This window comes from Lentibacillus salicampi, from assembly GCF_004565465.1.
GTDB lineage: Bacteria > Bacillota > Bacilli > Bacillales > Amphibacillaceae > Lentibacillus > Lentibacillus salicampi.
In genome coordinates, this window is sequence record NZ_SRHY01000016.1 from 1 (window position 1) to 57671 (window position 57671).

Annotated in this window: 59 protein-coding genes, 4 tRNA genes, 2 pseudogenes and 1 riboswitch (1 of these 66 running past the window's edge); of the genes and pseudogenes, 15 read left to right on the top strand and 50 right to left on the bottom strand. The window is 42.6% G+C overall.

Annotated features, from left to right (window positions below; translation table 11 throughout):
• Nucleotides 1–131: 131 nt before the first annotated feature.
• The 6 genes and pseudogenes from E4U82_RS20285 to E4U82_RS10530 form a co-directional block, all read right to left on the bottom strand.
• Nucleotides 132–218, bottom strand: a pseudogene (locus E4U82_RS20285) (type I methionyl aminopeptidase); the annotation flags it as partial.
• 141 nt (nt 219–359) lie between these two features.
• Nucleotides 360–731 (bottom strand): PH domain-containing protein, encoded by a 372-nt coding sequence (locus tag E4U82_RS10515; RefSeq protein WP_167751379.1) that lies wholly within the window; start codon nt 729–731, stop codon nt 360–362.
• Between the two features lie 92 nt (nt 732–823).
• Entirely contained in the window at nt 824–1789 is a 966-nt protein-coding gene (locus E4U82_RS10520) for a LacI family DNA-binding transcriptional regulator (RefSeq protein WP_135110157.1), read from the bottom strand.
• A 109-nt stretch (nt 1790–1898) separates the two neighbouring features.
• Nucleotides 1899–2909, bottom strand: coding sequence for a zinc-dependent alcohol dehydrogenase family protein (locus tag E4U82_RS10525; RefSeq protein ID WP_425339519.1), 1011 nt, complete (start codon nt 2907–2909; stop codon nt 1899–1901).
• Nucleotides 2910–3041: 132 nt separating this feature from the next.
• Nucleotides 3042–3182: a hypothetical protein gene (locus tag E4U82_RS19860; protein ID WP_167751380.1), complete on the bottom strand. Its 141-nt coding sequence runs from the start codon at nt 3180–3182 to the stop codon at nt 3042–3044.
• A gap of 708 nt (nt 3183–3890) precedes the next feature.
• Nucleotides 3891–4397 carry a hypothetical protein gene (locus E4U82_RS10530; protein ID WP_135110159.1) on the bottom strand — a complete coding sequence of 169 codons (507 nt, stop codon included), beginning with the start codon at nt 4395–4397 and terminating at the stop codon, nt 3891–3893.
• 479 nt (nt 4398–4876) lie between these two features.
• Here E4U82_RS10530 and E4U82_RS10535 point away from each other — a divergent pair, with 479 nt between their 5' ends.
• Together E4U82_RS10535 and E4U82_RS10540 are read left to right on the top strand one after the other, a co-directional pair.
• Entirely contained in the window at nt 4877–5737 is an 861-nt protein-coding gene (locus tag E4U82_RS10535) for a phosphotransferase family protein (protein ID WP_167751381.1), read from the top strand.
• Nucleotides 5738–6608: 871 nt separating this feature from the next.
• Nucleotides 6609–7733, top strand: coding sequence for a polysaccharide biosynthesis C-terminal domain-containing protein (locus E4U82_RS10540; protein WP_135110161.1), 1125 nt, complete (start codon nt 6609–6611; stop codon nt 7731–7733).
• 179 nt (nt 7734–7912) lie between these two features.
• Here E4U82_RS10540 and E4U82_RS10545 read toward each other — a convergent pair whose 3' ends face one another.
• From E4U82_RS10545 to E4U82_RS10630, 19 genes are all read right to left on the bottom strand, one after another.
• Nucleotides 7913–8938, bottom strand: coding sequence for a polysaccharide biosynthesis protein (locus E4U82_RS10545; RefSeq protein ID WP_135110162.1), 1026 nt, complete (start codon nt 8936–8938; stop codon nt 7913–7915).
• Between the two features lie 501 nt (nt 8939–9439).
• Nucleotides 9440–9589 carry a hypothetical protein gene (locus tag E4U82_RS19865; protein WP_167751382.1) on the bottom strand — a complete coding sequence of 50 codons (150 nt, stop codon included), beginning with the start codon at nt 9587–9589 and terminating at the stop codon, nt 9440–9442.
• A 55-nt stretch (nt 9590–9644) separates the two neighbouring features.
• Complete coding sequence (locus E4U82_RS10550; protein WP_245183557.1) at nt 9645–10547, bottom strand: phosphotransferase family protein; 903 nt, start codon at nt 10545–10547, stop codon at nt 9645–9647.
• Complete coding sequence (locus tag E4U82_RS10555) at nt 10516–10902, bottom strand: VOC family protein (RefSeq protein WP_135110163.1); 387 nt, start codon at nt 10900–10902, stop codon at nt 10516–10518. Before E4U82_RS10555 ends, E4U82_RS10550 begins: the two co-directional genes overlap by 32 nt.
• A 1-nt stretch (nt 10903) precedes the next feature.
• Nucleotides 10904–11272, bottom strand: coding sequence for a GNAT family N-acetyltransferase (locus E4U82_RS10560; protein WP_425339520.1), 369 nt, complete (start codon nt 11270–11272; stop codon nt 10904–10906).
• 166 nt (nt 11273–11438) lie between these two features.
• On the bottom strand, nt 11439–11645 hold the full coding sequence (locus E4U82_RS10565; RefSeq protein WP_135110165.1) for a hypothetical protein: 207 nt from the start codon (nt 11643–11645) through the stop codon (nt 11439–11441).
• An 83-nt stretch (nt 11646–11728) separates the two neighbouring features.
• Entirely contained in the window at nt 11729–13483 is a 1755-nt protein-coding gene (locus E4U82_RS10570) for a putative ABC transporter permease subunit (RefSeq protein ID WP_135110166.1), read from the bottom strand.
• Nucleotides 13480–14262, bottom strand: coding sequence for an ABC transporter ATP-binding protein (locus E4U82_RS10575; protein WP_135110167.1), 783 nt, complete (start codon nt 14260–14262; stop codon nt 13480–13482). The genes E4U82_RS10570 and E4U82_RS10575 overlap by 4 nt, the downstream gene beginning before the upstream one ends.
• 487 nt (nt 14263–14749) lie before the next feature.
• Nucleotides 14750–14902, bottom strand: a complete 153-nt coding sequence (locus E4U82_RS10580; protein WP_135110168.1) for a small acid-soluble spore protein P — start codon at nt 14900–14902, stop codon at nt 14750–14752.
• Between the two features lie 82 nt (nt 14903–14984).
• Complete coding sequence (locus E4U82_RS10585; RefSeq protein WP_245183558.1) at nt 14985–15620, bottom strand: YczE/YyaS/YitT family protein; 636 nt, start codon at nt 15618–15620, stop codon at nt 14985–14987.
• Between the two features lie 260 nt (nt 15621–15880).
• Nucleotides 15881–16855, bottom strand: coding sequence for a nuclease-related domain-containing protein (locus E4U82_RS10590; RefSeq protein WP_135110170.1), 975 nt, complete (start codon nt 16853–16855; stop codon nt 15881–15883).
• A gap of 245 nt (nt 16856–17100) precedes the next feature.
• Nucleotides 17101–18333: an ISL3 family transposase gene (locus E4U82_RS10595; RefSeq protein ID WP_135110171.1), complete on the bottom strand. Its 1233-nt coding sequence runs from the start codon at nt 18331–18333 to the stop codon at nt 17101–17103.
• Nucleotides 18334–18583: 250 nt separating this feature from the next.
• Nucleotides 18584–19138 carry an SLOG family protein gene (locus tag E4U82_RS10600; protein WP_135110211.1) on the bottom strand — a complete coding sequence of 185 codons (555 nt, stop codon included), beginning with the start codon at nt 19136–19138 and terminating at the stop codon, nt 18584–18586.
• 41 nt (nt 19139–19179) lie between these two features.
• Nucleotides 19180–19782: a Dph6-related ATP pyrophosphatase gene (locus tag E4U82_RS10605; RefSeq protein ID WP_135110172.1), complete on the bottom strand. Its 603-nt coding sequence runs from the start codon at nt 19780–19782 to the stop codon at nt 19180–19182.
• A 73-nt stretch (nt 19783–19855) separates the two neighbouring features.
• The gene (locus E4U82_RS10610) at nt 19856–20632 is read right to left on the bottom strand and encodes a TatD family hydrolase (protein ID WP_135110173.1); all 777 of its coding nucleotides are present in this window, start codon (nt 20630–20632) and stop codon (nt 19856–19858) included.
• Complete coding sequence (locus tag E4U82_RS10615; RefSeq protein WP_135110174.1) at nt 20613–21362, bottom strand: ABC transporter ATP-binding protein; 750 nt, start codon at nt 21360–21362, stop codon at nt 20613–20615. The genes E4U82_RS10610 and E4U82_RS10615 overlap by 20 nt, the downstream gene beginning before the upstream one ends.
• Nucleotides 21363–21365: 3 nt before the next feature.
• On the bottom strand, nt 21366–22127 hold the full coding sequence (locus E4U82_RS10620; RefSeq protein ID WP_135110175.1) for an ABC transporter permease: 762 nt from the start codon (nt 22125–22127) through the stop codon (nt 21366–21368).
• Nucleotides 22124–22417, bottom strand: a complete 294-nt coding sequence (locus E4U82_RS10625) for a thiamine-binding protein (protein WP_135110176.1) — start codon at nt 22415–22417, stop codon at nt 22124–22126. The genes E4U82_RS10620 and E4U82_RS10625 overlap by 4 nt, the downstream gene beginning before the upstream one ends.
• Nucleotides 22418–22498: 81 nt before the next feature.
• Nucleotides 22499–23497, bottom strand: a complete 999-nt coding sequence (locus E4U82_RS10630; RefSeq protein ID WP_135110177.1) for an ABC transporter substrate-binding protein — start codon at nt 23495–23497, stop codon at nt 22499–22501.
• 111 nt (nt 23498–23608) lie between these two features.
• Nucleotides 23609–23720: riboswitch (TPP riboswitch) on the bottom strand.
• Nucleotides 23721–23901: 181 nt separating this feature from the next.
• Between E4U82_RS10630 and menC the strand changes: the two genes are divergently transcribed.
• The 3 genes from menC to E4U82_RS10645 all read left to right on the top strand — a co-directional run bounded on the left by menC (nt 23902) and on the right by E4U82_RS10645 (nt 26395).
• Nucleotides 23902–25017 carry an o-succinylbenzoate synthase gene (menC, locus tag E4U82_RS10635; RefSeq protein ID WP_135110178.1) on the top strand — a complete coding sequence of 372 codons (1116 nt, stop codon included), beginning with the start codon at nt 23902–23904 and terminating at the stop codon, nt 25015–25017.
• A 269-nt stretch (nt 25018–25286) separates the two neighbouring features.
• Nucleotides 25287–25799 (top strand): hypothetical protein, encoded by a 513-nt coding sequence (locus E4U82_RS10640; RefSeq protein WP_135110179.1) that lies wholly within the window; start codon nt 25287–25289, stop codon nt 25797–25799.
• Nucleotides 25800–25885: 86 nt separating this feature from the next.
• Nucleotides 25886–26395 carry a hypothetical protein gene (locus E4U82_RS10645; protein WP_135110180.1) on the top strand — a complete coding sequence of 170 codons (510 nt, stop codon included), beginning with the start codon at nt 25886–25888 and terminating at the stop codon, nt 26393–26395.
• A 257-nt stretch (nt 26396–26652) separates the two neighbouring features.
• Here E4U82_RS10645 and E4U82_RS10650 read toward each other — a convergent pair whose 3' ends face one another.
• The 3 genes from E4U82_RS10650 to E4U82_RS10660 form a co-directional block, all read right to left on the bottom strand.
• On the bottom strand, nt 26653–27585 hold the full coding sequence (locus E4U82_RS10650; protein ID WP_135110181.1) for a manganese-dependent inorganic pyrophosphatase: 933 nt from the start codon (nt 27583–27585) through the stop codon (nt 26653–26655).
• 72 nt (nt 27586–27657) lie between these two features.
• Entirely contained in the window at nt 27658–28218 is a 561-nt protein-coding gene (locus E4U82_RS10655) for a hypothetical protein (RefSeq protein WP_135110182.1), read from the bottom strand.
• 75 nt (nt 28219–28293) lie between these two features.
• Nucleotides 28294–28806, bottom strand: a complete 513-nt coding sequence (locus E4U82_RS10660; RefSeq protein WP_135110183.1) for a hypothetical protein — start codon at nt 28804–28806, stop codon at nt 28294–28296.
• Between the two features lie 94 nt (nt 28807–28900).
• Between E4U82_RS10660 and E4U82_RS10665 the strand changes: the two genes are divergently transcribed.
• Nucleotides 28901–30019: an NAD(P)/FAD-dependent oxidoreductase gene (locus E4U82_RS10665; protein WP_135110184.1), complete on the top strand. Its 1119-nt coding sequence runs from the start codon at nt 28901–28903 to the stop codon at nt 30017–30019.
• Nucleotides 30020–30100: 81 nt separating this feature from the next.
• On the top strand, nt 30101–30331 hold the full coding sequence (locus tag E4U82_RS10670) for a hypothetical protein (protein ID WP_135110185.1): 231 nt from the start codon (nt 30101–30103) through the stop codon (nt 30329–30331).
• A 25-nt stretch (nt 30332–30356) separates the two neighbouring features.
• Here the strand turns inward: E4U82_RS10670 and E4U82_RS10675 are convergent, their stop codons facing one another.
• Nucleotides 30357–31295, bottom strand: a complete 939-nt coding sequence (locus E4U82_RS10675; RefSeq protein WP_135110186.1) for a cation diffusion facilitator family transporter — start codon at nt 31293–31295, stop codon at nt 30357–30359.
• Between the two features lie 354 nt (nt 31296–31649).
• On the opposite strand from E4U82_RS10675, the gene E4U82_RS10680 reads away from it, so the two are divergent.
• Nucleotides 31650–32180, top strand: coding sequence for a hypothetical protein (locus E4U82_RS10680; RefSeq protein ID WP_135110187.1), 531 nt, complete (start codon nt 31650–31652; stop codon nt 32178–32180).
• A 116-nt stretch (nt 32181–32296) separates the two neighbouring features.
• On the opposite strand, the gene E4U82_RS10685 is transcribed toward E4U82_RS10680, so the two are convergent.
• From E4U82_RS10685 to E4U82_RS10705, 5 genes are all read right to left on the bottom strand, one after another.
• Nucleotides 32297–32749: a GtrA family protein gene (locus E4U82_RS10685; RefSeq protein ID WP_135110188.1), complete on the bottom strand. Its 453-nt coding sequence runs from the start codon at nt 32747–32749 to the stop codon at nt 32297–32299.
• A 33-nt stretch (nt 32750–32782) separates the two neighbouring features.
• A complete protein-coding gene (locus E4U82_RS10690) occupies nt 32783–33952 on the bottom strand; it encodes a glycosyltransferase family 4 protein (protein WP_135110189.1) in 1170 nt (389 codons plus the stop codon).
• 227 nt (nt 33953–34179) lie between these two features.
• On the bottom strand, nt 34180–35328 hold the full coding sequence (locus tag E4U82_RS10695) for an NAD-dependent epimerase/dehydratase family protein (RefSeq protein ID WP_135110190.1): 1149 nt from the start codon (nt 35326–35328) through the stop codon (nt 34180–34182).
• Nucleotides 35329–35509: 181 nt separating this feature from the next.
• Complete coding sequence (locus E4U82_RS10700) at nt 35510–36907, bottom strand: tetratricopeptide repeat protein (RefSeq protein WP_135110191.1); 1398 nt, start codon at nt 36905–36907, stop codon at nt 35510–35512.
• A gap of 75 nt (nt 36908–36982) precedes the next feature.
• Nucleotides 36983–37633 carry a YczE/YyaS/YitT family protein gene (locus E4U82_RS10705; RefSeq protein WP_135110192.1) on the bottom strand — a complete coding sequence of 217 codons (651 nt, stop codon included), beginning with the start codon at nt 37631–37633 and terminating at the stop codon, nt 36983–36985.
• A gap of 185 nt (nt 37634–37818) precedes the next feature.
• Between E4U82_RS10705 and E4U82_RS10710 the strand changes: the two genes are divergently transcribed.
• From E4U82_RS10710 to E4U82_RS20290, 4 genes are all read left to right on the top strand, one after another.
• Nucleotides 37819–38073 carry a GlsB/YeaQ/YmgE family stress response membrane protein gene (locus E4U82_RS10710; RefSeq protein WP_135110193.1) on the top strand — a complete coding sequence of 85 codons (255 nt, stop codon included), beginning with the start codon at nt 37819–37821 and terminating at the stop codon, nt 38071–38073.
• 852 nt (nt 38074–38925) lie between these two features.
• Nucleotides 38926–39573 carry a DUF6198 family protein gene (locus tag E4U82_RS10715; protein ID WP_135110194.1) on the top strand — a complete coding sequence of 216 codons (648 nt, stop codon included), beginning with the start codon at nt 38926–38928 and terminating at the stop codon, nt 39571–39573.
• A gap of 245 nt (nt 39574–39818) precedes the next feature.
• Nucleotides 39819–40661, top strand: a complete 843-nt coding sequence (locus tag E4U82_RS10720; RefSeq protein ID WP_135110195.1) for an aldo/keto reductase — start codon at nt 39819–39821, stop codon at nt 40659–40661.
• Nucleotides 40662–40866: 205 nt separating this feature from the next.
• A complete protein-coding gene (locus E4U82_RS20290; protein ID WP_280688800.1) occupies nt 40867–40962 on the top strand; it encodes a putative holin-like toxin in 96 nt (31 codons plus the stop codon).
• A gap of 422 nt (nt 40963–41384) precedes the next feature.
• On the opposite strand, the gene E4U82_RS10725 is transcribed toward E4U82_RS20290, so the two are convergent.
• The 5 genes from E4U82_RS10725 to E4U82_RS10745 all read right to left on the bottom strand — a co-directional run bounded on the left by E4U82_RS10725 (nt 41385) and on the right by E4U82_RS10745 (nt 45413).
• A complete protein-coding gene (locus E4U82_RS10725) occupies nt 41385–41891 on the bottom strand; it encodes a hypothetical protein (protein WP_135110196.1) in 507 nt (168 codons plus the stop codon).
• Nucleotides 41892–41918: 27 nt separating this feature from the next.
• Nucleotides 41919–43127 (bottom strand): DNA-methyltransferase, encoded by a 1209-nt coding sequence (locus E4U82_RS10730; RefSeq protein ID WP_135110197.1) that lies wholly within the window; start codon nt 43125–43127, stop codon nt 41919–41921.
• Between the two features lie 12 nt (nt 43128–43139).
• Complete coding sequence (locus tag E4U82_RS10735; RefSeq protein WP_135110198.1) at nt 43140–43766, bottom strand: ApaLI family restriction endonuclease; 627 nt, start codon at nt 43764–43766, stop codon at nt 43140–43142.
• 226 nt (nt 43767–43992) lie between these two features.
• Entirely contained in the window at nt 43993–44643 is a 651-nt protein-coding gene (locus E4U82_RS10740; RefSeq protein ID WP_135110199.1) for an SDR family oxidoreductase, read from the bottom strand.
• Between the two features lie 110 nt (nt 44644–44753).
• A complete protein-coding gene (locus E4U82_RS10745) occupies nt 44754–45413 on the bottom strand; it encodes a carboxymuconolactone decarboxylase family protein (RefSeq protein WP_135110200.1) in 660 nt (219 codons plus the stop codon).
• Between the two features lie 251 nt (nt 45414–45664).
• On the opposite strand from E4U82_RS10745, the gene E4U82_RS10750 reads away from it, so the two are divergent.
• Nucleotides 45665–46084: a MarR family winged helix-turn-helix transcriptional regulator gene (locus E4U82_RS10750; RefSeq protein WP_135110201.1), complete on the top strand. Its 420-nt coding sequence runs from the start codon at nt 45665–45667 to the stop codon at nt 46082–46084.
• A gap of 12 nt (nt 46085–46096) precedes the next feature.
• A pseudogene (locus tag E4U82_RS10755) lies at nt 46097–47318 on the top strand (MFS transporter).
• Between the two features lie 230 nt (nt 47319–47548).
• On the opposite strand, the gene cax reads toward E4U82_RS10755, so the two are convergent.
• From cax to fabF, 4 genes are all read right to left on the bottom strand, one after another.
• Nucleotides 47549–48610 (bottom strand): calcium/proton exchanger, encoded by a 1062-nt coding sequence (gene cax / locus E4U82_RS10760; protein WP_209300560.1) that lies wholly within the window; start codon nt 48608–48610, stop codon nt 47549–47551.
• A gap of 125 nt (nt 48611–48735) precedes the next feature.
• Nucleotides 48736–49206, bottom strand: coding sequence for an acyl-CoA thioesterase (locus tag E4U82_RS10765; RefSeq protein WP_135110203.1), 471 nt, complete (start codon nt 49204–49206; stop codon nt 48736–48738).
• Nucleotides 49207–49228: 22 nt separating this feature from the next.
• On the bottom strand, nt 49229–50968 hold the full coding sequence (locus E4U82_RS10770; RefSeq protein WP_135110204.1) for a class I adenylate-forming enzyme family protein: 1740 nt from the start codon (nt 50966–50968) through the stop codon (nt 49229–49231).
• Nucleotides 50969–51011: 43 nt separating this feature from the next.
• Nucleotides 51012–52241 carry a beta-ketoacyl-ACP synthase II gene (gene fabF, locus E4U82_RS10775; protein WP_135110205.1) on the bottom strand — a complete coding sequence of 410 codons (1230 nt, stop codon included), beginning with the start codon at nt 52239–52241 and terminating at the stop codon, nt 51012–51014.
• A gap of 210 nt (nt 52242–52451) precedes the next feature.
• On the opposite strand from fabF, the gene E4U82_RS10780 reads away from it, so the two are divergent.
• Nucleotides 52452–53438 carry a diaminopimelate dehydrogenase gene (locus E4U82_RS10780; protein WP_135110206.1) on the top strand — a complete coding sequence of 329 codons (987 nt, stop codon included), beginning with the start codon at nt 52452–52454 and terminating at the stop codon, nt 53436–53438.
• A 186-nt stretch (nt 53439–53624) separates the two neighbouring features.
• Here the strand turns inward: E4U82_RS10780 and copZ are convergent, their stop codons facing one another.
• The 7 genes from copZ to E4U82_RS10815 form a co-directional block, all read right to left on the bottom strand.
• A complete protein-coding gene (gene copZ / locus E4U82_RS10785; RefSeq protein ID WP_135110207.1) occupies nt 53625–53834 on the bottom strand; it encodes a copper chaperone CopZ in 210 nt (69 codons plus the stop codon).
• A 45-nt stretch (nt 53835–53879) separates the two neighbouring features.
• Complete coding sequence (locus E4U82_RS10790; protein WP_135110208.1) at nt 53880–56264, bottom strand: heavy metal translocating P-type ATPase; 2385 nt, start codon at nt 56262–56264, stop codon at nt 53880–53882.
• 18 nt (nt 56265–56282) lie between these two features.
• Entirely contained in the window at nt 56283–56585 is a 303-nt protein-coding gene (locus tag E4U82_RS10795) for a metal-sensing transcriptional repressor (protein ID WP_135110209.1), read from the bottom strand.
• A 780-nt stretch (nt 56586–57365) separates the two neighbouring features.
• Nucleotides 57366–57447, bottom strand: a tRNA-Leu gene (locus E4U82_RS10800).
• Between the two features lie 13 nt (nt 57448–57460).
• Nucleotides 57461–57534, bottom strand: a tRNA-Cys gene (locus E4U82_RS10805).
• Between the two features lie 16 nt (nt 57535–57550).
• Nucleotides 57551–57622 (bottom strand) — tRNA-Gly (locus E4U82_RS10810).
• A gap of 6 nt (nt 57623–57628) precedes the next feature.
• Nucleotides 57629–57671: transfer RNA gene (locus tag E4U82_RS10815), tRNA-Gln, on the bottom strand (it continues 32 nt past the right edge of the window).

Below are 57671 nucleotides of genomic sequence, written 5' to 3' on the forward strand. Positions count from 1 at the left end.
AAATGACATAAACGTGAAGCTTATTTGGCATACCCTTTTTTAAATCATTTCCATTTTTTTACATAAAAATAGGTTGTAGTGAAATGAAGCGGGATTTTTTGAAATACTTCTGTCCAAGGCTCCTAGCCCATTTTTTTCGAACCTGGTTTTGCCTTCTCAAGTCCAGCGTCGAATGCTTCTTTGGCAACATCACATATTTTCTGTGAAATTATCTCACCTCTCTCGAATCCAACGTGTTACCACTGCGCCTACGCCCGTTTAATTCTTTTTAGAACTTACACCTATAGCAGCTATAAAGATTACTAGTAATGCAGCCACAATTGAAGGATTCATCAAATCACCTCTCTTATTTAAATAAATCACAGCACGTCCCGGTCACTTTGCTGAAAATTCCTTATTCCTGGAGCATGATTTGAAAAAAGCTTGATTGTTTCTAAAAAGAGTTTCGTATTTCCTTTGTTAACTAATTTCACAGCAACAGAAACACCATTGTGAAATGAAAATAAAGATTTCACTACATCTATTCGAATAATTTCTTCATAATGATAAACTGTTGTCTCCCTCAGTCCAAAAAGAGGAAATTTGGTATATAAAATTAACCTCTTATTGGTCGCAATCATATTGCCAAATTTATAAGTTATTCCAAAATTTTCTTTTACTTCAAAGGTGGCTGTTATTTCATCAATTATGTGTTCACAAGGTGATAATAATGAGTTCCTCCATTTCTCCACAGTTCTCACTCCTTAATCCAAAATGTTTTTAAAGCGCTTGAATTAAGCTTAATTTATGAAAACATTATCAGGTCAAGGAGTTTAATCTTAATTTAAGCTAGGGTAGAGACAGTACGACGTTTTACTAACTTAAAAGGAATTTTAATTTGCTCATTAGAATCGGTATAGAACAACATAAACGCCTGTTCCCCAATTTCTTTTATGTTTGAATCCAAAGTTGTCAGTCCTAGGGCTTCTGACATAGGGTTATTATCAAATCCCATAATGGATAGTTCTTCAGGCACTTTTAATCCATTCATTTCAGCTTGGGATATCATACCAGCAGCCACTTCATCACCATTTGTTAAAATTGCCGTTGGAATACTTTTCAGATCTCGCAATTTGTTAATTATTCTTTTTCCATCATTCATTGTGTAACAATCTGTGAACATCCAAGAGTACTGTATTGGCTGATCAATTTTTGTAAGAGCTGCTTTAAACGCAGCATAACGCATTTTACTGCTTAGACTATACTTTCTTCCAGTGCAATAGCCGATCTTTTGATGACCCTCTTCAATAAGATAATTTATACCAGTAAGAAATGCATCGTAATGGTCTGTATAAGCACAAGGTAGTTTTTCAAATCGTTCACAGGCTACAATAGGGCCATATTCAGTATACGGAATAATTGTATCCCAGTCATTGGAACGAGAGCAGATTATTAAACCATCCAGGTGCTTTCCCTTTAGCATATCGAGGTATTTCAATTCTTCCTCTTTGTCATAACTTGTAGGACAACATAGAACCGAATAGTTATGCATAAATGCGTTTTTCATAACCCCTCCCACCATTGCCTGAAAGTAGGGATGATCGATATAAGGAATGATAACTCCAACCGTAAGCGTTTTTCCTTTAACAAGATGGATGGCATTTAGATTTTGGTGAAATTTTAATTCCTCAATTACTTGTTCCACCTTATTTCTTTTTTCATCACCCACATATGGATGGTTATTCAAAACCCTTGAAACCGTTGAAACAGACACCCCGGCTAATCTTGCAATATCTTTTATATTAGCCATTTTTATTCTCCCGTTTGGTTACATTATTTAAAAGACGACCTTTTTACATATTACTATATGCTATTCCTTATTAAGGAAAAGCGTCCTTTAACGAAATAAACAATCTCTATCAATTCGTTAAAATCACCTTGCCTTGATTTCCTTCCGAGGTTTCAACAATCCGAACAGCTTCCCGTATTTCCGTTAAGCTGTAATATGATTCAGGTCTCATAAGCCCTAACTTTTTGTCTTGGATCAATGTTATTAAGTGGTTAAATGTCTTCTGCCAAGCATCTATTGAGACTTTTTTATTCCAATGCCGTAAATGAAATAACTTTGCATTTACTTTTGCTTCATTTGTAATTCTCGCCCAGTCTACTTGGATTCCTGATAAAAGACCTAAGGTTAAAAAAGTACCTTCAGGATGGACGCAAAATGCTAAGTCGTTACCATCTGGGCCTCCAATTGAATCAATAGCTGCATTGGCACCAATCCCCTCAGTTAAATCCATAACTGTTTCGTGCAATGGATCGATAGAGGTATTAATCACACAAGAAGCCCCAAGTCTTTCTAGATCCTTTGAATAATTATCATTCCTGGTTATCGCAATTAATCGGAAGCCTAGCACTTTAGATAATTGGGCAAATAAATACCCGATAGATGAGCCACAGGCGTTGACTAAGAGTATATCATTTGGTCTTAAACCTAACTCTTGGGTACAGATGACCCAAGCTGTGATTGGATTTATGTACATTTGTGCAGCTGTAAAGTCATCGATAGAATCTGGAATTGTCACTGTGTATTCTGCTGATGTTTTAACGAATTCCTGCCAAGTCCCCTCTCCCCTTAAGGGTAAAACACGCTTACCGACGTGACTTTGAGATACTGAGGAACCTACGTCTTCAACAATTCCAACTCCCTCATAGCCCGGAATATTTGGTAAAGAAATTCTGTGAGAGTAAGCACCTCTTATCGGTATTAAATCAGATGGGTTGATTGGTCTGGCTACCATCCGTACAAGTACCTCGTTTTCCTTTGGAGGTTGAATGTCTTTATATTCAACTTTAAGTACTTCTTGGGGGTTGCCAAATTCAGTGAATTCGAGACATTTAGCTTTCAAGGAACCCTCTCCTTCAGTCATGAAACAGTTCTATGTTCTTAAACAATCTGGCTCTATTGCGGCACATATTTATTCGGTTATCGCGCCCGTTGTGGCAAGACCACATAAAAACAAGCAGCTCTCTGCTGCTCAAAATTCTCTTAGAATATTGACCTATTGATTATTAAATTTCTCAATTTCCTCTTCCGATAATCCTTTCAATTTTGCAACCTTCGTTATGCTCATTCCGTCTGCTAATAATTTGATTGTCACCTCTTCTTCCCCTTCTAGTTTTACCCAACATCGAAAGTTCATCCAACAGCGCCTTTTGACGTATTTCATATAATCAACGCATTTCTTTGTCCTGGCTTAAAAATTCAACGTGATTATAACTTTTTTCAACTCTGGCGTCTCCAACGCCAGTTCTTCCCTTTCATTTTGTTGTTGTCAAAGAAGTTTTGAATTAAAAGCAGTAAGAAAAAAACAGTGCCAATTAAAAAACCACCTTTTGTTTTTGATTTTTGTATTTGATATTGTGTTTCTTATATTGGTCGTGGTTCTGTGTGTTTCGGCATGCGCCCCGTCGGATTCGGATGGAAATACAGAAGAACAAAGCGCGGATACCATATATCCTAATGTCAGAGAAAAGCGCACTGGATTGAGTAATACGAAAAGTTTATTGCTAACCCCCATCAATTACCCTGTAATTTTTGTGGGAGACAACTATATTGGGGTAGCCGTGATTAGAAAAAGAATTGATAGATACATTAAACGAATTTAATGCGGAAGAAATAGACGGTGACATGATATTAGTATAAAAGCACTAACGAATAAAATCGATTGTAATAGTATAAGAAATATCGGTGTTTAAAAAAAGGATACCTAGTATTAAAATTGTTAGTGACATTCCCCACTTTGGTGCTTCTTCGCTTGGATTATTCATTTAGTGAAACCTCTTCCCCAATTCAAGTTATTCCATTTCACAATATGGCCCGAGAAATGAATACGTGTTTCGAAAGCACTCTATTCTTGTATTACCAGATCACCATCTATAATTCGTAAAACTAATTTTGAATTAATTTCTTTGTGATTTAGTGTCGTATAGTAAAGCCATAATTTCAAATGATCTTTATTATGATAATCGTCATATACAGTGAATTTAATCACATGATCAGATTTTTTCCAATCATAAATTTCCGCAGGGGATTCACTGCCGGCATGCCTAGGAACTATATCTTTGTCGTTTTTATTTACAAGATCAAAGGTAATGTAATTTCTTTCTGGTCCAAGTGAAAAATTATCAATCATGAATATAGGTAAAAAGCTTTCGTCTCTTTCCCTTTTCTGAACTAAGTACATTTCCTTATTTAATTTCACAGATTGCTCACTAACCTTCGCTGATTTGTAACTAATAATAATAGAAATTAATAATAAAAATGGAGATACTACACTAGCTATAATCGTTAGAATATCAAAAAAATCCTTATCCCCAAGTGTACTAAAAATTTCTAGCCAATCCTTCTTTGTCACAGTACTCCCCCTATATTAAAAATCACAACTCACTAAATAATTCTTCACCTTTATTCCATTAAATGGCCCGTTTGAGGAAAATCATTATTATCAGTCAACACGCGTGCTTGGGTCAAGAATGCGTATTTTTTCTTCAATACGTTCCAGCAATTGTAACTTATATTCATATTATATTTGACTTTTCCGTATTTCATCTGAAGTGATGTATTTCCCTTCTTCTATATCCTTTTTTGCTTGCAGTATAACTTTGGATATTTTTCAACATCTTCTGCTACAGTTGTCTCAGTTTCATTTTAATCATCTGCTTTAAATTCAAACAACTGATTTTTTGTTGTATACTAACCTCAAGTATACCAGCTATTTGCGCATCAATTTTTTTCGTCTTTATACGTCTCCTGTGTCCATTTTACCATGATTGGTATGATTTCAAAACTTATATCAAGGAAGAAGGAAGATTGCCTTTGAAGGGGGAAATGCTGGTGGCAAGCGAAAAAATCCGTTTTATCAAAAATACGTTTCCTGAGCTAAAAATTGAAAGTGTTAATATGAACTCTCAAGGATGGGACAACAACATTCTGATTATAAATGATGCCATTGTTTTCCGCTTCCCCAAAAATAAAGCTATTGCAGACAGGGTGAAATCTGAGGCGGTATTATTACGGCAATTGCGTCAACAGAAACCAATGCTGCAGATCCCTGACTATAGGCTATTATCCGACGGAAATGACGATATCACATGTGTGTATTATGATTATATCACAGGCGCATCATTTAAAGACGGGCCGGCTAGTGACCACAATGCAGCATTGCTAGGTGATTTTTTAACCAAATTGCATCATTTGGATCCTGATCACTCGCAGCTTGAAACATACCATACATATGGATACTGGCATGAATTATATGAATCCGTCGTAAAAGAGGTCTTTCCATATTTGGGTAGCTCTGAGCAATGTAAAATATCAGATGTTTTCTCGCACTTTTTGAATGACATCCCTTCACTGACATTTCCGCAGACCATTATACACGGGGACCTGACGACATCAAATATCCTTTGCGATAACGGGAAAGTCAATGGTATTATCGATTTCACCGATGCACAGATTGGCGATCCGGCGTTTGATTTTGCTGGTTTTTACTGGCATTTTGGGCCTGATTTTACGAAGAAAGTGTTGTACTTCTATGATGGAATCGAGTCTAAGGATGCGATCTACCACCGGGCTAAAGCCTTCTATGGCGCGCAGCCGGCCTTTCATGAATGGCTACATGCGGTGCGGAACGAGAGCGGAGCTGACTGGAACGCTGCTCTATCAAGATTTACAAAGCTCATGTCATATAATTAGTGCAGATTGTTACGCTTCCGACTGGAAATTAGGTGATTACGCCAGGCACCTAATCTATTCCCTCATCCTCCAAAACCCTCCCCAATTTTTTCACATCCACCACAAGGTTTTTGACCACTTCATGTGCTCTGGATCCGGTATTGGCAATTCTGCCTTCAGGTGCTTTCCGGGCGTAAGCTGCAAAATCTTATCCTCAGGGATGCCGATCATTTTAACCGTTTCCCGCTGAAATGCAATTTCAAAGGTGGCAGGACATATTTATCAATCTGATAACCGCTTCTTTGCAGCAAATGATAGCGCCCCAGCGTATCATGCAGCCAGTGCCAGTAATTGGTGTGCCTGGCCCAGGCCAGGACGCCCAGGTTTCCATAATAAACGCCGGGCGAGGGGGTTTTATTAGCTGCGGTCTTTAAAATATCGCCAAAAGAGGCGAAAGACCATGTCTTGCAGGCACGTTTGATCAGGTGTCAATGCCTTCCCCCTTGTCACATCCATATACTTCCGTTTTTAACCTTTACAACATAGGACTTGCCAAACGTGCGGTCCTTTCCAAACTGTGGTGGGTGGACCCAATCAACCCATTCCGGAGGGTCCCCTTTCGAAGGCGTAAATCTTATGGCTTCATTTGTATAAAATTCCTTATAAACATCTTTTATTTTCCGGAGTATTTTGATTGATCCAATCTTTCGTATGAATATATAAATCTGTCATACCTGTCTATCTCCTTTTCATTTAACAGTATCGCCTATGCCCTGTTTTTGCACGTATATTCGAGTAACCCATAATATGTAGAAGAATCCTCTTAGTGTTGAACGATTGCCTGACAAGACAATCATACCTAAAGGATACAAACGGAAGGGAGGGACCTGACATGAACGTATTAGTAACTGGTGCAGGCGGATTTATCGGCAAAAACTTGATTGAACGATTAAATAGAGAAGAAGATGTCAGTGTCAGCCAATACCATCACGGTGACGACTTGTCACTTCTATATGAGCATTTAACCGATACGGATGTTATCTATCATCTGGCAGGGGTGAACAGACCGCAAAACAATGAGGAATTTGCGAGCGTCAATAGAGGGCTTACTGAAACGATCATCACCTATTTAAAAGAGCACCATAAAACGCCGAAAATCGTTTTTTCGTCCTCCACTCAAGCAGAACGTGATACACCATATGGGTCAAGTAAAAAAGCCGCCGAGGAGGTATTGAAAAATTATAGTTTGAAGACCGGTGCAGACGTAACCATTTATCGGCTGCCAGGTGTCTTTGGTAAGTGGTCCAGACCGCATTATAATTCGGTTGTTGCAACTTTTTGTCATGAACTGGCTCACGGACGGGACATCGACATTCATGATGTGAACCAACCGCTTGAGCTGGTCTATATTGACGATGTTGTTGACAGTTTTACCGATTGTCTTGACCAACATAAGACAGATGAAACACTCTATTATCCTATCAATCAATCCTTTCATACAACAGTAGGGGAACTGGCTAAAAAGCTTTACGAAATAAGAGACATACGAACATCATTGATCATACCTAACTTATCCGATAAATTAACCAAGTGTTTATATACGACCTATTTATCCTATTTAGACCCGGACAATTTTTCATATAATTTGCCTGCACATCAAGATGAAAGGGGTAGCCTGGTTGAATTAGTCAAATCACGTCATGCCGGTCAGATTTTCATGTCAACATCACGCCAAGGAGTTATCAGGGGGAATCATTACCATCATACAAAAGTAGAAAAGTTTTGTGTCATCAAGGGAGCGGCAGACATTCACTTGAGAAAGATCGGTTCTGATGAAGTGATCACTTACACCATCTCAGACCAAAACATTGAAATCGTCGATATCCCGCCAGGCTATACCCATTCGATTGAAAATATAACGGATCACGAAATAACCGTTTTGTTTTGGGCCAATGAACTCTTTGATCCGGATAATCCGGATACCATTCGATTGCGTGTCAAGCCGGACGAACGGTAAGAATGAGAACTGTGTATATAAACGCGAAAAACATACAAAAAATCCCTTATCACAATAACAGTGGTAAGGGATTTTTTGTGGGGCGTCACCTCCTGCCTTTGTGACCTGCATCATGCAGGCCCGAACAGGATCGGGCATTTACCTGGAGGCGACCCTTGCTGATACTCTTTGGATTCACCTTATATTCTTGAAGTTGGAGGCTTATTCTTAGTTTCATGCGGGATGAAATTTGCTACCGTCAAAATTGCTTCAATTTCGTTGGCTGACATTAATTCATCATTGGATTGATACTGTTCGAAGGTGACCTTTGGTAAATTCTCGTACCTTTCCTTGATCTCCCCCGATGCATTGACAGGTAGAATCACATAGTAGTTTTCATCAAACTTATACGTGTTTCGGGATTCGGCATTTGATACTAATACTTCGTGGAGTTTTTCGCCTGGCCGAATCCCTATCTCATTCATGACAATTTCTTTTGCAGCAAAGTGTCGTTCCAGAACGTCAATTAAATCGACAATCCGGCATGCTTTCATTTTCATGACAAATATCTCGCCGCCAATCGCCTTTTCAGACGCGTGTAACAGCAAATCAATCGCTTGCGAAACCGTCAGGAAGAAGCGTGTCATTTCCTTAGATGTAAGCGGAACTGTATGATGGGTTTCAATTTGTTCTTTAAAAAACGGGATGACACTGCCATTTGTTCCAATCACATTACCGCCGCGGATACAGACAAAACGTGTATGATTGCTTAATTGATTCGCCTGGATGATGAGTTTTTCACCGATTGCTTTGGTCAGTCCATAAAAATTAATAGGTTCAACAGCTTTATCTGTTGAAACATCAATGACTTTTTTTACGTTTTGATTTAAACTTGCTTTGATAATATTTTCCGTACCATTTACATTGGTTTTTAACGCTTCCGAAGGCTGGTCTTCACATATCGGTACATGTTTGAGCGCCGACAGATGGAATATATAGTCGACATTTTTTGCCGCTTCATTCACTGCTTCATAATCTCTTACATCACCAATGACAAATTTTAAATATGGGTTATCCGAAAATGTCCGTTTCATTTTCACCTGAGCAAATTCATTACGCGAAAAGACCCTTATTTCCTTTGGTTGAAATGAAAGCAGCTTACCGACGAGTTCATGTCCCCATGAACCTGTCCCCCCGGTTACCAGTATTATTGTATTTCGAAACACATTTCAACAACTCCCTTCAAGCTATCATGCCTACTGTTTATATCATCAGGCAAATAGGTACAATCGAACATAGTTGTGGATTAGGCTAACAGGGTTTCGTTTGAATATCAGGCATCCTGTAATGATGCATTCCATCCCCTGTTGAATCATCCAAATTATTATTTCAAATGGGTTATACCATAACGTATGAATAAGATAATAGACTGTACATGATATTTGCTTATTTAAAGGGAAAAAAGGCAGTTGCTGTGGGTCTAATGTGAATGCGGAAGGCGGATTTACTTGGAAGTTCGGCCATTTCGATTGGTATTATAGGAAAAGTCAAATAAGAATGACCCTTAGAAGATTACGAGGAAGCAAGAGAGGCAGTGCCAGGTTGGTTCCTAATTAACGGAAATTTCACTGAACTATTAGTAGCCCTATTAGAAAAGAGGAATCATAATCATTTCACGGTTTTGATTATGAATGATCCGGTCCCGCTTTTTTAATCTCCGTGTCACTTTAATCCAGTTGCTCCTGCAGATTTGTAAGAGCTATTTTATCATTTCTACTATTCCGGATTTGTTTTGCAGCGGTCTCCATCTTTTTTGAGGAGTTTTCTGTCCGTTTTTCCTGAATAGCTGATATATCATTATCTTGCTCTTTACACATATTGCTGCACCTCCAAACAAAATTTGTGCTATCATTGACAATTATATACCGGCAATCACATATACCCCCTCATTCCACTCGCAAATGCTGTGCTGTCACCATTCTCAACCCCATGCAAGGCTTCCTGCAGTGCGAATGTTTTTTGATAGAAAACGGCACGCTTCTCCATGCCGGGATCATCATTGTGATAGTTGTCAATACAGCGTTTGAAAAAGTCATAGCCGTAACTTGCCAGAATGCCTGCAAAATCATAAGCTGGATCACCCGGACCAGATTCACCAAAGTCAATGATACCTGCTAATTCAAATGTCTTTGAGTTCCACAATAGATTGGATGCACCAAAATCACCATGTATCAGAGCTGACGTGAAATAAAAATCATCAATCCGGTTAAAGAAATCCTCAAAAAGCTTCGATACATTCTCCTGCGCATCATGACGCATGAACGGATAAAGGTTTACCTGAATTCTATTATATAAATCCTTGTATTCATCGTGGATAGCGGCCGGCCCCTCTGCAAATTCATCCACCGGGAAAGCATGCAATCTGATAAGAACATTCACTAAAGATAGCGATCGTAATTTCAGGATAAGATCATCGGCGCATTCCCTGAATTCTTCGCCGGATAAAGGTGAACCTTCAATCATACGGTAACCTGTAAAAACGTTTCCCAACTCCAGTGGTTCGAATGATTGATAAATTGGAACAGGGGCGGGAATATGCTTGTCGGCTTTCAGCTTCTGCAATATGTCTGTTTCCTTCAACATATTATCAATCCCCGCCTGATATTTGGGAAAACGGAAAATGAGTGAATCATTTACAATCAACACGTCATTATTTTGGCCGATGTCATTGACTTCTGCCTTTTCGATCTCTAAATCCGGATAAACTTCTTTTATTCTATTAATATAGTGCGGTTTCATCTTGTCACTTCCTTCTATATGAACCACTTGTTTCATTTATTTCACCTATCTCTATCCGATTGCCATCAGGATCCAATAAAACCGCAATCGTACCCCATTCAAACTCGATTCTCTTTTTAATAAAATTAACACCGCGTTTTTCCAATGTGCTGACCGCCTCATCAAGCGATGCTGTATCAAATCTCAGGACAGTCGGATTCTGCTGCCTGTTTTTCTCACTTGCAGAACCAAAACCACCCTGTTCCACCATCAGGTACCCACCGGAAACATTAAACGTCACCAGCGATTCTTTCACATTTCGGACATCCATCTGTAATCTATGTTTGTAAAAATCAATACATGCATCATAATTTTCAACGAATAGAATCGTTCCAAATTCTTTAAAATTCATATTAGCCCTCTTTCGCCAATTCATTAAGAACCGGCCAGCCATATGCGATCTCTTTCAACTCAGCACCGGCGATTGTAATATCCGTTGTATCGATATATTGGCCGCCCAGTTTCTCATAAAAGTACTTGGCAGCATTGTCTTCCAGCACCCATACCAGCATCGATTTGAATCCGTCTTGTATAAGTTCGTCAGCGATTGGCTTGACAAGTTTTTTGCCCAGCCCTCCTCCCTGATATTCCTCGAAAATATAGATGGCATAAAGTTCACCATCATAACCAGCATATTTACCCCCACGTTCCTTGCCGCCTGTTGAAAACCCGACAATTTTGCCGTCGCCGGTTTCTGCAACATATACGCTGCTTTGGGTCACATTCTCTTCCCAGCGTTTGGTCCGGTCCTCATAATCCAAACTATCCAGAAATTCATCAGGCACAATATTCTTATAAGTTGTCCGCCAGCTGTCAACGTGGACTTTTGCAATGCCCGCAGCGTCTCCTGGGGTTGCTTTTCTGATGTTCATTGATTGGTTGCCTCCTTTACCTTTTATCCTTATCCAAATCATCTTTGGGATGAAATTTTTCCGCTTTTTCCTGATCGCCATACTTCTTTTTCAGTATTTTCCCCAATTCTGAATGGTCGATGCCATATCTGACAGCCACAGTAATGACGAGATATGCTATGTATAAGGCGACCCCATAAATCAATAATGTAAGCACGATCCCTATTCCGGAAATAGCTGACATCGTATCACCTCCGTGCTTTCATTTCATGATACCTCAAAATTCTCATAACTCAGGATGCGAAAAGGAAACACGCGCCTCCCTTCTTAAAGACTGCCTGGTTTCTTACCGAATGACGGCTTTGTTTTCACATTCTGCACCGTTTCGATATCGATTCCCTGGTTGATCTTTCGCGCGCTCATCATAGTAAAGACGTAAGCGACACCCAGGGAAATAACGAGCATCAAAAGAATCCCCACGATTGTGACCATTACCGGACTTGCTGCCTTCCAGCTCAATACGGTATAAACGAATCCGGCTACCGTACCGAAAAATCCATCAATATCCTGACTGACCATCTGTGCAAAGTCCATTGTCTCAACCGGGATCAGCAGCATAACAAACGGAATCAATGCAAAGAACAGATACACATACGAAACAATCATAAGAATGATCGCTGTCCCGAACTTCAGCCTGTTCTGCGGATTGGACGGATTGTATTTGGCGCCGATTGTACCAAGCCACATCCCGATGCCGCTGATACCTACCGTTATGACAGCTTTCATAACAATCCCACTGATGAATTGAATCAGTGTCCAGCCAAAGAACAGTCCCATTACAATCTCAACCACTGTTAAAAGTACGAATGGCAGCAGCCAGCTGATCCATAGTTTCCCTAGTGCGATATCCTTGCCTGACAACGGCAAAATCCGCAATATCCAGACCGATTTCGCCTCTCTGGCAATGGTTGAACTGGATATTTGCCCATTGAACATCGCATAGATGAACAAAAGAACGGCCTGCGTGATCGGCCAGGTTATCTCATTTGGACCCTGTAGATCACTGATACTTGCCCCGCCTGACAGGGCGCCGATGATCCCAAATACAAAAAAGAATACAAACGGCAGGAACACGAGCCATTCCCGCATATCACGTTTAATCGCATACCATTCTTTTTTCCCAACAGCGACGATTGGATGATTGAGTTTTGGGCCAGACTTTTTCACGGCACCTTTTTTTCGTTTTTTCCCGCTGCCTTCGCTCAATTTTACCCAGCCAGTCCGGAAACCGCGCTCGACCAATGTCGATGTGAAGATGAAGAAAATGGAGGCGAGTACTACGATCATGAGCAATGGTATGAGAAAATCAATGGAGCCGGTGACCGCACTAACGACGGCATCACTCGCCCACGTAACCGGTACCCATTCCGGAAACAGCGGCAGTCCGGCCAAAATCAGTTCAGATAACGGACGATCATTTACCGTGTTCGGGATCATGAACAATAAATAAACTAATACGCCTGATAACATGCTCATAACCGTCATAAATTCATTTGCCTTACTTGCCGGAACAACTTGCACCAGCAACAAATTAAACAAGTACGCAATCGACAGACCAATCACGGCAACTGATAACAGCACCAGCAAAACAACTGGATAATACAGCCAATTAGCATTGATAAAAGCTCCATATACAAACAATGGAACGATATAAAGAACAAATACCAATAATGGAATGCCAACGAAGCTTTGTAAATATTTAACCCAGAAAATATACTTTGTCGGGATCGGCATCGTAAACAGCAAATTAAGATCTGTCGCCGAGTAAAGGTGCTTGAACACTTGCGGCAATCCTAACAGAATAATAAATCCAATAACTAATAAAAATCCATATGACAAAACACCAGCAAAAACTGGCCCAGTAATGGCACCAGCAATGGTCCAAATACCTGCCGAAAACCAGTACAGCAGGAGAGCAAATATCGCGAACATAACCAAATAGCTGAAATAATTTTTTCCGGGCTGTGATTTCATGGTATTCAGAAAGATTTTCCACTGATTTTTCAATAGCGCTTTCATCATTTGGCATCACCGTCATCGGAAATTTCACTGATGATAGCCTGTTGATCCTCGCTGCCAGTCAATTCAAGAAAAATATCTTCCAGACTTTGACCAACGTGTTCACCTGCTTTCAATTCATCCATTGTGCCAAGGGCAATGATATCCCCTTCGAAAATAATCCCGACCCGGTCACACATTTGCTCGGCAATTTCAAGGATGTGTGTGGACAGAAAGACTGTCATGCCATTATCGCAAAGCTCACGAAGCAGATTTTTCAGACTGCGTGCACTCTTTGGATCAAGACCGACTGTCGGCTCATCCATAAATAAGACATCCGGTTCTGACGTGAGCGCACCGCATATCGCGATTTTTTGTTTCATCCCGTGCGAATAGCTTTCGATTAAGTCATTCGCCTGTTCAGTGAGGCTGAAGATTTGTAGCAGCTCATTTGCTTTGGACTGAAATTGATCTTTTGGAATCCGGAAAACGGACGCAACAAATTCAAGATAATCCCACCCCGTCAATTTCGGATAAAGATTGGGCTGATCTGGTACGTAAGCGATTTTCTCTTTTGCTTTGAGCGGGTTTTTCCAAATGTCGATGCCATTGATTTGAGCAGAACCGCTTGTCGGCTCCAGCAGTCCGGTCAGCATTTTAATCGTTGTCGTTTTCCCCGCACCATTCGGTCCAAGAAATCCGAGTAATTCCCCTTTGCTGACTTCAAGATTCAGAGCTTTTACAGCTTCATGTTTTCTGTATGTTTTTGCGAGATTCGTAAGTTTGATTGATGCGCTTTCCATTGTATTCCTCCCCAGTTAAGTGAAATCTCATCGTGCAAGCACGAGCAGAATCGGATCTTACTGACAGTTATCTCCCGGTTCTTGGGGGCTTACTGCCAGTTACATGCGGGATAAATCTTGGATTCATTATAGCAAAGATTTTCTGATTTATGATGGAAACGGAAAAATTTAATTAATTGTCTATAGCGATTTTGCTTCAAACTATAGCGATTGCCCCTCATTCTACAGTGGACCGCTCAAGACTGCTGAAATTTCGCGTGAATCTACAGCGCAAATTTAATCGAATATCACCCGATCGGCCAAAAAAACAGCCTGCTGATAAAGCAAGCTATTCCTCCGCCTTTTGCCGCTGCAGTGAGGGTGGGCAGGCATGATTATATTCCTTTATCTTCAATTCCACCACCTCATCTAACCGTATGACTGTTGGCGGCAGCATACCACAAAAAGAAAATAGCACACAACAGCTTGCGTGCTATTGTGTGCCTGCTTACATATCATGATGCGGATTCTGTTTTTGCCGTGAATGGTTCCGCTGCTTCACTTTGTGGGAGCCTTGCAATGGTTCGCCATACGGCTGTTGCGGGCTCTTTGGCAAGTCCGGCTTTTCCTGCTGTTTCGGTCCTTTAGGTTTTCCGCCCATCATCTTTTCCTCCTTTTCTGTTTCACACATAGCTTTTGACGAGGAAAACGAATCTATACAGCTGACCGGTGCAAACCATTAATCAGGAAATCATATGCCCGCCATGTTTATATCGCTTCCTGCTTTTGAACATCCGTACATATGGTAAAAAGAAACTGATGATGAAGCCGGAAAACAGTGCGTTGATCAACGTACCAATACCGATCGCCCCGCCAAAAATAAACGCCGCCATGACAAGCACAATGCTGATGGCCACCCTGGACCAGGAAACATTCCAGCCAGTCAGCTTCGATATGACCAGCATGGAGCGATCCATCGGGTTTGGCGCGATTTTCGACTGGAGATAAAATGCCACACCAAGCGCCATCAGGATCGTACCCGGCAGAAGTGCCGCCCATTCACCATACCACGTGGCAGGTGTCACGACGTCACCAAGCAAAAACAGCCACATATCTATGCCGATACCAGTCACGAATGAGGTGATCAGAGCAAAAAACTCCGGCCGCCTTTTCTCTGCCAGGGCATTCCCCAGGACCATCGTAAAACCAACAATGATTTCAAAACTGCCGACCGTCAGCCCAAACGTCCGTTGCAGCCCGACCAGAAGCGCATCATACGGTGAAGCACCCATTTTTGACAGGATGGTTAATGCAATGCCAAGCGTCAGGATGATCAGACCGATCAGATAAAAATGCACGCCTGCACGAATCAGCCGCATGATGATCACTCCTCTCTGTATTGATTCACAACGCTCAAGTGTTGGTACGCTTCAAGATTTAGCAAACCGTTACTACAGTGTAACAAAGGTTGTTAAAAGAAAAAACAAAATGGCTTTCTTTGCAGATGCTGCCAATTGTGACAACTTGGGCCGAATCATTATAAACTTGGGCCGGAATTGTGACAACTTGGGCCGATTTCTCCTAAATTTGGGCCGATTTTGTGACAACTTGAGCCAATATAGTTTTGGCCATCCGAGATTCAATCCAATAATCGATCAAAATCAAGTTTGTATCGCATCCCGCTCCCTTTTCCTATTTTGGAAAAACGCTCATATTGCAGTAATTTTTTCATGATACTGTTTGATTCCACCCGCAAGAAATCACGCGCCTGCCGGTTATTAATAAGACCCCCAACCAGAAGAGCATAATCCGCTAAAGCCGGCCGGTGGGCAGTTTTTGACACGCAGCCGCATGACACACATTGCCACTTCCCACTTTTCCAAAACATTGGAACGAAGCTGCACGCTGGACAAATAACACCCTTCACCAGATCATCATATGTCATATTAAACTTTTTCTTCCCGCCATCTTCTTCAGGTACATGTTGATCAAGAAGAAGATAGGCCATCTCTGTCAACTGTTTGTCAGTGACACAGATTTTCCGGTATTTCCTGTTAAATGACTCAATTTTCGAAAGTACTTTATCCCGGTGCATCACAATATCTGATATGATCTTATCGTTGGTGAGATTTCGGAGGTAGGTATCATCACGGCTGTAGACAACGATTTTTTCAATGGGGGCAGGCGGAAAATGATTTTTGCGCAGCCAGTCCAGAAGCCTTCTATGCTGGAGAATGACCTGTTCCACAGGATTGGTGAACATTTGTACGTCATCTTTTTGAATGCGGAAGGCTTGTCCCATCCCATCAAAGTTCATATTTTCGTAAACATTCTTCACTTCCATAATAAGGTGGTAATAACGTGATAACAGAAGGAAGTCAATCTGAAAATGTCCATATAGGTCAGGGAGTCTTACATAATGGAAAATAAGGAAATCGTCTTCCGGGAGAAATTGGAGGTGAAAATTCATGGATTCTTCGCCCTTATAACCTGAGGATAAATTCGTTGCCCTGCTGTTGATTTTTCCCTTAAAGAAGTGGTTCGCCGGAGTTCTTCTGTCAAGTGCCTGTGCCTGAAGGATATGCTTGGGGACAGCAAGAGGTTTTATGAACAATGAAGCACGTCCTTTCTTATTTTATTGTAAATGATATATTCGACAAAACATCATAAAGTTGGCTCTTCGCTATTTAGTGTTGAAAAGAAAATTTACTAGAGCCCAGCTGTTTCTATCATTTACCGGTAATTATGGTTGGTACGTTGAGTCAAAACCAAAAACCGGACAAGGGAATGGGTTCAGATGCGAGCGATGCATGGCTCCAGACTGTTACTCATTCTTTTTTTTGTGACTGTACAACAGGCTTATGACTCCATGATTAAGTCCAGCTTATTCACTGTTGCATAAATCATTGCAATAAAGTTTTCCGGTGAACGATATCCACGTGCTTTTCTTTTGGCGGCTTGAACCAAACTATTGACGCCCTCAAGCAGCCCATTGGTCATTTTTGTTTCAAACCATCTTAAAATGCCGTCTTTATGCTTTTTTAGCGACTGTGCCAACTTAATCATCGGTTCCAGTTGTGATCGTATTGCCCAGCTATACCATTCTTCAAAGTACATTTCAGAAATGATGGGGGATCTGGTAAACATATTCTGCAGTGACAATTTCATACGGTATGCGCGACCTGTCGCTAAATCCATGTCCTTTAATTTAGCGTATTTTGTCTTTTGTTTTTCGGTAAGGTTTTCCTGGTTTTTAAGCCATATATATCGTGAATTCTTTAGTTTAGGCTGGGTGGCCTGTTCTTCCCTTCGCACCTTGTCTAATGCTTCGTTGACCATTTTCATGACATGAAACTTATCAAATGTAATCGAAGCTTCCGGGAAGTTTTCTTCAATACCTGAAATAAATGATGGAGACATATCACAACAGAAATCTTTGATTTGAGAACGCGAAACGCCCTTATGATCAAGGAATTGGCAGAACTCCTGCAGCACATCTGCTCCTTTCCCGGTTGTGACAAAAATGACTTGTTTGGTTTCAGTGTCAACAAATAATGTCACGTACTGATGACCTTTTGTACGTGAAGTTTCATCCATGGCGACACCTTTTAAGTTAAATACATCAATTTTTTCGACTGCTTTATTAACGTAGTGTTTAAAGACGCGCCAAAGACGGGTATCATGTTCACCCACTTTACGAGCAACTGCGGCAACTGGCATTTCAGCCATTAGTGACAACACATGATATTCAAAAAGTAAAGAAAAGCCAGCTTTCGGGCGTGCCCAATCAACCTTGACGGTACGTATTTTACCGCAGGATTCACATTTAACACGTGGCATTCTGGCATGGAGTAATGTTTGATACTGCCAAAAATCAAGGTGCCGCCATGTACGATCCTGGTCCTGAATATCATGCACCTTACATCCTGATGCCCCGCAATTAGGACATGAAAATTCAGCACCACTTCTGTATTCAAGATAAATGTGAAGTGTATTTTCTTCTTTGGCCAACTCGTGGTGGAAAACATACCATGGCTCCGGTATTTCTAAAGCAGCTTCAAAGACGTTATATTTTTCCTGGAGATTTTTCATATAGCAGTCAGCTCCCAAGTATTGTAATAGGTTTTTACCTAGTATTGACAGCTATATGAGACCTTAGACTAAATACTAAACAGCGAAGAGGCATAAAATCCTGCAGGACACACATATTTTTATATAAATTGTGACAGTTTGGGCCAATTTCTCCTAAACTTGGGCCGGAATTGTGACAACTTGGGCCGATTCCTCTTGGATTTGGGCCGATTCTGTGACGACTTGAGCCAAATCCGGATTTCAGTCAGCCTCACTCCCAATAATCCGGATCCATCATCCGCATTTCTTCCGCCATATCCTCGAGATCCGCGGGCGTAATCACATCAATCGGATAAGCACTAGTCGCCTCCTTCGCTTCGTCGTAAAAATAACGATTGCTGCCGGGAAACTCCTCGTCCAGCAGCATCAAACAGCCGCCACTTTTGTCAATCAGCCATTTGTTGTTGGCCTGATACTGATAGGGGCCGCTGTAGCCGCCTTTATAGAGCGGTCTGTAAAAATCAGCAGCAGCCGCTAGCTTCTGATAAATCTGCTGAATTGGCTCCGGCCAGCGCTCCTCCTGACTTTCAAACGGTGGGATGACAGCCAGTTTAAGCCCGTATTGTTCCCGCAGCTTGAGTACCACTTCGCCAGCCCAAAGTTCAACACCCATCTTGCCGGATATAAGCACCCATTCTAGGCCGTCTTCAATAAAACTGATCAGTCGTTTTTCGATCGCCGCTTTAACAATATTGATTCGCTCGTCATCCGGTTTAAATAGATTGATCTCCATTGGTTTGTACCCTGTTACGGCCATTACTTTCATGGTGCTCACCGCCTTCCTCTTTCAATAGTCCGGCTCACCCTTCAAGGCCGTCTCCGAAAAATCGGCCCGTCGACGACATACGTATGATATTCACCGGATTCGCCCATTGGACAGACGTCCCTATACGTCAAAATATCGGCCACAAATGTGTCATCAACATGCCTTCCCACCCAGCTTTCCGGCAGTTTTTCTGCATCAACCTTGACCACTTCCGCCTGAAAGCCCAAGGCCACAAATTCACGCAATAAACCCAAAACTTCCTTCTCATCCGACCATAACGGATAGACAGCCTCAACGCCCGCTTCTGCAGCCACCTGTTCGCCCCACTCGCGGTGCCCTTCCAGATAAATATCGCCAAACGCCATCCCATCAATGCCATAGCGTCGCTTCATGTCTTTGATACGATAAACAAAGTCCTCAGAATAAGTACTAAAATCAGTTTTAATGAAATGAACCGGAATCTCCAACCGATCCGCCTGTCGCACAATACGCTCACGCTTTTCATCATGGGCAACCGTTTTCTGATTCCCTTTCCAAGCGGTTGTCAGCATACACGCCACCTGCACATCCTGCTTTTGCAAATAATACAGCGCCAGGCAACTGTCCTTACCGCCGCTGAATGACAAAGCCACTTTTTTGATCATTAAGTACCGCTCCTTGTGAAATCTGTATGTAAAGGACATTTTCATCGTAACACCACCTGTCTCCAAACAACAATCACAATTCATAAAATCGGCACGTATTATCATATAATCGCTTATACACTTCATCAGCGGACGTCCGTTTTAATGCTGACACTTCATAGACGGACCGGTGAATCATATGAGGATGCGTCATTTCCTCTGAAAAAATACCGCCAAATGGCCACGGTCCGTCTGTTTCCACCATCATTTTTCCAAGCGGATATTCTTTCGCCAAATCCCGCGTTTCCTTCTCGTATAAAATATCCGGTGTCACGGAGATGAAATAACCGTTCGCCACCATCCGCTCAGCCGTCAGCTTATCCCCTTTAAACCAATGGAAATGTGCCTTGGCCGCTGAGTACTTTTCCAGCAAATCACACACAACAGGCGCATCGTCATAAATAGCATGCAGCGCAATCGGCTTATCCAATTCGGCAGCCTTTTGAATAAAAACTTCCAAAGTCTCCCTATAAGCCTCCCGTGTTGATACTTTTCCTTCACGGCGCAAATAAAAAGGAAGTCCGACTTCACCAACAGCCACAATATCTTCCTTGTGACAATCAATCATCGACAGCAAATCGCCTACTTCTTCATCGGACGCAATCGGCTGTTCCGGATGGAAGCCAATCGCCGGTTTCACGCGATAATTATCATGCGCCAGTTGAATCGTTTCCCGGGCCGATGCCAAATGATTAGAAACAGAAATCACCGCATCCACATTGCTCGCTTCCATGTCGTCGAGAATGCGGACACACTCAACTGGTTCATACATATCAAGATGAATGTGTGCATCAATAATTTTTCTGCACATCGTTACCAAGCCCCCGGTAGATCGTTTTTTTCCATGCGAGGAATTCCTCTGTCAGAAGTAAATCTTCATCACGCGGACGACTGAACGGAATCGTGAATATTTCTTTTACGTACGCCGGTGTCTGGGATAATACGATAATCCGGTCAGATAGAAAAATAGCTTCTTCAATATTATGTGTCACAAATAAAATGGATCGGTGATGTTCCTGCCAAATGGATAACAGCCATTTCTGCATTTCCAATCGGGTAAACTCATCCAGCGCCGAAAAAGGTTCGTCAAGACAAATCAGCGGCTGCGGGCTTAAAAGACTCCTGATAAAGGCCGCCCGCTGCTTCATACCGCCAGACAATTCAAACGGATAAGCATTTTCATAACCTGACAGACCGGCATATTCAATCAATTCTATTGCCTCATTCTTATCAATATTGCCTTGTATTTCACCTCCGAGCATGACATTCTTTAAAATACTCCGCCAGGGCAACAGCGACGGCGTTTGCGGTGTATAACTAATTGACCCGCGTTTGCCGTTTATTTTTTCACCATCCAGCCAAATATCACCGGCATCAGGCTCAAGGATACCACCAATCAGATGAAACAATGTACTTTTCCCGCTTCCGGAAGGCCCCAGTATGGAAACGAATTCCCCTTCATTTACCGTGAAATGCATATCCGCCAATACCGGATGATTTCCATATGCTTTGAATAAGTGCTCAATGCTGAGCTCCCCCATACGTCATTCCTCCCTTTCCGGTTTCCATCTGATCATCTTTTTCTCCGCCAGCATAATGAAAGAGAAAAACAACATGCTTAAAACGATAACGAATAGAATGGAAACAAATACCCGATCTGTCCTGAAAGAAGACGATGCCATCGTCATGTAAACACCAATTCCCTGATCAGCCCCAAGCCATTCAGATATGACAGCCCCCATGACACTATAGGTGGCCGAAATCTTCAAACCTGAAAAAACGTATGGCAACGCACTCGGCCATTCGAGTTTCCAGAACACCTGCTGTTTTCCGGCGCCAGCCATCTTCATGTAATGCAGCAAATCACGATCTGTCTGCCTGAACCCTTCAAGCGATGACACAGCAATCGGAAAAAAACAGACCAGAGCAATGATGATGATTTTCGGAAGTATTCCAAAGCCAAACCATACGACAAGCAACGGCGCCAAAACAATAACAGGTATATTTTGTGAAATAATCAGCAGTGAATACAACGCTTCCCTGAGCGCCGGGATCACATGTAACATGACTGCTGTCACAATCCCTGACGTACTCCCGATCAAAAAACCAATCATGGTCAAACGTATTGTTGACAGAATATGATGCTGATAGTTCAGCCAATCTTCAACACCTGTCCGGAAAATCAGCGAGGGAGCGGGAAGCAGCCATGAAGGCACTTGAAAAATACGGCTCGAAAGCTCCCAGATACTGATCAAAAGGACGAGAACCAGAACTGGTTTCCATCCTTTTTGCATTAGCTGTTTCATGAACGATATTTCTCCGTCAGCTTACCCATCGATGCACCATTTGCCGTATGAAGAATCTTCACTTGTGAAATAATGCTTTCACTTCCCAGTTCCAGCATTCTATCATTCATTTTTTTTATGATGTCAAAAAGTTCGGAAAGGTCTCCTTCCATGGTCGTTTCCAATGGATTCACTTCATAGGTAACACCCGATTTTTCAATAACTTCTATAGCAGCGTCAACATATGGGATGACGTCTTCACCGTTTCTTGTTTTCGGGATGATTTGAATACTGACCAGTGATTGACTCATTCATGCTCACTCCTCTAATTATTGTTCATTTCAGTTCCGGACGCTTCTTGTCCTCGTTGAATACAGCTGTTTCCAATCATGCTACTCGGGCAAAAATTCATTCGTAAATGCATCTTTGGCTTTCAGTTCCTCTTCAAGCAAATCATTTTCATACATCCAGTCGGCGTAATTCTCCCATATCTCCTGATCCTGGATCCCCCATTGTGAGGCATCGCCCTGGTATTTTGGCGCCAGCCATTCCTGACTTGCCCTGACCAGCTCCGGATCAAGGTCCGGGACAGCTTCAATGAGAATGTCAGCTGCTTCTTCAGGATGATTGATGGCAAATTCATACCCTTTCGTCACAACCGCCATAAATTTGCTGACTGTTTCCGGCTTGTCCGCAATTATGGTTTCATTTGCCGTTATAATCGGCGTATAATAATCCAGTTTTTCCGAGTAATCCGTCAAATACATCATATTCAGTTCCTGACCGCGAAGCTCAGCCTCAACACCAGTCCATCCATAGTAAATCCACGCAAAGTCAATGTCCCGCTGCATCGCAGTAAAGAAATCCGTATTACCCATATTAACAATATTCGCTTTCTCGACGTCTGCATCATCCTGCTTCATCAACGAAGATAACACGGCTTTTTCGACCGGCGCCCCCCAGCCACCGTACGTTTTTCCTTCAAAATCCTTTGGTGACGTGATATTTTCCTCTTGAAGTGATGCAAATCCGGATGTATTATGCTGAATTATGGATCCAATTGACACAATCGGAATACCCTGGATGCGTGCTTCTGTCAGGCTTTCCTGTGCACCGATACCAAACTCCGCTTTCCCGGAGGCAACAATCTGATCGGCCCCTGCTTCTCCCGGCATCATGATATCAACTTTCAGACCCTCATCCGCAAAGTAGCCGTTTTCCTGTGCTACATAAAATCCGGTATGGTTTGTATTTGGTGTCCAATCCAACACGAGTGATACCTGCTCCAATTCCTCACTGGTGCTGTTACTTCCCCCGCCATCCTTGCTGCATGCCATGAGCAATCCGGCCACAACCGCAGCAAGTAACAGGATTCTTAACTGATTTCGCATACCCGTTTCCCCCTTCTGTTTTTTCCAGTTGTCGGGATATGACCCCTCAGAAAACAGCAAAAAACGCCCCAGGCCGATTCCCGGAGCGTTTAAGAATACACACATAGCGTTGATAAACGGTTTGTTGTGTCCCTACGCTGGTTTCAGCCAGATCAGGTTCCAAGGGTCAGCATCTTAGCGGATGCAGTCTCAACCGGCAACACCGGTCCCCCTACAACTTATTTTCATTCAATTTCTTGATGATTTTATGATGGCACAATTGCAGAAAAATTTCAATCCTCAGCAGGTAATTATCAAGATTATTAGGGTAACAGCACCCGAAAGTGGTATACTTTTACAAAAGCTATCATCGTTTCCATATCGTATTTGGCAACCATCAAACATACCTGCGGGAGGCTGTTTACATGACAATTCCAATCAAAACCATCAAACTCAGACGGCTGAAAATGACCCTCAACAATCCATTCACCACCAGCTTCGGAACAATAAAGGAAAAAGAATTCTTCATCACCGAGGCAATTGACGACAGCGGAAATCGCGGGTTTGGCGAATCGGTCGCCTTCCTGACACCCTGGTACACAGAGGAAACAGTTGAGACAAACCATCATATCATGAAAGATGTTTTAATTAAATTACTAAAGGAAAACGCCATCGACCACCCGGATGATGTCAGCAACATTTTCCGGCCAGTCAAACGCAATCATATGGCGAAAGCTGCGTTGGAAGGCGCCATCTGGGATCTCTACGCCAAACGGGAGAATATCACGCTTTCCGAAGCACTTGGCGGCACCCGAAAGCAAATCGATGTCGGCATCAGCATCGGAATCCAGCCGACCGTGGAGGATCTGCTTGAAAAAATCAGCCACCACGTCAATCAGGGCTACAAGCGGATTAAAATGAAAATAAAACCGGGGTGGGATTATGAGGTACTGCGTGAAATCCGAAACCATTTTCCCGATATACCGTTAATGGCCGATGCCAATTCAGCCTACACGCTCAAGGATATCGAACAGCTGAAGAAGCTGAATGAGCTCAATCTGATGATGATCGAGCAGCCCCTCGCACACGATGACATCATTGATCATGCCAAATTACAGGCAGCCATCAAAACGCCCATCTGTCTTGATGAAAGCATTCATTCACTGGAAGACGCACGAAAAGCCATCGAACTGAAAAGCTGCCAGGTCATCAACGTGAAAATCGGCCGTGTCGGCGGTCTCACAGAAGCAAAAAAGATTCACGACCTGAGCCGGGAAAACAACATTGACATCTGGTGCGGCGGTATGCTTGAAGCGGGTATCGGCCGGGCGCATAATATTGCCTTGGCCACCTTGCCGCAGTTCACCTTGCCCGGGGATACGGCGGGGTCATCGCTGTATTGGAAAAAGGACATCATTCAACCCGAAGTCACGGTTCACGATGGTGTCATCACCGTCCCGGACAAACCAGGCATTGGCTTTGAAATTGATGATGAGGCGTTGGATGCTTTCACGATAGATGAAGAAGTTTTCGACATATAAAGCCATGAAAAATCCCTGCAGCCGTGTGTAACGGGGTCAATTTTGGGAGAGAAAATATAAAATAACACATTATTCAGGGATACCAATCACACCATATTTCATATCTTTAATCAGGAAATGACAAAAACTTTTCCCCTTATGGTCGTTAACTTTTAAAAGCCTCATGCAGGAACCCATTTAAACGCAGCGATTTTGTGTAGCAGTAACGGAAAAGTCACTGTGTTAAAACGGGCACTCGCTATTAATGGTCCAATACTCAGATTATAATATTGACATCAAAAAGTTATTTAGATATAATTATATTGAAATATCTGAAAGTGCCCAATGATTGGATAGCTGTTAATTTTAAAAAAGAAGGAAATGTTTTGAAAAGAGCAGATAACAGAATTGTTAAATTCCTGGTGGTTGTCTCATTTGTCTTCGGTGCATTTCTTTTGACGCCTAATTTCGGGAACAAAACACATGCTCATGCTGGGGTAAATAATCCAACTGAAGTTGCTCCATGTTCTTTGTATGGAATTCATAGAATGTATGCAGAATCGACAGCCACAGTAAAATATCAAGAAACTGGTAACATTGCAATATCGCTTGGCACTATGTATAAATGTGCCTGTGGTTCCACTGTTGTAGTGGAAGGCAGACCTCCAGGGAGTCCAATAGGTAAATACGCAACTGATCCAACACCGGTTATTGGAACAGGTGGATACGTTTCATATGTAACCCCGAAAAATAATGTTAGAAGTACATCAAGCTACTCCATACCTGGTTATAGATTTTATTAATTTTGTAACAAAATAAACAAGTACGATTGATTATGGAACAAGGACTTCTAAGAACCCCGCTATGTTTTCCGGGAAGGGATGTTTTTATGCGAAAGTTGTTTGTTTTACTATGTTGTTCCGTCTCCCTTTTATTCCTGGTTAGTGCTTGTGAAAACAAAGAAGACAATGCTGTAGAGATCGGAGAGAAGTTTATTAAGGAATTATATAATGTTGGAAATTCAAGTGTTGATTTGAACAAGATGAACGCAGAACAACTCATTGATAAACAGAGTGAATTTTCAATTTATTTCACAGAAGAGGAATTTGAGGATCTGGCAAACAAAAGATTTTTTTTAATACCACAAGAGGTAGGAAGCAAACAAAATAATACAATTTCTGTACAAAACATTAAATTTGAAAAATATGAACAGGGCCAATCAGAAAGTGAATCGCTCGATTTTAATCATTCTTTTACTTTGATATTTACAGACCCGGAAGGAAATGAGGCAGATAAAGCAAAAATGAAAGGCCAAATGACTATTGTAAATACTGAGAATGGATTAAAAATTGACCGTTATTATGATGGTGAAACCCTAAAGGATATACTAAATCGCTAAAATGCCGTTTTTAGTTTAATTGTTGGGCTAACAGGCGCAATTGTGGAATAAAACACGGAATTATAATGCTTAAAAAGCTCAGAGTGAATCTGAGCTTTTTTGTTCGTTGTTTGAACTTTCATTTTGAATGGTTATTGATACTGTTCATTTATGGTTGAAATGAATGCTAATCAGCATGTTATCTCCAATGTTATAACATTTTTATCCCCTGAAACTGAACCCGTTAAGCTGTTTGTGCAGGGATTTTTCCAATAACGTTATTTCGTAAATGCATCCGTCAAATTCGTCACAATCTGTTTCTTGCGGGAGACGACACCTTTTAACAGTGCACGGTTGCTGGAATCCAATGAAACATCAAATGCTTTTTCGACATTGTCTTTTGCATTACCCAATGCGAGCACATCCGAGTCATTTTCCAAAATGTCGGTCGCAACGAACAGGAACAATGCCAGATCCTTGTCGCTGATGATTTGCTCCATTTCTTTTTCAATAGCTGCCTGTGATTCATAAATCTGGTTTGTGTCCACTGCATTGACCTGTGCGATTTGCACTTTCTTATCGCCCATAGTAAATTCTTTGGCATCCATGGTCACCAGATCAAGCGCTGAATTTTCACTTAAGTCAGCACCGGCCTTCAGCATGTCAAGGCCATACGTTTCAAGATTCACGCCAGCGATCTCCGCTAATTCATGGGCTGCTTCTGTGTCTGCCGCTGTGCATGTCGGTGATTTCAACAGCAATGTATCAGAAATAATTGCGGACAGCAGCAATCCGGCGTTTTCTCTGGAAAGAATGGCACCGTTCTCTTTGTGCATTCGATTTAAAATGGTTGCTGTACATCCGACAGGCTCTGCGCGGAAGTAGAGCGGTTCCCTCGTTTCAAAATTAGACACCTTATGATGATCGATCACCTCAGTGATGCGGACATCATGAATGTTATCGACACTCTGCTGGAATTCGTTGTGGTCAACTAACACAACATTGTCAACATCCTCATCCACGTTTTCAATATATGCCGGTGCTTCCACACCAAAATAATCAAGCACGAATTGTGTTTCCTTGTTGATTTCACCCAGTCGTGCAGGCTGCGCTTCCACACCAAGGGTATTTTTCAGATCGGCATATACTAATGCAGAACAAATCGTATCCGTATCAGGACTTTTGTGTCCAAAAATTAATGTTTTGCTCATATCCATTACTCCTTTAGTCGAGTTATCTTGATCCCATCTAATAGATTATCATAAATATATGTCGAATGAACACTAATTTGTTGTGCCTAATGTTTCCGTGGCATTCCAAATTTTATCATATGCATGATAGTCATTGAGTGCGATATCCAGGTCATGGAACATCCGATGCAGGTTGCGCACGTCCTCCGTGTTCTCCTCTTTAACGACAGCATTTGCCAATTTTTGAATCTGCTCCAGGTCATTTGTCAATGCTTCATTATCCACGTCCGGGAGCTTTTCATCCAGTGTTGTTAGAATGGCATTGGCTTCATCTTTCTGCCTGTCCCAGTCAAGTGAAGAAATGCCTCCATAGCCGGTTGTTTCGTTATAAAAATCGTGCGTTTCCGAGACGAACTGCCCGATATCCTGATATTCCTTTCCGACGGTTCCCCGCACCTCTTCCAGTTTTTCAGTGGTTTCCTCCGGGAGTTCATCCGCATCCGTCGCCTGCTCATCACTGTCACTGAACAACGACATTGGATTCAAATCAAATATATTAAAAAAGAACAGCGCAGAACCAATTAAAGTCACAGCTATGACACTAATGAATGTCCAGCCAAACCATCCCAATTTCAAAAACTTCCCTTTAGCCAAAAAGACACTCCTAACGCGATTTGAAAGTATAACAGGCAGGTTACACATTTGTTACGTAATTAAACAATAGATGACTCAGTCTTTTTCATTATACCACTGAATGATGGATTGTCTTATATCGGCATTCGCTGTTTCCTGCACACTAAATCCCCCGACATGAACAACCTTTACATAATAGTCATCGCCGCTTTTAAACCTGACAAGAAAGTAGTCCTCTTCAGGTGAGGGAACAATCTCAACAATCGCCTCCCCCTGATACGCTTCATGGATCTTTGCCTTTTCGTCTTCGCTCAGAACCCATCCTGTTTGCGGGGTCTCTATCTGTGGTTCCTCAACTTTTTGTTCTTGCTTTGGCCTGCGCTCCAATGGCCGGGTCTTCTCATTGATGCTATGGAGCAAACGGATATTTTCGGCAAACCCGATAAACAGCATTCCGCTTACAAAACCGCCGGCCGTCCAGGCAAACAATACGGACCAGCTTACCATATAATAATCCGCAGTTACCGTTATCAGTCCGATGATTAATCCTGCTGCCATCTGTGCAACACCAATTACGAACAAAATTTTGGCAATCAGATTCTCACTCATGCATCTCTCTCCTATCCTGTTACGATTTTGGTTATGTATGACTTTCATTCTCGCAGATTTTTTCTTATAGTTGATAATCAGAAAGGGTTTTTTGATGAAAAAATTTATTGTTATCGGCGCAGGCATATTGGGCGCCTCAACCGCATACAAACTGGCCAGAGCCGGTGCGGAAGTTGTTGTGATTGACCGGCATGACTCCGGTCAGGCAACCGATGCTGCGGCCGGCATTATTTGTCCATGGCTGTCCCAGCGCCGGAATAAAGCATGGTATAAACTGGCAAAAGGCGGTGCGCGCATTTATCATGATTTAATCCGGGAACTGGCTGACGATGGTGAAACAGCAACAGGCTACAAACAAACCGGGACCATCAGCATTCATACCGACAAGCAGAAACTTACCGCCATGAAAGAGCGCGCACTGAAACGCCGAGAAGATGCTCCGGAAATCGGCGAGGTGACGCTTCTTGATGCCAAACAGACGAAGAACCTATTTCCACACCTTGCTGACGATTATGCATCTGTCCATGTCAGCGGGGGCGCCCGGGTTAACGGACGTGCCTTACGTGATGCGCTGATTCGCGGTGCCCAAAAACGCGGTGCATCCTTCCTCCGGGGGAGCGCCCATCTGATACGGAAAGGTTCCCGTATCACTGGTGTTCATGTGAATGGCAGCACCATCGAAGCTGATCAGGTCATCGCGGCATGCGGTGCCTGGATCCATGAATTACTCAGACCCTTAAATATTCAGTTTAATAGCACATCGCAAAAAGCGCAAATCTTGCATTTACAATCACCCGGAGCAGACACTTCCGGCTGGCCTGTTGTCATGCCGCCTAACGATCAATTCATGCTGACACTCGATGACCGGATTATTATTGGTGCCACCCATGAAAATGATGCCGGCTTCGACAGACGCGTGACTGCCGGTGGATTTAACGAAATTTTATCGAAGGCACTGGAGATAGCTCCAGGACTGACGGATAGTACTGTTCTGGAGGCACGCGTTGGTTTTCGCCCGCACACACCGGGATACCTGCCGGTTATTGGCCCGCTTCCCGGTTTTGACGGCCTCCTGATCGCAAATGGCCTCGGTTCCTCGGGACTCACAACAGGACCATATGTCGGTAGCCAGCTGGCCAATCTGACACTCGGGAAAGAGTTGGAAATTGAGTTGGCTGACTATGATGTAGCCGGAGCTATAGAAAATCAATAACGGTATTTATTATTTACAGCGGAAAAGGGTTTTGCTACTCTTATATCTGGGATTGACAGGGATAATATGGGGGGATCCTCTATGGGAAAAAAGGCGGTCGTGCTCGTTGTTACTGTAACATTGGCCGTATTAATCTTTGGCTGGTACATTTTACAAAGCGTCATAATGGATTATGATGTGGACCGCGACACATCTCTTTCGAACCATTATGAACTGAATTCCGCATACCTGAGTATAGAAGAGAATCAGCTAATAGCCGATTCTCTTCCCTTTTATATGAACCCAAATTTTAAAACTGCCTCCACCAAGTAGAGACAGTTTTATGACAGCTTCCTGATTATGGTTTTTCACCGTCTTCAATGATTCCTAATACAACATCAGCCACTTCAGAGGATCGCAGCAGTTTATCCGTTAGTGCAAACTTTATGTCGTCCGCTTCAGATAACGATAGGCCTTTTGTCAGTTCCACAGTGCCCTCTACATGATAACTCCTGCCTTCCTGAAGGACACGAATTTTATAAATATCAACTACCTTGTTATCCTCCAGCAGCAAACCGGAAATTTCTTTTTCAACTTCCGCTGGGGCCGAAACACCAATCAGGCCGATCATATTGTCATAGCCTACCCGGAAAGCGACAAACAGCATCAATATACCAATTAGCATCGTAAAAATGCCGTCCGCCCATAAAATTCCAAATACCTGTGACAGCAATACACCCAGCAGCGCAAAAATCGCACCAGCTGTCGCAACGAGATCCTCATAAAATACAAGCCGAGTAGCAGGTGCCGCCCTGTTTGCACTTTTAAACGCCCGTATTAAAACCCAACTATCAGAATTATCATCAGCCTCTTGGGTAATCTCATTCATGGCCTTAATTAAAACAAAACCATCCGTTAAAAGCGCAGCAACCAGAACACCAACATTCAGCCAAATATTACCGGACTCAGAAGGATGCTGAAGCAAATGCCATCCTTCTTTAATCGTTTCATAGGCCATGACCGTCACAATAACAACAGCGACCATGCAAAATATATTAATGACTCTGCCAAAACCTGTTGGAAACCGTTTCGACGGTGGTGTTTGGGCCAAAACACTGCCAAAAAACACAAACCCCTGATTGACAGCATCTGCCAACGAATGCATGGTTGTTGCAAACATGGAACCGCTCCCGCTGAAAAAAGCTGCAGTCCCCTTGATCGCCGCTAGGAATGCATTTCCGAGCGCAGCCATACCGGACGAGGTGTTTCCTTTTTTTACGCGTTCAATAAATCCCATTATAAGTCCTCCTGAAACGTATATTCAGTTACTTAATAGGATTCTTTGCAGATGGAATTCTATACACGCAAAAGAGTTAGCCTAAGAAGGTGTGACATAACGAAAACGTACAACCCTAAAATTAATAAATGTTCTAATTCAGCGGACGGAATATACGGAGACTGCGGGAGGGAACATAAGAGAGAAGGTGCGCGGAGTATATTTCAGGGGTGGGCTACATGTACCAATTTTAATAAAAGCATTTTTGCACCAGTCTCCTAGCCCCATTTCTATTTCATATTAAAACAACATGAGAGGTACATGTATGTATGATTCCCTATAAAGGCACGAGAAACCGTCTCGCGTCCGTTTTACGTGGAAAAAGCGCAAAAAGTGCTTCGAGAAACGATCTCAAGTCCGTTTTACGTGGAAAAAGCGCAAAAAGTGCTTCGAGAAACGATCTCAAGTCCGTTTTACGTGGAAAAAGCGACAAAAGTGCTTCGAGAAACGATCTCGTGTCCGTTTTACGTGGAAAAAGCGCAAAAAGTGCTTCGAGAAAACGATCTCAAGTCCGTTTTACACGGAAAATACGACAAAAGTGCTTCGAGAAACGATCTCGTGTCCGTTTTACGTGGAAAAAGCGCAAAAAGTGCTTCGAGAAACGATCTCGTGTCCGTTTTACGTGGAAAAAGCGCAAAAAGTGCTTCGAGAAACGATCTCAAGTCCGTTTTACACGGAAAATACGACAAAAGTGCACCAAGAACGGGTATAAAACTTACCCGCAGGTTTCAAATTTTAAAGTTTTCTAAGCAACAAAAAACTGAGCCTCCGTCAGCTCAGTCCTTTTCCTTGATCCAGCCTGTAACGGGCAGTAATCCCCATAATACGGGAGTTAACTGTCCGTAAATGTCGATTCAGTTCGGGGCAACAGGACGTTGGTCACAAAAGCGTTGGTGATTGTCATGGCGTTCTTAGCCTTTGTTCTCCTGATTCTGCAGGAAAACTGCCTGCTGAATGAAGTCTCACTTGATAAATCGTTTGCCGAAGTCTTTGAACACAAAATATTTCACCATGAAAAAGCTGGCAAGAAACGACAAAAACATGGCCAACCCTTTTGCTGCATTATAGCGTAGCCAGCTTGGAACGGCTGTGTAATCCAGCAACTCATTCAAACCCAGGAAAACAAGGTTGCTTACGCCCAGACTGACAAGTCCCTGAATGATAAACAGAATACGTTGACGATTGCTTCCTTTTGCAGACCGTTTAAATGTGATACTGGCATTCCAATAGTAGCTGTTTACAACAGCCAGCGAGTAAGCGATCGTGTTGTATAATAAAAGTAACATTCTGCCATCTGTATTAAATAAAATCAATAACAGGTTGAGCGTCCCGATGTCAATTGCTGCATTGGCAAATCCAATCACACCAAATTGCACAAATTGCAGGGGACCGCGTTTTGGTTTTTGGTGTGCCATGAAACTCCTCTTGTTTTCCCTGTCTTCTAAAGCCTATTTGTTTTCTGCTTCCAGATTCGATGAATTGATGTTATTATGCTTTAACTTCTTTCCTGCTATACTGACGATTTCCTTATAAAAGTCAAGCACCTGCTTTGATTGGGTATCCCATCCCATTTCCGCAATGTCGTTCCGGGCATCTTTTGCCAGCCGTTTTCTTAATGTTTCATCCGCGAAACGCAAAACGGTTTGTGTAAAATCACCCTGCTTATCCTTGTCATAAAGCAGGCCGGTGCGGTTATCTTCAATCTGTTCACATGTCGGGCCGCTTTTGGCAGCAACAAGCGGCAGACCTGATGCCATCGCTTCGGTAATGACAAGACCGAGTGTTTCGGATGTTGACGGGAACACAAAGACGTCCGAAGATGCATACGCTCGGGCAAGTTCCTCCCCATGCATAAATCCGGTAAATACGGTATTGGTTCCTTTAAAATGCTTTTCAAGGGACTGACGGTGTGGACCGTCCCCTACAATAGCCAAGACAAATTCATCCGATGAATCCAAAACAGACTTGATCTTTTCAATCTCTTTTTCCGGAGCGAGTCTTCCGACAAACAGGAGAAGTTTTTTATCTGGCCGCCCGTCTGAAAGTTTTTCACGCATTTCTTTATCATAGTTATCCGGATGGAACAAATCCGTATCCACACCGCGCTTCCAGACATGGACATTATGAAAGTTCTGTTCCAGCAATTCTTCTTTTACAGCTTCCGACGTACAAAGATTCAGGTCCGCCTGATTGTGGAGCTTGCGGAAATACCACCATAAAAAGCCCTTGAACATTGGCAGATTGTAGTAGTCCGCATATTTCGGAACTTGCGTATGAAAGGAAGCAAGCATCGGGATTCCAAGTTTCTTTGCATAACGAACCCCGGACGCCCCAACTAGCGCCGGATTCACCACATGAACAACGTCTGGATCATATGCTTCAAGCATTTTTTTTACTTTTCTGGTTGGCAATGAGAATTTTTTCGAGCGATAAAGCAGAAGCGTCCTTGCTGGGACACCTTCAATTTTCACCCCTTCAAATTCATCCACGCCAAGGTCTGGTGCGATAACACGAACGTCGTGACCCTCTCGTTTAAAATAGCGTATGCATGCTTTTAGCCTTGTCACAACGCCATCTGTAGAGGGTACGAACGTTTCTGTGATGATGGCAATTTTCAATAACGACACTTCCTCAATTCGTAAAGTGAAACTTTATTCATCGGGCGGTTTTCCACGCTGAATGAGGGAACAAAGGCTAAAACCACCACATCCTGTGGCAACGCCTTTGTGACCTGCATCGTGCAAGCCCAATCAGAATCGGACCTTTATGGGCAGTTGCCCGGCGTTCTTTGACGGGTTACTGCCCGTGAAGGCGGGATAAAAATCACATATGAAAACGACGCACATTACTTCCACGATACTTGCGGCAGCACGTTTTTCTTGATAACCCGGTCCTTATGATTGACAACGGTATTAAAAATTTCGCGAATCACGTCGTCATCAAGCAAGTGCGGTTCAAGCCCAAGGTCCCGCAGCTTGGTATTTTCTGCATGGAAAAAGTGTTCCTCCTGCTCAACCCTTGGGTTGTCGAGGTTAGCAATCGTTGTTTCGTAGCCTTCTTCCTGTGCAACCTTTTTCACTTTTTCAGCCAGCTCCCCAACAGAGAATTGCTCAGTAAATTGGTTGAATACCCGGAATTCGCCTCTGTCAGCCGGATTTTCAGCTGCAATCTCGATGCAGCGGACCGTATCCTCAATGTTCAGGAAGCCACGTGTCTGGCCGCCTTTTCCGTATACTGTCAGATCATGGCCGATCGCAGACTGAATAATGAACCGATTCAGTGCTGTGCCAAACACGTCATCATAGTCCAGACGATTCGTAAGCACAGGATCCAGTTTCGTTTCGTCCGTATCCAGACCATAAACAACGCCCTGATTTAAGTCTGTTGCCCGAATACCCCAGATTTTGCAGGCAAACGTGATATTATGGCTGTCATGTACTTTGGAAAGGTGATAAAACGAACCTGGCTGTTTTGGGAATGGAAGGGTATCTTTTCGTCCTTTATGTTCAATGTCAATATACCCTTCTTCAATCGGAATATTCGGCGTCCCGTATTCACCCATTGTACCCAGTTTAATCAAATGGCAATCAGGCACAAATTCTTTGATCCCATAAAGAACATTTAACGTGCCTTCAACATTATTCGTCTGTGTATATACCGCATGTTCACGGTCAATCATCGAATACGGTGCCGAGCGCTGTTCAGCAAAATGCACAAACGCATCAGGCATTTCCTGTTTCAAAACTTCACGCAGGAAATCATAGTGGGTCAAATCGCCTTCATATATCCCAATGTCTTTCCCGGTCAGCTCTTTCCATTTGGCCACACGCTCATCAAGTGATGCAATCGGTGTAATAGAGTTTGAGTGCAATTCATTGTCTATATCTCTTCTCACCATACTGTCGATAATCGATACATCATGTCCTTGTTTTGATAAATAAAGAGCAGTCGGCCATCCGCAGAAGCCATCTCCCCCACCAACTATAATTTTCACGTCATTTACCTCCAATTTTCGGGGCTGTTTCATATACCGCCTAACCTCTCATTTAAAGCAGACCATATAAAACAGCCGCATGTTTTCACACACATCTTCTCATAAAAAATTATCACGTTCCAAACAATTTTACAAATGATGTGGTCATATCATTAATTTCCACTCCAATTTGGCTTAACGGCTAAGCCCGTTTCTGCAGGTTTGTCAGCAATTGCTTGTACGCTTTTGATTCCTGCTTCATCCCCATCTCGTGATAAACTTTCGACAGCCATTTGAGCGGTGTCGGATCGTCAGGCTTCAGTTCCATCTCCCAGCTGAAGCACTCAATCGCCTGTTCCGGCTGGCTGAATTCATAATACAGCTCGCCAAGTACCTGCATCTGATCCAGATCATCACTGAATGTGATCAGTCTGTCTACTTTCGAATAGACCGGACGCACTGCCCGGTGTTCAATAAACGGCTTCAGCAGCTCTCTGACAAAGACCGGATCGTTCGTTTTCAGCAGCGTAGAAATATAACTATGAATCAAATCCGCCGCCTTTTTCGGGTGAAAATCGATGACTATTTTAAATAACGATTGCAGCTGTTCCGACGTAAGTGTGCGGGTTTCCAGATCCAGTTGTTCAAGCATTTCTCTAATTGGTTCTGTTTGTGAAGCGTCAAGGTTAAAATCGGAAGGATCAACCATGTTTAGTACGTTTTCTAGCTTATTCAATTTAATATATTTTTTTAATAAATCCTGTTTCAACGGAATGTAATGAGGTGATTGGCGGCACAAGTTTTCCAATATTTGCATGGTTTGCTGTTCATTCAAATGTTTGTCCAGAAGTTTGATGAGCGGGTCATAATATTTCTCTGATGGGGTTTTAATTAATTTACCGACATACAATCCAATCATATCGATCCATCTTGATTGTTCATTCAGAAGAGTCATCAGCTGCTGAAAAAAATGGTCATTTTCCTTTTTGGAATAGAATCGTTTCTCAGCAAAAATCAAATCTTTAGCCAGTATCTGATCGGATTGACTCTGATACATATCAGCATACGCTTTAAAATTCAAATCAGATCTAAGCTGTCTGACCAGGTCATGGTTGGGTGCGAAATCCATTAAAATCTGGACAATCTGATATGCCATCAAATTTTGGCCATTCCGGCGGTAAACATAAAAGATGGATTTAATTTCATGAAATAACCGTTTCTTGGAAATGAATGATTCAAAGAATGTCAGGATAAAAGCTTTCTCTTGGGGTGTGTAACGTTTGTCAAGCTTTTTCAGCAATGGATCGAGGCGGGTTATGCGGCACGGGTGGTTCGTGGAAAGTAGTACATTTATAAACGGGTGGGGAGCGTCGAATACCATCCCCTGTTTAAAGGCGGATTCGATAAACGAATGACGTCGCAGCTTTTTTGCTTTAGCTGCGGTGAGGAAGTCATGTTTGTAAAAAAATACATAATAGACTTCATGTTTTTTATTCCAGGCTTCTATAATCCCCGCTCCAAGATATAGTGCGATTCTCTCTGCCCGCACCTGGATTGGTTTCTGACTGTTTCCATAAATGTAAAACGGATCCGAACTCAAGTGCAACCCCTCCTGACTTTTCCCCATTATAACATATACAACCTTACATTGAGACTGATTCAATTAATCCGTTCTTCATCCATAGTTCCGTGTATCGGCTGCATGCTTTCTTGAATGCGCTAAAGACACCCGTTCCACAACACGGCCCATCTGCAGATAAGTCTGTTCGAAAATCGGACTCTGAATAAATGTGAAAATAAATGTAAAGATAAACACAGGGCCGCCCAATATCAACCCCAGCACCAGTACACCGCTTTCTGTGATGATTCGCACCTTCCCGATTGATGTACCCGTTTTATCGGAGATCGACAGCATGAACCCGTCCCGAGGGCCAGAGCCAACACCAGCCGAATTATAAAAGCCGCCGCCAAGTCCCATGACAATGATACCAGCAATAATGATGGCAATATCCACCCAAGTATCGGTCGCTTTCGGCAGGAAATCAAGCCACATATACAAATCAACAAAAGCACCGACCAACACCGCATTCAAAAATGTCCCGATTTTGATATAGGATTTATCAAGAATCCACGAAATAACGATCAGCACAAAGGAAATAATAATCGCCCACGAACCGATGGACAACCCAACCAGGTCAAACAACGCCACATTCAAGACATCCCACGGGTGAATCCCCAAATGCTGCACGTTAACCGTGATGGTAATACCCAAACTGAAAATCATGATCCCAATAAAGTAAATCGACCAACGAAATACGTGAATCATTGCATCCTGCCTACTTTCTGTGTTCATTTACGGAAAATTCATTATATCATATACGTCAGGTGAGTCCCATGTTTCGGCTTGAGAAGATGTCAGGTTACGAGCCTGCTACATGTTTTTGTTTAAAATGGAGCATCTGTGGAAATATGAATACTGAAATGATGAAATTAAAAATGGAGGGCATTAACATGAGCTTTATTTGGAGTTTAATTGTTGGCGGTATTTTAGGCTGGATCGCCAGCTTAATTGTCGGAAAAGATGTACCAGGCGGCGTTATCGGTAATATCGTGGCTGGTATCGTCGGGGCTTGGATTGGTTCGAGCCTGCTCGGAAGCTGGGGGCCGGTCATCGGCGGCTTTGCTATTATCCCTGCACTGATCGGCGCGATTATTTTGATATTCATTATCAGCCTGATTATGAAGGGATCACGGAAAGCAGGTTAATTCCTCGCAGGTGGCTGTAACAGCACGAGACTGATACTTGCGCAACCCTGTTGTCAATTAATGGAAAGTGACGATAGGGTTGCGTTTGTTTATTATTTTTGGTGCAGCAACAGTAACTGTATTTTATTCCCGTAGCGTAATGGTGTTCGTTCACGGTATAGTCAGTTCGAGGCTGTAATTTAATGCCAGAAGCCGCTCCCTCAAGTGTCATAATCCTTCTTCTTCTCACGAGCCTTGTCCTCCCTCACCCTTATAATCGAAACAATTCAGCATTTGGGGGCATCAGGAATAAAAAACTTCCGGTTGAATGATGCCCCTTTTCCGGATTTCTATCGATTATAGGGGTGAGAAGGTGGGGTTATGTCAAGACCTGCATCGAAAAAAGAGACCATGGGGTCGATAGGCTGTCTTTGTTGTCCGGATCAAGTGACCCGATTATCAGGGCCCTTTAATACGGCAATGAGATTGTTTGTGATTCCGGAACATATTCTATCACGGTAGCTTGTTTTGGCCGCTCAGGAATCATATCACATTTTAAGTTACCCGTATTATAGAAGTTAGAATTCATTACTATGGTATTATCGCACAAGTTGATGCTCCTCCCGCACGAGTTGACGCTTTCCTCGTACAAGTTCATATTAATCCGTATCAAGGATCATACGGTTTTACAATACCGACACAGCCTGTACGATCTACATGAAAACAAGTTTATACGATTGATTTATTCAAATCCAGGTATTAACATTTAAGTAGAAATGGTCAACCGAATCGCAGGATAGTTATTAGCTATCTGCTTGTTCCGTCTGATGTGACAGTCAATTTTAGAGTGAATGGGAGTGGTTGAAGGTCCGAATGAGCGTACGATCTTTAAATTCATTATGGTTTGTAACAGCTATTACATTAAATGCATTAGGCAATAGTTTTATGGTTATAAGTAACTTAGGAAGTGCACCTTGGACATCTGCCGCGGAAAATCTTGACTATCTATTACCCTTTAGCATTGGTGTCTGCCTTATTATTTTGTATTTCTTTGCGGTTCTCCTTAGCTATTTTATGAAGATGAAATTCACCATGGGAATGATTGTCAAAATCATTGTGCTTTCTGTTATATTCGGGGGTTTCATTGATTTGTTCTTATACCTGCATCAAATGGTGTATGTACCAAATGATATAGGTGTTCGTTATTTATACTTATTTATCGGACTCAATTTGATTGCAATCGCTATATGCATTTATTTTCAAGCAAGTTCAGTGTACTTGCCAAGTGACTATTTATTGAAGGCATTTGGTAAACTGATGAACAATTATACAATAGGAACCATGTTATGTACGGCAATCCCGCTGTCGATTGGTATTGGTATTATTATCTATCGGCAGAGTATAGTCGGTGTTGGTCCAGGAACACTACTGTTTATGTTTGGAATGGGTTTTCTAATCGATTTATATAATCGCTGGATTGTGATTCATAAAGCGCCGGATAAGGTGAAGCAAACGGGTTAACTAGGTCAAAAATAGCCGGGGTATTCCGCGGCTATTTTTAAATCAGCTAAACTGTGATTTGCTTTTATGGTGGCCAGCTGTGCCATCGGTCGTTAAGAATTGATCGAATAATATGATTATCATTTACGAGACCGGGTAAAACGCTATTACATGATGAGCATAGATTATGGTAAAATATTCTTAATCATGTTAAGTTTTAAGTTTTCATAGTGAAAGCACGCAAACAATCAAAAAGGAGTGACACAATGACAAACCAAATACCTGAAATCACGCTGAACGACGGCATGCACATACCGGCTGTCGGTTTTGGGACATACAAATTGTGGGGAACTGACGGAGCATCTGCTGTTGCAACTGCCATTGATAACGGCTACCGGTTGATTGACACCGCCTACAACTATGAAAACGAGGGAACAGTCGGGACGGCACTTCAGCGCACATCTGTACCACGAACTGAGTTGCGCATTGCATCGAAACTCCCGGGACGCTACCACACCTACGATAAAGCTGTTAAGGCGATTCAGGAATCACTCTATCGTGCAAACCTGGATTATTATGATCTGTATTTGATCCATTGGCCCAACCCCATACAGGATCACTATGTTGAGGCATGGCAAGCTCTGATTGACGCAAAGAAATGGGGACTGATTCGCTCTATCGGTGTTTCGAACTTCTTGCCGGAACATATGGAACGGCTGGAAAAAGAAACTGGAGTGCTGCCAAGTATTAACCAGGTCGAGTTGCATCCCTTCTTTAATCAGAAGGAACAGCGCGAATGGCATGATGAACACGGGGTAGCCACTGAATCATGGAGCCCCCTTGCCCGAACCAACGACATACTGACAAATGAAACGATCAAGCGCGTTGCGGACAAACACGGCAAAACTGCTTCACAGGTTATCCTGCGCTGGCATTATCAGCTCGGCAGTGTGGCCATTCCCAAGTCTGCATCACCGAAGCGGCAGCTGGAAAATCTGTCAATATTTGATTTTAAGCTGGATAACGACGACATGACAACATTGAACAAGCTGACACGTCCGGATGGCCGTATGAAGGATCAGGATCCGGCTGTTTATGAAGAGTTTTGATCCAATTTTAAAGGCTGCCCGGTACCATTTTATTGGTATGGGCAGCCTTTTACTGGCTTAAGGTATCGTTTTATTTTAAACTACAGAAAAATCAAAAATTCTGTTATACAATTATCCAGCTACATAAGCAGGATGGGGCGGTGGAACTTTGCTGCTCGTTGGTAGACACGGTCATGTCACAACGAGGAGGTAGGGGATGCCGTAAATGGTTACTTTGTATCAAAGCATCATGCTCATGTTCAGCTTTGGGTCCTTACTCATCGCTGTCATGACATTAATTGTTTTGATAATAAGAAAGTAATCCCCACCTGCAATAAACGGAACGGTTGGGGATTACTCTAACCACTCCACCGCACTTCCTGCGGCGTAGCTCGGAAGAACTCCGACATCCTACTGTCGGGGGTTCTTTTTTAGTATTATGCTTTCTACTTTCATTATATGCCAAGAATGATTGTATTGCAAGTCATCATAAACTTAAATCGCTTGTATTAGGATTCCACAAATTCCAAAAATCTAAACACAGAAGAAGAAAAATATACATCCGGGGGGCCCGCGTAAACAGATGGCTCATACCGTTCCTGTGTGTCTCCGGAACAGTGGTCACACATTATGTCCATTAGCCATACACCATTTTTTTGAAGTCAAACCTTAGCATTGCTTGACCTTAGCAATTTACCGTCTGACTCCCTTCCCCACACTTCTGACCAGCCTCTTCGTTTTAAATCACACTAAAGTTTTCAATGATACAATCACTTCAAGATATTGCCGGCGTTTTTTGGATATGTCCAAATGCTCCTCGTTTTCCATTACATCATCGTAATCAAGTATGAGCCCGTTTTCCATGGTTTCATCATACTTTTTAAATAAAACTTCTTGAAGCGCATCGTTCACTTGTAAAAATTCTGCAGACGCGAATTTTTGAATCTCATTTGGGTGGTAAACAAAAACTTCGGACCAGAAGTCACCTGTTGTTATATACCGTTCATTTTGATATTGAAATAAGAAAAAGTCTAATTCCTCTGTGTACAATATCACACAATTTTTAATCGCTTTGGAGAGGCGACTACACTCTCGATCATACTCAGGAGTTGACGGGTTGTATGCTTTTTTGCCTTTACTTTTACAATCCTTACACAGGTGTTGGCGATGGCCTTTTCCACCAAACTTTTCATTAGGCCGACTCCTCCCACATGCTATGCAGTAATGGCCTCGTTTTTTCTTTTTCCCCATCCATAAAACTCCTTTTAAGGCGGAATTTCAATAAGTCCTTGTATTTCTGTTTTCCGTTATCCAATCATTTATCTGCAGATCATAACTATCGATGACTAAGATATTATCATAATTGTTTTGCTTTATATCATCCATGAAAAGGCTGTGGTCATGTTTCGTGCGGATCAGGATACTTAACAGACAACCACGTTTTTTGCTTGCATGCCGTAATTTTTCCATCGCCCCGTCCAAATTTTCATTGGCGGACTGTATTTTGACAGGTACGGGTTTATCCACATAATATTCTTTTAAAAAACCATCGATCCCGCTATTTCTTTGGACAGGGACAGCATCCATTAACCTAAGAAATGCTAATTCTTCAGCCGTCTTATTGATATACTTTTCCTTACCTTTTTCCAGCAAATGCGAAGACGTTCTAACCGGATTTTCAAGACGTTGTTTTGTTAATTCAACAGCATCCTGTGAAGCGTCAATGCCGATAGACCATCTATTCATTAATTCAGCCGCTACGACAGTCGTTCCGCTACCGCAGAAAGGGTCCAACACTATATCACCTTCGTCACTTGCTATTCTAATGATTTGTTCCAGCAATAGGATTGGCTTTTGCGTCGGATAACCTGTCCGTTCCTTAGCCTTTGGATTCAAAAATGGTATCTCCCATACATCCGATAAGGGGACGCCTTTTTTAGCCTTACCGGTAACAGCATTTCCATTTTCATCAAACTTGTATTTGGAGCGGTTGTGTTCATCCCGGATGCGCTCCTGCAAAATTTGATCAACGTTTGTTGTTTCCGAATAGTCCGTATAGATTCGATTAAACTTAAAATCTTTTGTTTTGCTATAAAAATAGATGGTCTGGTGATTGTTCAATAGACCGGATTTTGAATTGGACCATCTTTTATAAGACCATACGATTTCACTTTGAAAATTTTCCATCCCAAATACTTCATCAAGCGCCATCCTTAAATAATGGGAGGCATATTTATCGCAATGCAAAAAGATACTCCCGGTACTTTTTAAGACCCTATGGCATTCAATTAGTCTATCTCTGATAAATGTATAATAATCATCTATTGACGTCCAGCTATCGTTAAACGAATAAGCTTTTGTATTATCTCTGGTTTTCAATTTTTGCGTTTTTTGAGTGAAAAACGGCGGGTCCAGATAAATGAGGTCAACACTGCCAGCCTCGATATTTTTCAGTTGTTCTTTACAATCCCCCAGTAATATTGACATTTTGAACCCCCCTTATCGCGAATTTTCTTCAGCTATTTTTGAGATGATACCTTTTAAATCTACACCGGTTTCTTTATAAACAAAATCCCACGCTGCATCACCATGGAAATACTGACCATCCACACCGTTATAAAGGGTTTTTAATGTCTGTTGTATTCTAATGGCTTGTCTGCGATTTGGATAGTAAAACATTAGCCTATGTGGTGTATATCCTTTATCTTTGATGGCCTGCATTCTTGTATGTTCTTTCATTATATGGTCACCGTCTGTTGTAGCATCGCGCCATTTAATTTCATAAGCATCTTGTCCGACCAGACAGTCTATCTCAAATGTTTTAGGGCGTTCTCCTATTGTATTAGGAATCCTAACATTTTTCTCAGCACGTTCGCCGTATTTATGTTCAAAACAAAGCATTGTTGCCTCTTCAAGAAAAGATCCGGCATATTTATATAGAAATCGCCCTTTGTTTTGATATATATCGATAGCTTCTCCTTCTTCCATCGTAATCCTTAAAGCCCGATAGATTAAATAATGGCTTTTGTTATCATTTTTCATTTCTTTTATTCTTTTGAGGACCTGTTGATCCAGTTTAGCTGAGTAGCTATTTGCCAAATCTATTATTTTCTGTTCAATTTCCATTTTATATCAATCCTTATGTATAAACAAAATCCTGTCTTTCATTATACCACATATTAAACTATGAGGACGTCAATCCTTCATAGTCAATATAGTCAATGAAATAAATGTACCTGTCGCCTGGTAATTGGAATTTATTTTTTCTTGCACACATATTGACACAAAAAGGACACTTCACCTCACTGGTAAAGTGTCTACTAAGTCAAACGGCAAAATCTATTCTTTTCACTTAAATTGAATTTATTGCTTCCTTAACAGCCCTCGTTCCACCCACGACCTGAAATTCTTTTCCAATCGTCGTATCATTTTCAAGGCTGGCCAGGATGACGTTAGCGATGTCCTCGCGTGGAACCTCATCTCTTTCAACTTTAACTCCTGCATTCACTTGTCCGGTTCCTTTGTCATTCGTTAACAAACCGGGATGGATAATCGTATAATCCAAACCGCTCCCGCGCAACCATTCATCCGCGTAATGTTTAGCGGCAACATATGGTGCAAACGATGAAGCAGCTTCCTGAATCGCTTCACGTGACGTATCAAACGAACTAATCATGATAAACCGCTTCACACCCGCAGTTTTTGCCGCTTCAATTGCTTTCACCGCGCCGTCCAAATCCACCATAATGGTTTTGTCTTTTCCCGTACTTCCACCGGAACCTGCAGTAAATACAACCGCATCAACGTCTTCAGTAGCTTTTGCAATCGCGTCGGTGTCCTGCTCCAGATCCACGACAGCTGTTTCCGCGCCGAGATCTTCAAAAAAGCTCGCTTGATCAGCATTGCGAATCATTGCCTTCGCTTCCAAGTTATTGCCCTTTTGAATAAACGACACGAGATGTTTCCCAATTTGACCGTTAGCACCGACAACAAGAACTTTCATGAAACCCATCCTTTCCAGGTAATTGCTTATCATAAATGTGTAAAATAACTTCATCCGGTTTCCATCCGGAAATATCTGACGGCGTTATACAGCCATTGAATTTTTATAACTTACCCTTGCTCTCCATAACTTTCAATCATATTTGCCATATGGGCATATGAGCCGCCGGCAAGCAAAGCAGAAGCGACCAATACCGCTTCACTCAGTTCCTCTTTTGTAGCACCTTCCTTATCGGCATTTTTCGTATGGACGTCAATGCAGTATGGGCAAAGCGTGGCATGGGCGACAGCAACCGCTATGATTTCCTTGAATTTTTTGCTCAATTCCCCTTCATTCATCGCCGCATGATTGAACTCTGAATAACCTTGAAATCCATATTTGGCATTTTTTCCCAGCTGATTAAGATTCTTCAGATTCGAACGCTCGTACAACGTATCAGCTGCACCGTCCGCAAGCGCATTATGCATATTTGTACTATGTGTGACGGCCCCGCCTGCTTCCACTGCGGATGTGACCATCACAGCTTCCACCAGTTCATTGAGGGAGACTCCTGCTTTCTTCGCATTTTTGGTATGCGTATCAATGCAATAAGGACATTGCGTAACATGAGCTACCGTTACGGCAATCATTTCCTTGTCCCTTCTGGTTAAGGTACTATCTTTGAAAACACCATCATTAAACGCTCCGAAAGCCTTGATCTGCTCCGGCGCAAGCTCTTTCAATTGATTTAAATGCTGCGCATGACTCTTCTCGTAGAAATTATCAGCCATATGATTTCCTCCTTAAAAAAATAAATTTATTTACCTATTGTCTTCATTTTACGCGTTCCTTTATTAAATAACTAGACGAAAATCCTGTCCTACCCTTATCGCCCTTTTGTGTCCTTATTTCAAATAATGTTCCCTAACACAGCGTTCATAAACATTATAAGCTACTGGACACCTCCTATAACTACTGATATACTTATACAGTTACTCTCGTTAATCATTACCTAAGCTAACTATTGAAGGAGGTGTTCCCTATGCAGTCTACGCAAACGTTTTTCCACCAGCTTATTCTGTTATACCGGCCATTTGAAAATCACTTGAATGAACAGTTGAACAAACATAACCTGCACCGGGCACAATGGACGATTTTGTACTACTTATACCATTACGGCCCATCAACAAATGTGGACATCTCTCATTATCAGGCTGTGGAAAAACCAACCATCACCAGAACCATTAGTCGCCTGGAGCAGTTAGGTTATGTTGAGCAGACCAAAGGGAAAGACAAGCGCGAAAAGCGCATACAACTTACGGATCTCGGTATAACCGTTTATGAGAATGTCCGTGTCACCATTGATCAATTTGAACAGGAAATTTTAGATGGTATATCAGAAGAGGAACAATTGAACACGATTCGCATTATGGAAAAAATCAGGAACAATTTAATGAAGTAAGGAGACAGATTCGTGAATCAAACAAGAGCTAAACTATGGACAAAAGATTTTATCATCGTATCGTCGGCGAATTTTTTCTTATACTTAGTTTTTTATTTATTATTGGTCACCATGGCTGTCTATGCAGTCGAGCAATTTAATGTTCCCGAGAGTCAAGGTGGCCTTGTAACTGGTATTTTTATTGTCGGAACATTAATCGGACGGCTGTTTATTGGGCGTATGATTACCACAATCGGTTATAAGCGATGCTGCACGCCGGTCTAATCTTTTTTATTCTGATATCGTTTCTTTATTTTATAAAGGTCGGCATCACTTTTCTGCTTATAACGCGCCTGTTGCATGGCATTGCATTAGGGATGGCGAGTACGGCCACAGGAACGATTGTAGCTGAGGTTATCCCACAAGTACGCAGAGGAGAGGGAATAAGCTATTACAGCATGAGCATTACATTGGCTACAGCAATTGGCCCTTTCATCGGACTATTCATGAGTCAGCACACCAGCTTTACAGTGATTTTCAGCTTTTGTCTTGCCCTGGGGATCATTAGTTTCATCATTGCACTGTTTTTAAACGTACCAGTCGTGGAAAAACCACCGAAAGATGCTAAGAATGCTAAATTTAAGCTATCAGACTTTGTTGAGCCAAACGCATTGCCGATTGCCCTCATCATTCTTATCGTATCCCTTGGTTATTCCAGTGTCCTTTCATTTATTAATTTTTATGCGATTGAAATTGACCTAGTCGAAATGGCAAGCCTGTTTTTTGTTATCTATGCCGTGGCAATCCTGGTGTCACGCCCATTCACAGGGCGGCTAATGGATATAAAAGGTGCCAATTCGGTAATGTACCCAGCATTTATCTTATTCGCTGCAGGGTTATTCCTGTTAAGTACAGCTGAAACCGGCCTGTCATTATTATTGGCTGGAGTTCTGATTGGACTCGGTTTTGGAAATATGCAATCAACAACCCAGGCGATCGCGGTGAAAGTGACGCCGCCGTATCGGGTGGGGCTGGCCACTTCAACATACTATATCGCGCTTGATGCTGTCTGGGCTTTGGACCATATGTACTGGGATTCGTCATCCCATTCACGGGGTATCAGAATTTGTACATTATAATCGGGGTGATGATCCTGGCAACAACTGTCCTCTATTACTTCCTTCATGGTAAAAAGGGAAGCTTAACCCGATCAACTATCCATTCGATTGAAACGGGAAATACAGAAGCGAATTAAGAAAAGCTGGGGATCTCACATTATTTGTGAAACTTTGCTCAAACTAACAGAAAAGGAGGAGTTCCATGAGTACTGATCAAGGTAAAAAGAAAAAGAGTAAAGAAGAATTAAACGCCATGAAAGGCGGTAAAGAGAGACATCGCCGAAATCGGTCTTAAATGTTATTTTGAAAATCAGGGAATCCACCGCTGGGTTTCCCTGATTTTTTAGTGAGATGATAGTGTAAAATCTCAAATAAAATAAAAGCCAATTCCCATGATTACATAAGCGGCTAATAATACTGCACCGTCAAACCAATTTGAATCGCCGTCATTGGAAAGCATGATCATGAGCAGTACACCAGTCACCATACTAATGAGTTCAGGCCACGTGAAGACAAGTGGCATCGATGTTGGAAAAATAAGTGACAGCAAAACAAGGATCGGCAAAACAAACATGGCTACTTGAAGGGTTGAACCGACAGCAATCTCCACGGCTACATCCATTTTATTTTTATAAGCCATTATGACTGCTGATGCATGTTCTGCAGCATTGCCAACGATTGCAACAATAATGACGCCAATAAATAGCTCTGACCAGCCAAACGTCTCTCCGACCACTTCGAATGTGCCGACAAGATGTTCTGAGACATAGGCAACAGCTATTGTTGCTATGAACAATACCACGATGGCTTTTATTTTTCCCCATTCAGGCTTCTCTTCTTTCTTCTTCTTCTCGTTCGGTTTATCCTGGTCCTGATAAATGCCACGGTGTGTTACAAATTTAAACAGCAGCGCGGCTAAATATAAAAGGATTAAAATAATCGAAATACCGATACTAATGGTCATCGTATCCCGGTCATTCATCGTGTGCGTGAACACTTCCGGGATAACAAATGCAACAATGACAGCAAAGATAAGCAGCCCTGCGTTATGGCGTGCCTCATGTACATCAAAAGATTGGCGTTTATATTTCAAACCACCGACAAAAAAAGAAAGTCCAGCAACTAGCAGTAAATTGCCCAATACTGATCCCGTTAATGAAGCTAGAACAATGCTGATAAGCCCAGCTTTAAGTGCAAAAATAGAAATAATCAGTTCCACAGCATTACCGAATGTGGCATTAAGCAAACCACCAATCCGGGGCCCCATGACAATCGCCAGGCTTTCAGTCGCCCTTCCGATAATACTGGCTAAAGCAACAATGGTTACACAGTATACAATAAACATAATCACAGCCGACCATTGCAAGATGGATCCGATGACTGAGATTGGTACGCCAACGATCCCCAAAGCCGTAAATAACTTATTCATCAATCGAATTCCTGCCTTCCTTACCCGGTTAAAAATAGAATAACCATGTAAGGATGATATTATGAAGCAAGGATCGATTATTTCCATAAGTACTGCACGCTGGTCAGATGCAGCAGGTTTCAAATTTACCGTTCTTCTATATTTTGAAGAATACCATAGACGTCGGGAGCGGCTTTATCCATTCGAACCGGTTTCCATTCCTGATTCACCCACATATGCATGGTGGTTCCTTTTGCGAGCAGTTCGCCAAAAGGTTCAGCTGTTTGTGCTTCGTCGTTTTGCATGAATTCTTCCTCAGTCACTTTTCGCGCTTCATATGTAAACTCGAGCCTTACCGGCGAATAGCTGGCTACTCTTGTAAACACAGCAACGCAGTCATCATACCAAGCTGATTTTTTATAGGTAACATTGACATCCAGTACCGGTAGAAGAAATCCCAAACGTTCCATTTTGCTGTATGTCAAACCATAATGGCGCATACATTCCGTGCGGGCATTTTCAAACCATGTTATATAATTACCATGATGCACGACCCCCATTCGGTCTGTATCCTTATATGGCACACGAAAATTTGTCTGATGCCACATATGTGTCATGTTAGTCCCCCCTATCTTAAGTTTAATTATTTTTTCCGAAGAGCTTTTCTTCTGCTTGTTCCTGCAGACGGAATTTCTGCACTTTACCGGTACTCGTCATCGGCCAATCGGAAGCTTCGACAAACCAAACGTGACGAGGGTTTTTAAAACGTGCAAGCTGTGACGAACACCAGTCAATAATATCTCGTCGTGTACACGTTTCACCCTGTTTCAGCTCAATAAAGGCAGCACCTGTTTCAGTCGTTAACTTATCCGGTACGCCGACGATATTCACTTGATTGACTGCCGGGTGCTGGGAGATAACTACTTCCACCTCGCGCGGTGAAACCAATTCACCGGAAACTTTATACATTTCCTTACTTCTGCCGAGGAGCTGAATATAACCATTCTCATCAACCTTTCCAACATCCCCTGTCCGCAGCCAGCCGTCTTTATCAATAACTTCCGCTGTTTCTTCCGGTTTATTGTAATAGCCATGGGAAACCGTAACGCCCCTTACGGCCAATTCACCCACGGAACCGTCCGGCATCGTTTCACCTGTATCCACGTCAATCGTCTTATACTCAACAGCACTGCCATCAAATTCCGGAAGGCCGCTGACACCGCCAATTTTAGGACGGCCAACCCTGGAAGAAATACACTCCAACGCATCACCGATTTCCGTCGTCACGCCTGATGACGCTACCTCTGTCTGTCCGTAGCCGGTAATCGTCTCGGTCAGACCCAGCACATCAATCGCTTTTTCCCATACAGGAATTGGAGCTGGCGCCGCACCGCACCACATCGCAAAAAGATTGGATAAATCAAATTCAGAGACACGCGGGTGATTCACTAATGAAACCAGGGTAGACGGGACACAAAGATAATCGTTTGCTTTATACTTCTCCATTAATTGCAATGACAGAAGCGGCGATGCCCCAAGTGCTGATATGAAGGAACCGCCGACAAAGGACATGGCAAAAATCGCTTCAATAATCGCAAAGCAGTGATAGAATGGAAGTGGCGCAAACGTCACGCGGCCATCCCCAATCGCCCTGCTCATACAAGTGCCATAGCCGCAGCGGAGGAGCATATCATCGGTAAGCATCACACCTTTTGGACTCCCTGTTGAACCAGAAGTGTACATAATAATGGCCACTTCATCCGAATAACGTGATTCACGCCATCTTTCATCCATTTCTTCCCCGGAAACATTATCTGCCCCTTCCAGAAATGTATCCCATGTCAGAAAGCGGTCATCAACCGGTTCTTCATCCCCATTTGGAAGGCAGATAACTTTCTTTAATTGGCTGTGTGTCTGAAAACTGTCATCATCCAGTAATTCAGCGACTGCTTGTCCATGTTGCTTGTCTTTTACCGTTTGATGTAACATCAGATACTTTGAATCCGATTGGGATATGATATAGTCGAGCTCATCTTTAGCAAGCATTGCATTGATCGGGATAAAAACGGCGCCAACGATGGAGGAAGCGATCATTAATGATGGATAAGTGGCATCATTATCCATTAGAACAGCAATATGATCTCTTCGCTTCACCCCAAGTTTTATGAACGCTTTGGCGTATTGAACCGCTCGATCCCAGACTTCGCCGTATGTAAGTTCTTCGTAATTGATATACATATATGGTCTGTCTTGATAGTGATGACATGCTTTTGAAAAGTGACCGGCAACCGTATCACGCGGCCACACTGGAAAACGGGCTTCCAATGCTTTACGTCTTGCCGACACACTTTGTTTTAGTGTCGTTTGATTTGCTGACATGGTTTCTCCTCCTCATCTATAAATAATAACTTGTCACAAATAATCATACTTTTTTAAAGGCAAGGACAGCATTATGCCCGCCGAATCCAAAGCCGTTGGATAAAGCGATGTTAATGTTGCCTTCTTTTGCTTTATTGGCCACATAATCCAAATCACATTCCGGATCCGGATTTTCCAGATTGATTGTCGGCGGGAAAGTATTTTCTCTCACACTATTTAATGTAACAATTGCTTCGGCACCGCCTGCTGCCCCAAACATATGACCCGTCATGGATTTGGTCGAACTGACCTTGAGACGGTGGGCCTGATCACCGAATACGTCTTTAATCGCTTTTGTTTCGGAAATATCACCTGATGGTGTACTCGTCCCATGAGCATTAATGTAATCCACGTCTTCCGGCTTAGCCTCGGCCCGTTCTATCGCCAATTCCATTGCTTTGGCCGCACCCTGATAATCCGGCTCCGTTATATGATAGGCATCTGTTGTGCTGCCATAGCCAACAATTTCGCCAAGCATTGGGGCACCACGTTCTTTCGCATGTTCATATTCTTCAAGAAATAGCACACCGGCACCCTCTGACATAACAAACCCGTCCCGGTCTTGATCGAATGGCCGCGATGCTGCTTCAGGTGTGTCATTTTTGGTTGACATGGCGCGCATTTTTGAAAAACCCGCAAAATAAAGTGGCGTAATCGTCGCCTCTGCCCCGCCGGCTAAAATCACATCTGAATAGCCATGCGCAATATTTAAATAAGCCTCTCCAATCGCGTGATTACTTGTTGCACATGCAGAAACAGCAGCGAAACTTGGCCCGCGAAAGCCAGTCTTGATTGCTGTTAAACCAGCAGCCATATTATTGATCATCGTCGGAATTAGAAACGGTGACACCCGTCTCGTACCTTTTTCGAGCATCGTTTCATGATTTTTCAGCAGCGTCTGCAAACCCCCGGTTCCTGACCCGATATATACACCGGCACGATCCTTATCGAGTGCTTTCAGATTTACTTTTGACTGTTCCAGCGCCTGAACCGCTGCAGCAAAACCATACTGTGTAAACAAATCATACCGTTTTATTTCCTTTGCTTCGAGATACTTTTCAACCGGGAAATCGTCAATATAGCCGGCGATTTTTGTGTTGATATCCGCATACGCTTCTGATTCCAGCCGCCTAATCCCGGATGCGCCCTTTTGGATGTTATCCCAGAAGGTAGTCACATCGTTTCCCAGTGGTGATACAACACCCTGTCCTGTTACAACAACTCTGCGTTTCACACTAATTCTCCCTTTCAAAAGGTATCCATTTTCTATGTACAGTGACGCTTTACATATCCTGTATTTTAACATAATGAAGAAAATTATGTTTCATATGTCACAAACGAAAGGTCATATAAAATATTTTCAATAGCCGTCGCATTCATTTATAATAAAAGACACCTTGAACCATTGTTTCTTAGACAGTCACTTTAAAAAGGAGAGATACATATGAACAATAAAATTAAATTGGGAATCGTCGGCTACGGTAATCTTGGAAAAGGTACCGTCAAAGCCATTAAAGCAACTGATGACCTGGAATTAGTTGCCGTTTTCACCAGAAGAGATCCGGAAACACTGGAACTTGATGATCCTGATGTAAAAGCTGTACATATTGATCATGCCAGTAATTACCAAAATGATATTGATGTTATGCTGCTTTGTGGCGGGTCTGCAACAGACTTACCTGAACAAACCCCGCACTTTGCAAGCATGTTCAATACGGTGGACAGCTACGATACGCACGCAAAAATTCCTGAGTTTTATCAATCGGTTAACGAATCAGCAACCAAACACCATACAACCGCCATTATCTCAGTAGGCTGGGACCCGGGCTTATTCTCGATCAATCGTGTTATGGGTGAAGCCATTTTGCCTAATGGCGGAAACTACTCATTCTGGGGGAAAGGACTCAGCCAGGGACATTCTGATGCCGTCAGAAGAGTCAACGGTGTGAAAAGTGGTGTACAATACACAATTCCCTCTGAGGGAGCCATTGAAAAAGTACGCAACGGAGAAAACCCAGACCTGACAACCGCGGAAAAACATCGCCGTGTTTGCTATATTGTTCCTGAAGAAGGAGCGGATAAAGCAGCCATCGAACATGAAATCAAAACGATGCCGAACTATTTCGCTGACTATGATACAGAAGTCAATTTTATTTCAGAGGAAGAGTTGAATCGCGACCATTCAAAAGCACCTCATGGTGGATTTGTTATACAAAGTGGGAACACAGGTGAAGGCAACAAACAAATTTACGAGTTCTCGCTTACATTAGACAGTAATCCTGAGTTTACGTCAAGTGTATTAGTCGCATATGCGAGAGCAGCATACAGATTAAGTCAAGAAAAACAGTATGGTGCCAAAACGGTTTATGATGTCGCGCCAGGTTATATTTCACCACGATCAGCAGAGGAATTAAGAAAGCATTATTTATAAGACACGGTTGAACAGAGCTCCCTTACTTTATTTCTTTTATTTGTGTTCGACTGTAGCTTTGAAATAAAGTCTGATCAAAATGGATGTTTATCCAATAGATTGATGAAGAAGCCTGAAAGTAACATGTTTAAATGGTTTAAAATAACTGGAGCTGATCCTCAAAACAAAAGGATCAGCTTTATTTATTTATGCCACAACATCGTAGCCTTGATCTTCCACAGCTTCACGCATGGCAGCAACTGTCACCTGTGCATCATTATATGTCACATCAACTTTTCCACTGCTTAAATCGACTTCCGCGTCCGTCACGCCTTCAAGACCTTTCAAGACACCTTCAACAGATGATTGACAATGACCGCATGTCATACCTTTTACATCCAGCGTTATGTTTGTCATTCCATTTCACCCCCTTTCAGAAAGATGTTTAACGTTTTCTCTTCGTTATACCTTTACCCTCTTCAAGCGAAGGGAATTGGACACGACACTTACCGAACTTAATGCCATTGCTCCACCGGCAATCCAAGGTGCCAATAGTCCAATTGCCGCAACCGGAATCCCGGCACTATTGTAGGCAAAGGCCCAGAATAGGTTTTGCCGGATATTTTTGATCGTGACATGGCTTAGTTTAATTGCTTTTGGTATAAGCAATAATTCCCCGCCGAGAATCGTGACATCGGCTGCCTCAATGGCAACTTCTGTGCCGGTACCAATAGCGATCCCGATATCCGCTGTTGCAAGTGCAGGTGCATCATTGACGCCATCCCCAACCATAGCAACTTTTTTACCTTGGTTTTGTACTTCGTGTACCTTGCTCGCTTTTTCCTCTGGCAGAACTTGGGCAATCACATGATCAATGCCAACCTGTTTGGCAATCGCCTGTGCGGTCCGTTCGTTATCACCGGTTAGCATAATGACCTCTAATCCCTGGTCTTTCAATTCACCAATTGCCTGAGCGGCTGTTTCCTTCACCGTATCTGCAACAGCAACGACGCCACGGTACTCGCGATTGACCGCGATTATCATCGCTGTCTTTCCATCGGTTTCATAACCCATTAATTTCTGTTCGGCATGGGTAACGTCAATATTGTTTTCAGCCATTAATTTTCTGGTACCAACAAGCACTTCTTCATCGGAAATGATCGCCCGTATACCGTGGCCGGGTACCGCTTTGAAATCATCCACGCCCACGAGTTCGACATCCTGCTCAGTTGCATAACCTACAATTGCTTCAGCCAATGGATGTTCAGACCCTTTTTCCGCACTTGCCAGTAGTTGTAGTGTTTCATTGTCACCGGTAAAATTGGTTACTTCCGGCTTTCCTTTGGTGATGGTTCCCGTTTTATCGAGAATGATGGCGTTTAATTGGTGGGTACGCTCTAAGTGTTCGCCACCTTTAAATAAAATACCACTTTCGGCAGCTTTTCCCGTTCCAACCATAATCGACGTCGGGGTTGCCAAACCTAGGGCACACGGACATGCGATTACAAGGACCGCAATCGCGGCAACAAGAGATGGTTCAAAGCTGCCTGGTTGCACAAGGGTGATCCAGATGATAAATGTGAGCACGGCAATTCCGACTACAATCGGGACAAAATATCCGGAAATCACATCTGCCAGCCGCTGGATCGGCGCTTTGGAGCCTTGGGCATCTTCCACTGCCTGCACGATCGATGCAAGTGCAGTGTCCTTCCCCACTTTAGTTGCTTCCATTTCGATGGTTCCGTTTTTATTCATCGTTGAACCGATGACCCGTGCTTTCTCATCTTTTTCGATCGGAATCGATTCACCGGTCAGCATCGATTCATCAACCGCCGTTCTACCCTTGATAACGATACCATCTACCGGTATTTTTTCACCTGGTTTTACAACTAAACGATCGCCGACCATTACATCTTCCATTGGGATCATTGTCTCTTCGCCATTACGAAAGACACGTGCCTGTTTGGCTTGCAGATTCAACAATTTGGAAATCGCCATGGTCGTTTTACCCTTGGCGTTTGCCTCCAGGTATTTACCGAACAAAATTAATGTAATTAAAATCGCACTCGTTTCAAAATAAAGATGTGGCACGTAAACAGGATTCCCAATTGTTTTGATTGCTTCATATAAACTGTAGAAATACGCAGCACTTGTACCGAGCGCTACTAGGACATCCATGTTGGCGCCACCGCTGCGTAAATTTTTATAAGCACCATCATAAAACTGCCAGCCAATAATGAATTGCACCGGTGTTGCCAGCGCAAACTGGAACCATGGATTCATAAAAATGGCCGGTATTTGCACACCAAACAAATGAACAAGCATCGTTAACAATAATGGTGCCGCCAATACAGTAGAAATGATTAACTTCCATTTCATCCGTTTGATCTGTTTTTCCTTCCGTGTTTGCTTTTCCTGCTTATCCGCTTTTATCTTCGCATCGTAACCTGTTTTTTGAATGCGGCCGATGATATCTTCCACATTCATCAAACCAGGATTATATTCAACTGTTGCATTCTCCGTGGTCAGATTCACCGTCGCCTGTTTGACACCTTCTTGTTTATTCAGTACTTTTTCGATACGGGATGAACAAGCAGCACATGTCATTCCAGTTACATCAAACTCCGCTTTCTCGGTTTCCACTCCATAGCCCAATTTTTCGATTTTGGACGAAATATCCTGTACGGAACTGGCATCCGGATTGTAATCCACATTCGCTTTCTCGGTCGTTAAATTGACCTGCGCATCCACACCATCCATTTTATTTAATACCTTTTCAATCCGATTGGAGCAGGCGGCACATGTCATTCCGGTTACACCGACCGTAACATGTTTCTGTTCACTCATGATACATACTCCTCCTCCCTATTTGGAAAACTGTTTCATAATCTCCAGTAATTCATCAATGGCAGGTTCCCCTTCACCAGATTTGACGGCATGACTGACACAATGTTTGGCATGTCGTTCTGCAACCGTGAACCCTACTTTTTTCAGTGCAGCGTTAATCGCACTGATTTGGGCCAAAATATCCGGACAATACCGGTCCTCTTCCACCATCTTTTGAATGCCGCGTACTTGTCCCTCTATACGTTTCAGACGGTTGGTAACCGCCTGCTTCTCATCCTCTGTTCGAGGGGTTATCGGATGATCATGAAGAAATTCTCCCATGTTTGTCACTTCCTTTTCTACTTCTAATTATACTATACCCCCCTATTGTATATATGTCAATGAAAACACACGTTAGATAATGAAGCATCTTTCAGTTCACCGGCACACAGTTCTATATCACAAAAACATGACCATTCTGGGTACCTTGATGCGGGATAAAATGCCAGTGTTATTCATAGCAGTCTATAGTTCTTTTAGACAACGATGAAACATGTGACAAAGACGAAGCCACATCAGTTATGAAAGAAAACTGGCTGCGTACATTACAGGCGTTTCAATAAGTGCGTATGTACAAACATGAATAAAACAGGTTTTTAATCCTATTCAGGTCTTCATTTCACTGATTAGTGAACGACACCGCGGTAGGGCTCAAATTATATACTTTCTTACCTTTTAAGAAAAGCGCAGGGTGCCCGTTTAGCGACGTACAAACTGCGCCTGTGCATCACAGGTGGGTCGACGCCCACGCGCAGTCGCGGCGATTTAGGCCGACCCTCCCTGCTAGCCGCCATGATATAAAGGAAACACGGTGAGCCTGGGCGAGGCGTTGTTGACTTATCGTAGTGAAGGAGTGTGAAGTTTGGGACTGCGCCAAGGGCTCGTCCCACAAAAAATCTCTGCTACAACTTTAGCGTTGGAACTGAACGTGAATGACTAGGTTACCAGTTATCCACAGCACTTTTGAAAATATAATTTACTAGACAACAAAAAAGACAGGATTATAATTATCCTGCCTCACATATGACCATAAAATCTTTTTGTGTTTGCGTATTATACAGATACCTGAGGTGGGACTCGAACCCACACGCCCGTAGGCACAGCATTTTGAGTGCTGCGTGTCTGCCAATTCCACCACTCAGGCATGGTCGTTAACATGGAGGCGGTAACCGGATTCGAACCGGTGATAAAGGTTTTGCAGACCTCTGCCTTACCACTTGGCTATACCGCCAAAAGGAAAGTAAAAGAGCGGAAGACGGGATTCGAACCCGCGACCCCCACCTTGGCAAGGTGGTGTTCTACCGCTGAACTACTTCCGCGTTTAATGGCTGGGCTAGCTGGATTCGAACCAGCGAATCACGGGATCAA

Coding starts and splice junctions, on each gene's coding strand:
- E4U82_RS10520 (WP_135110157.1), bottom strand. CDS start 1,789: ATGGCTAATATAAAAGATATTGCAAGATTAGCCGGGGTGTCTGTTTCA.
- E4U82_RS10525 (WP_425339519.1), bottom strand. CDS start 2,909: ATGACTGAAGGAGAGGGTTCCTTGAAAGCTAAATGTCTCGAATTCACT.
- E4U82_RS19860 (WP_167751380.1), bottom strand. CDS start 3,182: ATGAACTTTCGATGTTGGGTAAAACTAGAAGGGGAAGAAGAGGTGACA.
- E4U82_RS10540 (WP_135110161.1), top strand. CDS start 6,609: ATGAACGTATTAGTAACTGGTGCAGGCGGATTTATCGGCAAAAACTTG.
- E4U82_RS19865 (WP_167751382.1), bottom strand. CDS start 9,589: ATGTGTAAAGAGCAAGATAATGATATATCAGCTATTCAGGAAAAACGG.
- E4U82_RS10550 (WP_245183557.1), bottom strand. CDS start 10,547: ATGAAACAAGTGGTTCATATAGAAGGAAGTGACAAGATGAAACCGCAC.
- E4U82_RS10555 (WP_135110163.1), bottom strand. CDS start 10,902: ATGAATTTTAAAGAATTTGGAACGATTCTATTCGTTGAAAATTATGAT.
- E4U82_RS10565 (WP_135110165.1), bottom strand. CDS start 11,645: ATGTCAGCTATTTCCGGAATAGGGATCGTGCTTACATTATTGATTTAT.
- E4U82_RS10570 (WP_135110166.1), bottom strand. CDS start 13,483: ATGATGAAAGCGCTATTGAAAAATCAGTGGAAAATCTTTCTGAATACC.
- E4U82_RS10575 (WP_135110167.1), bottom strand. CDS start 14,262: ATGGAAAGCGCATCAATCAAACTTACGAATCTCGCAAAAACATACAGA.
- E4U82_RS10580 (WP_135110168.1), bottom strand. CDS start 14,902: ATGGGCGGAAAACCTAAAGGACCGAAACAGCAGGAAAAGCCGGACTTG.
- E4U82_RS10585 (WP_245183558.1), bottom strand. CDS start 15,620: ATGCGGCTGATTCGTGCAGGCGTGCATTTTTATCTGATCGGTCTGATC.
- E4U82_RS10595 (WP_135110171.1), bottom strand. CDS start 18,333: ATGAAAAATCTCCAGGAAAAATATAACGTCTTTGAAGCTGCTTTAGAA.
- E4U82_RS10600 (WP_135110211.1), bottom strand. CDS start 19,138: ATGAAAGTAATGGCCGTAACAGGGTACAAACCAATGGAGATCAATCTA.
- E4U82_RS10605 (WP_135110172.1), bottom strand. CDS start 19,782: ATGATCAAAAAAGTGGCTTTGTCATTCAGCGGCGGTAAGGACAGTTGC.
- E4U82_RS10610 (WP_135110173.1), bottom strand. CDS start 20,632: ATGTGCAGAAAAATTATTGATGCACACATTCATCTTGATATGTATGAA.
- E4U82_RS10615 (WP_135110174.1), bottom strand. CDS start 21,362: ATGGGGGAGCTCAGCATTGAGCACTTATTCAAAGCATATGGAAATCAT.
- E4U82_RS10620 (WP_135110175.1), bottom strand. CDS start 22,127: ATGAAACAGCTAATGCAAAAAGGATGGAAACCAGTTCTGGTTCTCGTC.
- E4U82_RS10625 (WP_135110176.1), bottom strand. CDS start 22,417: ATGAGTCAATCACTGGTCAGTATTCAAATCATCCCGAAAACAAGAAAC.
- E4U82_RS10630 (WP_135110177.1), bottom strand. CDS start 23,497: ATGCGAAATCAGTTAAGAATCCTGTTACTTGCTGCGGTTGTGGCCGGA.
- menC (WP_135110178.1), top strand. CDS start 23,902: ATGACAATTCCAATCAAAACCATCAAACTCAGACGGCTGAAAATGACC.
- E4U82_RS10645 (WP_135110180.1), top strand. CDS start 25,886: ATGCGAAAGTTGTTTGTTTTACTATGTTGTTCCGTCTCCCTTTTATTC.
- E4U82_RS10650 (WP_135110181.1), bottom strand. CDS start 27,585: ATGAGCAAAACATTAATTTTTGGACACAAAAGTCCTGATACGGATACG.
- E4U82_RS10660 (WP_135110183.1), bottom strand. CDS start 28,806: ATGAGTGAGAATCTGATTGCCAAAATTTTGTTCGTAATTGGTGTTGCA.
- E4U82_RS10665 (WP_135110184.1), top strand. CDS start 28,901: ATGAAAAAATTTATTGTTATCGGCGCAGGCATATTGGGCGCCTCAACC.
- E4U82_RS10670 (WP_135110185.1), top strand. CDS start 30,101: ATGGGAAAAAAGGCGGTCGTGCTCGTTGTTACTGTAACATTGGCCGTA.
- E4U82_RS10675 (WP_135110186.1), bottom strand. CDS start 31,295: ATGGGATTTATTGAACGCGTAAAAAAAGGAAACACCTCGTCCGGTATG.
- E4U82_RS10685 (WP_135110188.1), bottom strand. CDS start 32,749: ATGGCACACCAAAAACCAAAACGCGGTCCCCTGCAATTTGTGCAATTT.
- E4U82_RS10705 (WP_135110192.1), bottom strand. CDS start 37,633: ATGATTCACGTATTTCGTTGGTCGATTTACTTTATTGGGATCATGATT.
- E4U82_RS10710 (WP_135110193.1), top strand. CDS start 37,819: ATGAGCTTTATTTGGAGTTTAATTGTTGGCGGTATTTTAGGCTGGATC.
- E4U82_RS10715 (WP_135110194.1), top strand. CDS start 38,926: ATGAGCGTACGATCTTTAAATTCATTATGGTTTGTAACAGCTATTACA.
- E4U82_RS10720 (WP_135110195.1), top strand. CDS start 39,819: ATGACAAACCAAATACCTGAAATCACGCTGAACGACGGCATGCACATA.
- E4U82_RS20290 (WP_280688800.1), top strand. CDS start 40,867: ATGGTTACTTTGTATCAAAGCATCATGCTCATGTTCAGCTTTGGGTCC.
- E4U82_RS10725 (WP_135110196.1), bottom strand. CDS start 41,891: ATGGGGAAAAAGAAAAAACGAGGCCATTACTGCATAGCATGTGGGAGG.
- E4U82_RS10730 (WP_135110197.1), bottom strand. CDS start 43,127: ATGTCAATATTACTGGGGGATTGTAAAGAACAACTGAAAAATATCGAG.
- E4U82_RS10735 (WP_135110198.1), bottom strand. CDS start 43,766: ATGGAAATTGAACAGAAAATAATAGATTTGGCAAATAGCTACTCAGCT.
- E4U82_RS10740 (WP_135110199.1), bottom strand. CDS start 44,643: ATGAAAGTTCTTGTTGTCGGTGCTAACGGTCAAATTGGGAAACATCTC.
- E4U82_RS10745 (WP_135110200.1), bottom strand. CDS start 45,413: ATGGCTGATAATTTCTACGAGAAGAGTCATGCGCAGCATTTAAATCAA.
- E4U82_RS10750 (WP_135110201.1), top strand. CDS start 45,665: ATGCAGTCTACGCAAACGTTTTTCCACCAGCTTATTCTGTTATACCGG.
- cax (WP_209300560.1), bottom strand. CDS start 48,610: ATGAATAAGTTATTTACGGCTTTGGGGATCGTTGGCGTACCAATCTCA.
- E4U82_RS10765 (WP_135110203.1), bottom strand. CDS start 49,206: ATGACACATATGTGGCATCAGACAAATTTTCGTGTGCCATATAAGGAT.
- E4U82_RS10770 (WP_135110204.1), bottom strand. CDS start 50,968: ATGTCAGCAAATCAAACGACACTAAAACAAAGTGTGTCGGCAAGACGT.
- E4U82_RS10780 (WP_135110206.1), top strand. CDS start 52,452: ATGAACAATAAAATTAAATTGGGAATCGTCGGCTACGGTAATCTTGGA.
- copZ (WP_135110207.1), bottom strand. CDS start 53,834: ATGACAAACATAACGCTGGATGTAAAAGGTATGACATGCGGTCATTGT.
- E4U82_RS10790 (WP_135110208.1), bottom strand. CDS start 56,264: ATGAGTGAACAGAAACATGTTACGGTCGGTGTAACCGGAATGACATGT.
- E4U82_RS10795 (WP_135110209.1), bottom strand. CDS start 56,585: ATGGGAGAATTTCTTCATGATCATCCGATAACCCCTCGAACAGAGGAT.